The following is a 56,892-nucleotide window of genomic DNA, read 5'->3' as shown; positions in this document are numbered from 1 at the left end:
GTCGCCCTCTCAAGGCGGAGTTACGGGTTCGATCCCCGTGCGGGTGATACCTGGGAACCGACGCAGGGCTCAAACGTTGTTAATTCAACGTTTGAGCCCTTTTTTGTTGCCATTTTCCGCGGTCTGTTGATTCACCTAATTTATATTCCGTTAAGTCAGCCAAGTGCTCGTTTGGGTGGTATGCTAACCACGTAATATAAATAATTGTTTGTCACGTTATTAATTAACAAATATTACAACTGAACTGGGACCATTACCAGTTCTTTTTATTAGGTTTTTTTTACAATGGGGGGTTGTTAAATGCCTAATCAAGTAGTTCTCGTTGCCGTTGATAATTCCGAAGTCTCCTACGAAGTCGTTAAAAACGCGGCTAAAATCGCCAGCGCCCTAGCTGCCAGCGTCTACCTAGTACACGTGGTCGATCAGCGCTTGGCGCCCGCAATTCAGACGACTGAGGCTGCCCTGGCTAAATACTACCTGCGCCGCTTCAACCAGCTATGTACCGAAGCACACGTCGTCCACACGCTTGCCACGGTGGCGACCGGTACGCCCACGCGGATCATCACCCAGTTGTCGAACTTGGACAGCGTGACGCTGACCGTCGTTGGTGCCATCGGCCGCGATAACCTTAGCCGGCAGGCGACTGCGCTCGGCCACGTTCCGCAAACGATTGCGACCTGGTCCACGCATAATACGGTGATCATTCACCCGGAAAAGCGCGCCAAGCAGCCGACTGCCGTTTCCGTCGTCCCAATTGAAAGTATTGTTGAAACTCCCGCGTCCGAAGCGGGCTGTGCTTAAGGAACCCTTAATAACGATATTAATTCATGCATATTATTTTACGACTTGCGTCTAAGGTTTATAATAGACGTGTAGCGGTGTGTACTGCTAATAAACTGTTCGGTGTAAAATATAAGCTATTTTAACGTCGTTATAAAGGAGATAATGTTTTTTGGTATACAAAGATGTTTTTGGCATTGATCACGATGATTGCCACATCGTCCAAACACGTCACGAATTCAACCGGATCTTCATCATTGAAAATGAGGTCGGCTCCCGGTTTACTTGCATCAAAAAGGATGCGCCCCTTGAAAAGAAGATGTCCGGTCATTGGAAATACGCCAAGGCCAGTGACGCCCCTAAAAACTACGCAGTTCCCTATAAAGCCCAGAAACACTAGGTCAATTATAGAAAGAGGCTCAACATGCGCCAATACAAGCCGTTAACGAAAACCGATGGCCGGGTTCACAATTCGAGTCAGGACCACGCTAATCCCTTCTACGGGCAACGCGGGGCTGACTGGATCAAGAATACCAACGCGTCGCTGTTCAACGCTCAGCGCGAACAGGCGCACCGGCAGCCGAGCCATAAAAAGCAAGTTCAACGGGTCTTACGCAACGTTTTATTAATTATCGTTGCCGTCGTTGTCATGGTTGTCGGTGGGTTCTTCCTATACTCGTTGGCACTCAGTTTGTAGGCACCATTGTAGTCAAAAAGCTCGTCGACACCAGCGTGTTGACGAGCTTTTTTTAACCCTTAATCTCTTTATTATCAATCAAAACCTTGCTGACCTGGCGGACTTCATCGGTTAATTCCGAAGTCCGAATCCGACCAAATTCATCCAAGAACTTAGCCATCCGTTCCTGGTTGACCTTCTCGATTTCATGGGCAATCGCTTCACCCTTCGACGTTAAGGTCAGGTAACGGTAACGGCGGTCGTACGGATCAATCTTCAAAACGATTAAATCGTTATTGATCAAGTACGTCAGCTTCCGTGAGATTGCCGATGAAGAAACGTGGCGATCGGCCGCGAGTTCCTTGACGGTAATCTTATGGTTGGACCGCTTATCTAAATAATATAAAATCAAAAATTGTTCAAATGAAATATCCGCGTCTTCAACCATCGTTTGGATAATTTCACGTAAATGACTTTCCAGCCAGGACATGCCGGTGAGTAGCTTTTCGAACAACTCCTCATCATTATACTTGGCTTTCTTTTTCATGGCATCAGCTTTCAAGCGTTGCCCCCCTTTTCTTTACATCCTTGACTCATTGACCCGCTTGGCGCTGAATGATGCTTAAACGCTAGGGACGACTGAAATGGCTAAATCAACCTGCAACCGCTTTTCCAAGGTCGCGTAGACGTCGTCGTCCGCCGCTAACAGTGCTTTGATGGGACTCTCGCCCGCCAAAATCTGAGCGACAAACGGTGAATCGAGCGTGGCCGCCGTTACGATTGGTAACACTTGGAGGTCGCTGTTGATTTGCTTTAACCAGCTGGCAAATAACGGTGAATCGATTCCAATGATTAACCCACTACGTTGCCGACCGAGCACCGCCGTCAACCACCACATCAGAAAGTCAATTTCCGACGTAAAGGTCTTAAATGGCTGTTCACTTTGATTCAACAATTGAATTTGCAGTGACTGATTGGTGCCGTAATCTTTCTTGATGGCAACCGTATCATCCGAGCGGTAGAACAGCTCCTGTACGACCCGTACGTGACGCTCCTGATCTAAGTATTGCGTCACGGATAAGTGCCCCTCGACGTCGTAAACGTCCCGGTGATGCGCTAATCCATCGTCTAAGTATGTCACGTACCAGATTTCACCACTCGGTCGGTACTGAATCTCGACCACGGCTTGTTGCTGATCATTCTTCAGCGCAACCACCTGCCCAGCGGCGTTCCGTTGTGCGTGGGTTCCCGCAACTTTCGGGACCCGCGGTACGTCCGGATGACCCGGGTGCTTATCCTGTAAGGTGTAATACAGGTTAAATAACCCGGCACTCTGATCAACTAATCCAAGCCGCCGATATTCATCCCAAATTTGCGGTAAATTGTCGTTATAGTTAACGGTGAGCACGTTCAACGCGGACTGCGCGCGATCACTGACAAAGCCCATCATGGCCTGCATTGAACGCCGCATGTCGTCTGACAAACTTGCGACTAAGTCAGCGCTAAACAGGAAGTAACTCATCGCCTTATCAAACTTAACCGGATGGGCAATAAAAGCGGTACCAAATTCCGTCTTGAGCTTTTCACGAATCGTGTCAAGCTGCTGTTGATGCGTGGCAATCGTTTCAGTTAACCGCTCGTCATCGTGTTGCAGTCGCGTCAGTTTTTGCTGATTCAACCGTTGCGCTAAGGCCAAATCACGATCCTGATTAGACTTAGCTTGCGACTGTGTCTCCTGTTCACTCCGGACGGCACGTATTTGTTGTTGGAGTTCAGCTTGGCGGTCACCAAGCTCGTCAAGTTGTTTTTGTTGCCGCTCCTGATCGGTCAGCAACTGTTGCTTTAACCGTACCGTTAACGTTTGATAGCGTTCTTTTAGTTCGGTTAGTTCCCGTTCGATCGCCTGGCTATCACTCACTTGGCGTTGCGTCACCAAGTTCTCCCCGCGACCCGGTTGATCACTAGTCGGTGGTGCCGTTGTCGTCGTTGGTGCTTCGACGACCTGTGACCCACGTTTCCGGCCTCGTCGACTAAATAAACCCAACAAATTCGCCTCCCTTTCAGTATGATTGTTTGTTCAAAGAATGGAACGGTCAGCGAACCGACCGTTCCATCCGTTCAGCAAATAATCATTAAATACTTAACGATTAAGCTTCGTGCTTACGACGAGAAGTCCCAAAGTAAAGCGCAGAACCCATCAACATCGTGCTGAGGCCTAAGACAGCTAAAGCAGTCCCGTTAGCTTCATCAGTTTGTGGTAAGGTGGTTGCCTTAGTCGTTGCGGCTGCTTTACCAGCTTCAACGGACTTCAAGTTGTCAGAAGCGACAACCCCGGCAGTCCCGTTACCATCGTTGTTGTTGTCATCCTTAACAGCTGGCGTAACAACGGTGTCAACCTTATCGTCCTTAGCTGCAGTCGTAGGTGCAACTGATGGTGCAGTCGTTGGCGCTGCAGTAGGAACAGTCGTAGGTGCGGCTGTTGGTGCAGTCGTTGGCGCTGCAGTAGGAGCAGTCGTAGGTGCGGCTGTTGGTGCAGTCGTAGGTGCGGCTGTTGGTGCAGTCGTAGGTGCGGCTGTTGGTGCAGTCGTTGGCGCCGTAGTTGGTGCAGTTGTTGGAGCGGTAGTAGGCGCCGTAGTTGGTGCAGTCGTTGGCGCCGTAGTTGGTGCAGTTGTTGGAGCGGTAGTAGGCGCCGTAGTTGGTGCAGTTGTAGGTGCGGTTGTTGGAGCCGTAGTTGGTGCAGTCGTAGGTTCAGTTGTTGGTTGCGTTGTAGTCTTCTTGTAAACAAAGGTTACAACGTTACCATTTTCGACAAATTCACCACTAGCAACATCACCATCTTGTACTTCGCCACCGTCTACGCTGTAGCCAACGTATTCATAACCATCGATGGTTGGGGCGGTTACACTGTAATTGCCACCAACTTCAGCAGCAGTACCGTCAGCACCCGTTACATAAACGTTTGAATCTGAAACGGTGTTGCCTTCTTCATCTTGGTATTGAACCGTAAGTTGAGAAGCAACCTTGTTATCGTTAGCTTTGTAAACTAATGTAACAGTATTACCGTCTTTAACAATCTTACCAGTTAAGGCATCTGACTTTTCAGTGTCTAAGGTGTAGTTTGAAAACTCAGCAGGCGTAACCGTGTAGGTACTGTCAACGTCACCAATGTTGCCAACACTATTGGAAATCTGGTTACCGTCTTCATCAACGATGTTAACGACAACTTGGCCACTTTCAACGGAAGCATCCATGATGTGGGTTTCATAACTCCAAGCATCGATTAAATCGTTAGCTTTACTACGATTAGTGTTACCATTATCGTCCGTTGCTTGAGGATCAACTGCTCCAGTACCAGTGAACTTCAAAGTATTTGAAGTAGCACCTTCTTGGGCATCCTTGTTTGCAACAAATGCAAAATATGCCATGACGTAAGTGTCATCAACGCCAACCTTAGTTAAATCAATATTTCCGGTATTGCCGGTCTGATCAAACGTATAGTATTCTGCCTCTGTCTCTGGCTTTTCAACATTGGCCTTTTGTTGGCTTTCAGTTTCATAATACAAAGCCTTCCAAGTACCGTTTGAATCAGAACCATCAGGTGTGACAGTAATTTGACCGTGTGCCCCGTTCCAATTCAAATTACTGTTCTTAGTCAGTTTAATACCAACAACGTAGGTATGTTCTGGCTTAATGTTTTCAACACGTGACCCACTTACGTTTTTCGCAATAAATGAACCACTATCAATATCCTGAAGGTTACCAGTGTACCCTTTTTCATGCGTTTGATCGCGCGAATCCGTAGTTTCTACGGCAGCTGACTTAGTTTCTTCAGGAGCCTGCGAAACGGGCGCAGCTGAATTAATTTCAGGATCAGCTTGTGCCGAAGTAGGGGTCTGGTTTTCCGTAGCTACATCGCCCTTGGTTTCATCAGGGTTTGTGTTGGTATCAGTAGGAGTAGTATCAGTATCACCCTTAACTTCAGATCCGGTTTCGGTAGCAGCTGGTTGAGCGGCACCGTTTTCAGGATTCTCGGCTGCCTTTTGTTGTACATCAGCAGTTTTTTCTGGAGCAGCACTACCATCATTGCTGTTAGTTAATGCAGAACCGGCATCACCATCAACAACTTGTTCTGACTTAACGTCATTTTCATTTGTAGTATCGGCATTCGCATTAACGTTTGCAAATACTAAGCCGGCAGCTAAAGCTAAGGTCGTTGCACCAGCAGCAACCCACTTCTTGCCATCCTTATATAATTTAACCCGGTATACGGAGTCGCCGGTTAATTTTTTGTTATCTTTTGACATTTGGATATCCTCCCCAAAATAAACAACTTAATTTTCCCCGAAAATCAAAACGGCGAGCTGCCAATTACTCGCCAACTCACCGTCCTGATTACGTGTATATTGCGTTGTAACGTTAACACCATAATGATCGTGGTAGTTTGGTTAGATTTTATTAATGAACTTCTTGAAGTACATTCGCACCCCATCTGGATGCCATCTAAATTGTTGCAGTTCGTTTGGAAAGTGAGCTAAGCTAGATCACCTTACAGAAACGAGACCGTCCGTTAAATCCCACGTTCCATCTTCTCGTATTAAACAATTAATATCAAGACATAATTTAAACGTTAATTTAAATTAATTAGCAGATTCAAGCATTCGGATAATGCTGTATCCAATAGACGAATCTCCTACCCCTATCAGTTTTAATCGTTGAATCAGTCACGCCAGTAAGCAAACGGTCGTCGCCGCTAACAATCCACTATCATTGCAGTTGCATCAATTGGCTTTAGAAGAAGCCTTTGATTGCTGAGATAACGTTCAATACGAATGAGTGGAAACCACCGAAGATATCGTTGGTTACACTTGAAGTGTACGAAGAAGTGTGGGTACCCGGTAAAATATGAAAATCATTGAAAAAGCTCATGTTAAGTTCTCCTTTATTTTTAAAAGTTAATTGGTTGGCTTTAGAAGAAGCCCTTGATTGCTGAGATCAAGTTCAAAACGAATGAATGGAAACCACCAAAGATATCGTTTGAAACGCTTGAAGTGTATGAAGAAGTATGGGTACCTGGTAATACGTGAAGGTCAGTAAAGAAACTCATGTTAGTTTTTCTCCTTTAATTTTAAAATTTGTTGGTGAGCTTTAGAAGAAGCTCTTAACAGCTGATACAAGGTTCAATAAGAATGAGTAAAGTGCGCCAAATGGTGCATTAGTTACAGAACTTGTATGTGAAGCAGTGTGAGTACCTGGTAATACGTGAATGTCAGTAAAGAATCCCATGATTAACGCTCTCCTTTTTTATTGAGTCGGCTTTAGAAGAAGCCCTTGATAGCTGAGATCAGGTTTAATACGAATGAGTGGAAGCCACCGAAGATATCGTTGGTTACACTTGAAGTATGTGATGCAGTGTGAGTACCTGGTAAGACATGAATGTCAGTAAAGAATCCCATGATTAATCTCTCCTTTTAATTTTTAGTGGTTGGCTTTAGAAGAAGCCTTTGATTGCTTCGATAACGTTCAATACGAATGAGTGGAAACCACCGAAGATATCGTTTGAAACGCTTGAAGTGTGTGATGAAGTGTGGGTACCTGGTAAAATGTGAAAATCATTGAAGAAACTCATGTTTAATAACGCTCCTTTATTTAATTAATTGATTGATCTCTTTAGAAGAAACCTTTGATAGCTGAAATAACGTTCAATACAAATGAGTGGAAACCGCCGAAGATATCGTTGGTTACACTTGAAGTGTATGAAGAAGTATGTGTACCTGGTAAAATGTGAAAATCGTTAAAGAAACTCATGCTAGAACTCTCCTTTTAAGATAAGTAGTTGTTAGGTTTTAGAAGAAACCCTTGATTGCTTCGATGACGTTCAATACGAATGAGTGGAAACCACCAAAGATATCGTTTGAAACGCTTGAAGTGTATGAAGAAGTATGCGTACCTGGTAAGATATGAAAATCATTAAAGAAACTCATGTTAGAACTCTCCTTTTATTTAAGTAAGTATTATTTCAACTTAGAAGAAACCTTTAACAGCTGAGATCAAGTTTAAGATGAATGAATGTAAACCACCGAAGACATCGTTCGAAACACTTGAAGTGTGTGATGACGTATGCGTCCCTGGTAAGACGTGAATGTCAGTAAAGAAACTCATGATTAATTGCCCCCTTTAAAATTTAAATGATTTAACTTTAAGCTACGTTCATGTAGGTTCAACGAGGTTGCTAGCCCTTAACGGCAGAAATCACGTTGAGTACGAATTGGTAAAATGCACCAAACGGCGCGTTGGTTACTGAACTCGTATGACTTGCAGTGTGCGTCCCTGGCAAAATATGAAAATCAAAGAATAAGCCCATGATGATATCCTCCCCTAAAAAGCTCGTGACAAGCCAATTGACCGATGATTAATAAGTTCATCACTTTTCATCATCAGTCCCCTAAACTATTTGAACAAAGCAATGATGTTTAAGATGAATGAATGTAAACCACCAAAAATATCATTAGTAACGCTTGAAGTATGTGAAGCAGTATGCGTACCTGGTAAGACATGAATGTCAGTAAAGAATCCCATGATTTTTGCCTCCCCTCTTAGATAAAGATGCATGCTGTTCGTAAAACTCAACCGGTAAACCGGGTTAGTTTTAGGACTGCACGTGAAACACTTAACCTTGATTACGAGTAAATCTTAACTAACCAACACCCGCACCGTCAATAAAATATCTAATATTTGAATAAATACAGGCCGGTATTGAATTCGGTGGGTAATCTTACACTGTATATAATAGTTATGTGTTTGATAAATGGATAACGGGGGTCAGAATCAGCACCGGTTTTCGTTTTACTTATAACGTGATTAACCTAATCGGACACAAGCTAACCCCTTGGTATATCTACATTTTTAAATATAGACCAATTTTTTCACGTGTTTCAAAATCGCTGAAACCGCTACCGTTACCCCCCTTCTCTATCGATGCTTTGTAATTTTTTCATAATGTTTTCGTCATAATTTCGTCACAAAAAATATTAATAAATGTTATAACTGTTACTATTTTTAATGCCGCCTAGAACCCTCTTTATCCAACCGGTTCCAGTAAAGTACAGGAAATTAGTCATAAAAAGAGGTTACTATTTCGAATTGACAATAGTAACCTCTTTTTATGGTTTACATAGAAACTATTCGCAGCAGGCAGACCATTTCCGGTTAACCATGTTGATATTGCAAACGATAAAATTCGCCGTAACGGGCGTGAGTCTTAATCAGTTCGGCATGGTTTCCGTCACCGGTAATCCGCCCGTCCTCCATGAAGAGAATCCGCGGGTAGGCCTCAATCTGGTTGAGCCGGTGGACAATCGTGATCGTCGTTAAATCCGCTGGTAGGTCGTCTAAGAGTTGACTAACCCGTTCCTGGTTCTGATTATCCAGACTAGCCGTGGCTTCGTCTAGAATCAACAACGACGGTTTACGGACCAGTGCCCGCACGATGGCAATCCGTTGGCGTTGACCGCCGGAAACGTTCAGACCCCGTTCACCAACGTCGGTATCTAATCCTTGTGAGAGCTCGTTTAACCAGTCCCCGAGCCCGACTTCTTGTAGTAAGTTCACTAAGGTGGCGTCGTCAACCGGTGCCGTCGCTCCTAATAGGAGGTTGTCACGCATCGTTCCCGGCATCAGGTCAACTTCCTGGCTAACGTAGCCAATCTGACTCCGGACGGCCGGAATGGCGTAGTCGGCCATTGGTTGGCCGTTAACGTCCAGTTGACCGCGGGTCGGGTCGTAATAGGCCTCTAATAATGAGACCAGCGTCGTCTTCCCACTACCACTCTCACCAATCAAGGCAATCCGTTCGCCCTGCTTAATTTGCAAGTTAATGTCCTTTAAGACGGTCTTACCCGGCACGTAGTCGAAATCAACGTGGTCAAAGTTAATGGTTTGGATCGTCTCTAACGGTTGCCCATCCAAGCGCTTGTCTTCAATTGGGCTGTTTAAAATATCGTCGATCCGTTCCGTGGCCCCGACGGTTTGTTGAACGGCCGTGACCAGCCCAGTCACGCTACTGAGCGGTGAAATCATCTGGACGGCGTACATTAAGAATGCCACCAGACTCCCAATCGTCAACGCACCGGTTTGTACCAAAATCCCACCGTAGGCAATGATGACGAAGATTGCCGCCAGTAAAATGATGTTCAAAATTGGGTTTAGGACTGAAATCAGCTTAATTTGGCTAATACTAAAGTGCTTAATACGGTTAACCTGGTCTTCCCCCTGCTGTTTAAGGTCGTCTTCCGCGTCCATCGCTTTGATCAAGCGGTTTTGCGAAATCATCTGAACGGAAGCACTGTTCAAGTTGGCGGTTTCCTTTTGAATTGACTTGGAAATCCGGGCCAAGACCTGTCCCATTGGCACGATGATCAGCGCCATCACCGGGACAACGATCAAGATGATGATCGTCAACTTAAAATTCAACATTAACATTAACACTAACGAACCCACGATCGAAATCACACCGGTAATGGCGTTCGAAAATTGACTGGAAATCAGTTCAAAAATCGTCGAGGTATCGTTTACCACCCGGCTGGAGAGTTCGCCGGTCCGGTTACGGTCAAAGTACGGAATCGGCAAATCAACGATGTGCCGCCACAAGGCTGCCCGCAGCTTGGTGACGGCGTCGACCCCGGTATAGCTCAGTAAGAAACTTGAGCTCACCCCCGCAGCTAGTTCGATGAGGATCACCAGTGCCAGGTTCAAGACTAGGCTACCAGAAGTCCCGTGATTGAACGCGTCAATAAACTCCTTTAACATCAGCGTAATCGCTAAGCTGCAGACCGTCGCGACCAGTGAGAGCACCAGTCCTAGTACGAACAGGCCCTTCTTCGGCTCAGCGTTGGTCGTAATTAAATTTAATAAATCCTTGGTGCCGTACCGCTTTTTTTCTTTCGCGGTAACGTCACTTGCCCGTGTCGCCATACTATGATTTCCCCCTTGTGACAGCTTGGTCGGGTTCCACGACCGCCGCCTTCCATTTTTGCCAAACGGCTTGCTCTGAAAATTCTGCTCGTAAATCGTAAGCTGCACGACTCATCGCAGCTAATCGTTCCGGCCGTTGCATCAACGTTGTCAGTGTCCGACCAAGTTGTTTGTAATCGTTAGGCGTAATCAGAACGCCGTTTTCACCACTGTGAATCATGTTAGCCGGACCATACTTAATGTCGTAAGCTAGTGCCGGAACTCCGTGGCTGAGGCCTTCCAGTAGGCCTAAATTAAAGCCTTCGTACTGACTTGTAAGTACCATCGCCTGCGCCGAATTGTAAATCGGCGTTAAATCGTGAACAAAGCCTTTGAAGGTAATAAACGTGTCCCAGCCGTTATCGTTTACCAGGGCGTGTAGACGCTTGGATTCTTTAAAACCGGTCCAGGCATCGCCGTAACCGTAAATATCCAGACTAACGGTCGGCACCGCTGCGTGCGCAGCCGCCACCGCCTTAATGACATGGTCCAATTGCTTTTCGACCGATAATCGTGCAATCGTGATGATTTTTCCTGGTTGACGATCCTTAAAAGCCACTTCGGGTTCGGCCATCAACTCATCGCCCACACTGCCAACCGGAATCGGAATTGTTGCCACCGCAGGACCAATTCGCTGCGCCATATCCTGGGCTTCTTCCGGGGTCGACATAATGAACCCGTTCATTTGGTCAGCATGATCCAACCCAATTTGCGTAAATGGAACGATTGGTGACGCTTTAACGTCAAGCGGATCTAACGTGAAGTTGCTGTGCAGGAACTCGTATTTTTGGGCAGTAGTGGTCATCGCCACCATCGGGTTCATCCCGGCATCACTCCGGTCAACAATAAAGGTATTTAGACCTTCGTACTGGCGGTTCAATTCATCGAAAAAGAACGCAGTCAGTTGGTCCCAATTATCAAACTGCCGGTCGGTGCCATGGTAATTCAATAGGCGTTGGTGGGTTGCCGCGACTTGACCCGTCGCGTTTTTTCGAAAATACGTTTCTAATACCGGTCGTTGTTCCGGGCAATAGTGCTGTTCCAGCATAATATCCTGATTATTATCAAAGTACTGCGCACAGGATAAAAAGCCACGGGTATCGTAGTAATCTCGCCGCGTCAACTGCCCCGCCGGATTATGCAGGTCAACAAAATCAACGTTATCAAAAGCATTGACGATAATTAACTTGCGGTGTTGTTCGTGCCAGATGACGTCGTACTGAGTCGGTGCGACCTTTTGCATCGTCTCATCAGCCGCAAGCGGAAAGTCCTTGACGTTCAGCGGTTGATTAGGACAGTCGGTTGCCCGCTGGAAAAAGTCGTACATATTAACAGTCTGAGTATCCGCCACCCCCACCTTTGCCATGTTGGCGTGATGATCACGGACGTAATTTCTCGTCACAAGCAGCGAGCTAACACCATTTTTTTTGAATAGGCGTTGGCGCTGAATCATTGCTAACTCAATGGCGGACGGCGTTGAATCAATTTTCGTCGTAACAAAAAAGTACATGCTAATAACTCCTCATCAACTTATTCGTGTGACAAACTCTCAACCGGATCCAACCGCGCAGCCATGTGGGCCGGAGCCAAGGCAGCCAGCAAACTAATAATGACACTGACCGCGGCACCACCAACCATGGCGGCTGCGGAGATGTGGACGATTGGGTAGTGGATCAAATTAGCAATCATCGAGTTCCCCAGTAATTGCCAAGCCTGACCGAATAGTAGCCCCATAATGGCAGCCAGTACCCCGATGGTCAGTGCTTCGGCGAAAAACAGGTGACTGATGTCGCGCTTACGAGCACCGAGCGCCCGTAAGATTCCGATTTCGCGGGTCCGTTCCGAAACGCTGACGTAAAGCACCACGATGATCATGATGGCCGAAACGAGTAAGGCAATTCCGGCAACCCCGGTCAAGACGTTGGTTGCTAAGCGAATGTACGTATTTAATGAATCAATTAAGTCGCCAATTCCCGAATAATTGTAAACGGCTTTTTTGTTGCTGGTTTGAATGGCCTTGATTTGGCGTTCGACCTGCTTAACGTTCGCTAACTTATCGATTTGGATGACGGCAAAGTTCGGCCGGTAAACAACTGATTGTTTGGCCAACATGGCCGAAACGGTGCCAGCCGTCGTGACAACGGTGGTATCACTATTCTTAGTAATGCCGACGATCTTCAACTTTTGTTTAACCGTTACCGACGTCTTCTTCTTGTTCACCATCTTGGTCGAAACGGTAATGGTTTGCCCCAGCGCTTTCTTATAAGTCTTGGTACCGGCAATCTTCTTAGCTAGTTTACGGCCAATCAACGCCTCGTTCTGAGCCGGCCGGGTCCCCTGCTTGATAATTTTCTTCAAAATCGTCGGGTTATCCGTCTGTAAGGCGACGTTATAGCTCTTGCTCTTAGCCTTCGCCTTGACGTTGCCGTAATAGCCGCGCTTAACGTTGGTCACATGCTTGATTTCCGTCAACTGCTTCGCGTTGGCATCAGTCACGTGGGCGCGCTTTTCCGCCGTTAACTGTTCGTTATTCACGGCCGCGGTGTACTGTTCGGCGGTGTAAGCACTTTTACGGGCCTTGGTGCTGACCGCCTTGACCTTCTTCGTCACCTGCACGTCGGTCGGGTTGACCTGTGACGTAATCTGGTGGTTCATATAGTCTTGAATCCCCGAACCGAGCCCGAGCATCACGACGATACTACTGATCCCAATCGAGGAACCAAAGATGATTAGGAAGTAGCGCAACCACATTCGCCGCATGTGCTGTAACGACATCTTAAACATTTGGAAGAACCCGAGCGTCCGGTAACGTTGCTTTTCTTTGGGTTTAACGTCAAACGGCTTGCCAATCGTAAGCTCATCATGAATCTGACCATCGTCTAGGTGAACGATGCGGGTCCCGTAATCCGCCACTTCCTGTGAATGGGTGACGGTGATGACTAACTTACCTTCCGACGCGATTGAATATAGGATGTCCATGACGTCCTTGGTGTTATCGCTATCCAACGCCCCGGTCGGTTCATCGGCAATGATGATGTCCGGATCACTAGCCAACGCCCGCGCAATTGCGACCCGCTGCTTTTGCCCACCGGAAAGTTCACCGGGATACTGGCGCGCTTGGTCGGTCAACCCCACCCGCGCTAACAGATCGCGCGCGGCCTGCACCTGATCAGCGTGCGATTGCTTGGTCATCTTCAATGACAGCATCACGTTATCGAGTACATTTAAATAACTTACTAAATTGAAGTTTTGGAAGATGAACCCGACCGTTTCTCGGCGGTAATTATCCATTTCCTTTTCGTTCATGTCGCGTAACGAGTGCCCGTCCAACACCACGTCACCGTCGTAATGCTGATCCAAGCCACCAATAATGTTCATCAGTGTGGATTTCCCACCACCAGATTCCCCGAGAATCGAAATAAATTCACCGCGGTCAAAATTTAAATTAATACCCTTTAAAATCACATTTTCTTGATGATTCAAAGTATAAGCTTTGCGAATGTCACGTAATTCAAGAAAGCTCATCTATGTACCTCCTCTTCTGAATCGAGTCTGCCCCGATTTTCCATTACTACATTAACATTGGGGGTTTTAGTGAATGATGTAAAGCGTTATTGAATACCACTAGACTTAATTCATATCATGTATTATTTAATTAATATAACGACCACCCGTTAGGCCACTCCTGGCAAGGGCTTGGTCCCGCTTTACCGCTACTAGCAAAAAACGTGCGCTCACCTTTTTCTGGTTACCGCCCGTTCTACAAACTCGTTATTTAAAAAAACTTTTCTTCGTGACAATCCGGTAGATGGCATCGCTAAGACCGGTTATAAACACGATCACCAGTCCAAGGTACTCAACCCACGGATAGTTTTGCTGAACCACCGCCACTTGATTACCGATTCCAAAAATAATTAGCCCGGCCACGATGATCAGACTTTCAATAATGTTCAATTTACGCATGTGGATTCCTCGCCTCGTTGTTTTAGTTATCCTATATAGTATATCAAAACGGCGCCTAGGTTCATGTAATACATCAGAATTACGGCTAGGGTAAATCGCGGCGTGCTGTTAAAATAGGTGTAAAGGATGGCTGCGGAACGGTGCAACATTTTGTTACCGTTCCGGTAGCTAATACACGCCATATCTGGAGGTGTCAACATGTCGATGATCATTGCGTGGTTTATTGTCATTTTCGGCATTATTTATTGGGTACTGAATAAGTTTGTAAAATTCATGACTGCCGGTCACCTCAAGCTCAAGGATTTGATCCGGGCCGGCCTATGGTCAATCATCATCATTTTAATCTGGCGGAAGCTGCATCCGGGTGAAGCGATGCCGGAACGATTTAAAAATAAGGATGAACAATTCAAGCGACTCATCAATCAAGCTAAGAACGGAGACTTTTAGATGAGACTTTTAGATGGGACTTTTCACAAAAGACACCACCCCAGCACTTTTCATAACCGCTGGCGACGTTCCGGCCGGCTACCAATCTTGTGGTCTGATCACCAGCGTTCAAATTGGGGGTGGCTACAAGAAGGCCCTAAGTAAAGCCCAGGATGAATTGCAAGCCGCGGCTAACCAACTGGGCGGGACTGCCATCGCCAACTTTAAAGTGGTTCTCGCCGAAAATAGTGCCGGACCATCCAGCCTAATTGCGTACGGCGACGCCATCAAAAAATGCTGACGCACCGTCAGCACACTTTTTAAGCATACAAAAGCCCCAAAACAGGCCGGATCATTACCGGACACTGTTTTGGGGCTTTATTTAGAAATAATTTGGCACTAGTTGTTTAAACGGGCCGTTAATTTCTTAGTTAATTCTTCGTAACCAGGCTTACCTAATAAGGCAAACATGTTGTTCTTGTAAGCTTCCACCCCTGGTTGGTTGAATGGGTTGATCCCGTTCAAGTAACCAGAAATTGCAACGGCAGCTTCGAAGAAGTAGATCATGTAACCTAAGGTGTAAGCATCTTGGGAAGGAATGTTAACGACCATGTTAGGCACACCGCCATCAACGTGGGCCATAATAACCCCTTCGAAAGCCTTGGTGTTAACTTGGGCCATCGTCTTACCTTCAAGGTACTTCAAGCCGTCAAGGTTTTCAGTTTCCTTAGGAATGTCAACGTCACTCGTGGCGTTTTCAACCTTAACAACGGTTTCCATCAAGTTACGACGACCTTCTTGGATGTATTGACCCAAGGAGTGTAAGTCGGTCGTGAAGTTAGCGGATGATGGGTAAATCCCCTTTTGGTCCTTACCTTCTGATTCGCCCATTAATTGCTTCCACCATTCTGAGAACATCGCCATGTTTGGTTCGTAGTTTTCAAGAATTTCAGTGGTGTAGCCCTTCCGGTATAAAATGTTCCGGTAAGCAGCGTATTGGTAAGCTTCGTTCTTAGTTAAGTCGGCGTCTGAGTATTCGGCACGCCCATCGGCAGCACCCTTCATCATGGCATCGATGTCGCCACCAGAAACGGCAATTGGTAATAACCCAACTGGCGTTAAGACGGTGAACCGGCCACCAACGTCATCCGGAATAACGAACGTTTCGTAGCCTTCGGCGTCGGCTTCTTGCTTCAACGCACCGCGCTTGCGGTCAGTCGTTGCGTAGATCCGGTCCTTAGCGCCTTCTTCACCATACTTGGCAATCAAACGTTCCTTGAATACCCGGAAAGCGATTGAAGGTTCAGTCGTGGTCCCGGACTTCGAAATGATGTTAACGGAGAAGTCGCGGTCGCCGATCAAGTGAATCAAATCGTTGACGTATGAAGATGAGATTGAGTTCCCAGCAAAGACAACTTGTGGGAATTTACGGTCTTCACGTGAAAGTGATGACCAGAAAGTTTCGTGTAAGAATTCAACGGCAGCGCGAGCACCTAAGTAGGAACCACCGATACCGATAACCACGAGGACGTCTGAATCGTTTTGAATCTTCTTTGCAGCGGCTTTAATCCGGGCAAATTCGTCCTTATCGTAGTCTACTGGTAAATCTAACCAGCCGCGGAAATCGTTACCGGCGCCGGTTCCTTCACGCAGCTCTTTGTCAGCAGCAGTGACCATTGCTTGCAGTTCACCAAGTTCGTTGTCATGAACGAACTCGGATAAGTTAGAGCTGTCAAATGAAATGTGTGCCATTTATTATTACCTCTTTCTATACGTATTTACAATTCACATTATACAATAGGAGCAATCATAATGAAAAGCAGATGCCAACTTTTTTCGTTTATTTTCGTAAATTATGTAAATATTAGTCAAAATTGATGTAAAAAAAGACGCAGATAGCGTTATCTATCCGCGTCATACTAGTATTTAAGGTTTAAAAACGTGTAAAGGTAAAGTTTTTACTAGGCTTTCATTAAGGACAGTGCGATCCCACCAACAATGACGAGAATCGAACCAATAATCACGTAAACCATTTCGCGCTTGGTCTTGCGTTCGCCCAGTAGGAAGATGCTCCCGAAGGTCGAAATAACGATCCCCATTTGTGAGAGTGAGTACGCCACGGCCTGCCCGATTTGAGCCATTGCCATGAACATGAATAGATTCCCAATCCCCCAAACCAGTCCGGTGACAATGTTGCGGTAAGTGGCCTTTTCAACCCACGGCCGGTCTTTAAATGACCAGATCAGCGCTCCTAAAAGCATCCCGACGGCTTGTGGCATTACGACGGCTTGTGGCATTACCACGGCGTGCGCGTCGACGTTGCCGTAGTTAACGACAATCGTGTAGCCGGCGTAACCAATGGTTGAGATGATCAGCGCCCGAATCCCTGCCGACCAGTTTTCAGACGTACTGCGGTTGGGGTCGGTCCGGTCAGTCAGCGACGTCAGGACAGCCCCGGCGATCAACACAATGACTGAAATTGAGCCGATCCAGTACATGTTACCGTGCCATTCATTAAATAGGAGCACCCCGGCCAACGCGTTTGCAACCAGTTGCATCCCGGTTGAAATTGGTGTGGTCCGTGAGATCCCCACGGCTTTCATTGATGTAAATTGTTGACCCTGACCGATACTCCAGAATAATCCGGAAACGACCCCGATCAACCAAACTTTTGAACTGAGCGCTGGTTGTTCCACGACCCAGAGGGCTAGTCCGAAGACTAAGGCCCCCATGGTCATCCCGAGGGTTTGTTGCCGGGCAGTTCCGCCCATCCGGCCACTAATTAAGCCAATACTACCCCACGCGATTGCAGGAATCAGTGCAATTAGAATTCCCATTATAATTAATCCTCATTTCTATTTTTCTCTCATGCTTAACGACAAAAAATAATTTTAACAGGAACGTAACCGTTTTACCAGCGATAAAACGCGGTTTGAACGTAAATATAATTATTTTTATATTTTCATGAATTCGTTTTCTTAGTGATAGGGACCGTTTTCAATTAATGAAAACGGTCCCCTAAATGACGCCTAAAATTTTTTTATTTGATGCGACCCAAACGCCGGATTAGTCGTCCAACGTTAAGACTAAGACCTTCAAGTAGTCACTGGCCACGTAAGCCTTACGGGTCACAAAGTCGGCTGGTAATCGGAACGTCTCACTGACCGTAAAGTGCCGGTCACTACCGGCAAACGCCGCGCTGACCGCTTCTTTGAACTTCTTCAATGAGAAGTTATTGGCCGTGGTGGCAACCACTAACTGACCGTTACGGCGAACGACCGGCAGCGTGTTTGCAAGCAACGCCGTTAAGTCGGTCGCTACTTGGAACTTCTGCTTCTTAATGCGGGCAAACGTTGGGGCGGTAACCACCACCACGTCGTAACTCAACCGGTGCTTCGTCGCGTAATCCAGGTAGCTGTTAGCTTCAATGGCCCGAATTTCGTGCTTGCTGGGATCAATGTTATTGACAGCAAGTTGGTCGGCCGTTGCACTGGCCGCCTTCTTGGTACTTTCGATTGAGATGGTTTTGGCCGCGCCAGCGACTGCGGCGGCCGCCGTCACCCCGTTTTCCTGACTAAATAAGTTCAGGACGGTCTTGCCCGGTAATTCCGCACCAGCTAACCACTGCCGAATTGGGCGCATATCCAGTAACAAACCGGTCGTTAAATCGTCTGCTAAGTGTAGCGGATAAGTCACTTCACCTTCCGTAACCAGTAACGGGTCGGGCGCGGCTTCACCGGTAACCAAGCGACTCTTTAAGTTGACTTCTTCCACGTTGAACCGCGGCTTTTCGTAGATTCCCTTGAACTGGTGATCAGTCGCCGCTTCGAACGCCGCGTATAACATCTCGCGTTGTTGGTAGACGCCCTGCGCGTACCAAGTGAAGACGTAGTAGTCTTGGTAGCGGTCAATCGTAACACTCCCGAGGCCGTCGCCGTCCGCGTTAAACACCCGCTGTGGCAGTTTCGGATCAAGACTAGTCGTGCGCCGGACTAGGGCTTGCTTAAATAATTTACGGAAATAGTCCATCGTTGGCGTGTCACTCTCGTCGCGACTTAATAACCACCCTAATTGGCGTCGGTGCTTGGCAATCAGCGCGTAGCCCATAAACTGCGAGCTGGCCATTAAAGCCACGAACGAACCGTCCGTCAACTTCATCGCGGGATCCTTGAGGTCGTCCGCCACTAATAACGGGTACCCGTCCTTGACCTTTCGTTGGGAATTACCAGTAATTTGTACTCTTTGCATTCAGCATTTGCTCCTATTCATCTAAAAAATAATCTAAAAAACGTCTAAAACCGCTGTCGATAGCCGTACTAAGGTTACCATACTTACCGGTCTAACGCTATTGAAAGCCGGAGCACTGACCAATTAAGGGCGCCGACCACCCGTGTCGACGCCCTTACTATGACCCTTGTACCACCAACCGTGTGGCAGTTCACAAACTTTTGGTCATAACGTTATTTTATCGAATTGGTCTAGTCCTCAACGATTGGTTGGTCGTGTCCCTCATCCGGGAACGTGACCGTAAAGCAGGTCCCCTCGTTCTCGGCACTATCGACCTGGATCGACCCACCGTGTTGCTGAACAAGTTGGTGTGAAATGGCTAACCCCAGTCCGGACTCACCGTACTTGGTGTTTTTCCGCGACGGGTCGGCCTTGTAGTAGCGTTCCCAAATGTTCTTCACCTGGTCGGGGGTCATCCCAATTCCGTGGTCGCGAACGGCAATCACCGCCGCGTGGTCGCTACGGGTCGCGCTGACTTCAATCACGTTATCCTGTGAGAACTGGATCGCGTTTTGCATGATGTTGAACAGTACCTGAACGAAGCGGTCATAGTCCGCCCAAACGGGTAGTTCATCCGGAACGGTCAGCTTAAAGCGGTCCTTAGCGGCGTCGGCCTTTTTCGTCAATTGTTCAACCAGGTTATGCAGCACTTCGGCCCCGTCAAAGTTTGTCTTATTCAGCGCAATCTGACCGGTTCGAATCTTTTCGTAATCCAGATTTTCGTTAACCAACCGGATCAAACGGCGGGTCTCATTTTGCATCAGCTCGATTGAATGGGCCTTGTCCTCTTCCGGAATGGCGTCATAGGCCAAGCCTTCGAGAATACCATTGATGGTCGTTAACGGTGTCCGCATTTCGTGGGCAGCGTCCGCCATGAATTCACGGCGCCGTTTTTCCTGACGCCGAATTTCTTCATTAGAAGCCTTCAACGAACTGACCATGCCGTTAAAGTCATCCGCCAAGTCATCGATTTCATCCTTATGACTACTATCAACTTGAATATCAAAGTCGCCGTTAGCAACCGAGTGGGTCGCGTGCCGCAAGCGGTTGATTCGGCGGACGGAATAGCGGGCTAAAATGTAACTGAGCAGTAGCGCTGCCATCCCCGAGACTAGTAAGGCAATGAACAGGTTCTTCTCGATTTGTTGTTCGTTCGCCTGCAAGGTTTGTTCAAAGGAACCAATCGAAATCGCGCCGACAAACGTTTTAACATTGCCGTGCTTATAAAATAGCGGGACTAAGACGTCAATCGTCCGTAACGCCGGCGTATTGACCGGCCGGTCATGGCGCCGTGAGCGGAACGTCACGTGTGGCGACTGGGTGATCGTCTTATTTTGTTTCAGCTTCTTCCAGTCGCTGGCCGAAATCCGCGGTTCGTAAATCGAGCCGTCCGGGGTACCACTGCTGACGCCCATCGAGTTCGGGTGAACGACCCGTTTCTTCGCGTCGTAGACCGAAAAGTGAATGTGCTGGTCACGTAAAATTACCGTGCCATCGTTTAAAAACTGCTGGTTAAAGCCGACCACCTGGTGCGTCTGGGTATTATAGCGAATCGCTTCTTTTTCAATACTCGCCGCGTACTGTTGCAACTGTTGCCACGAGTTTTGGTAAATCATCGTTTTAGTCGTCCGGATAAAGGCAAAGCCTAACACCACGACGACCGTGATGATCACCGCAAAGAACGACAGCATTTGTTGGTAGATCAGCTTCATTTAGCCGCCACTTCACTATCATCGAACTTGTAGCCAACGCCCCACACCGTCTGAATTACCTGTGGACCGGCCTTTTCGATTTTTTGGCGTAACTTCTTAATGTGGGCGTCAACCGTCCGTTCATCGCCATAGTACTCGTAGTCCCAGACTAACTGGAGTAACTGTTCACGGGAAAAGACTTGGCGCGGCTTTTGCGCAAGCGTCTTCAACAGGTCGAATTCCTTCGGCGTTAAGTCCTGAATCTGTTCGCCACCCAGGTAGGCCTCGCGGGTCTTGGTGTTGAGCTTAAAGTGATCGGTCTGGACGTCGAAGTCACTGACCGCGTCGGCCGGCTTCGTCGTCGGCACCGTTTTGCCTAAGTCCGCGCGTCGGTGTAAGGCCTTGATCCGTGCGATTAGGGTAATTGGTGAGAACGGCTTGGTCACGTAATCATCGGCCCCCATTTCCAAGCCCAACACCTGGTCACTTTCCGAATCGCGAGCGGTCAACATAATAATTGGTACGGTCGGAGAAGCCTTGCGAATTTCTGCACTAACTTGCATGCCGTCCTTACCGGGTAAATTTAAGTCCAGGGTGACCATGTCCCAGCCGTTCGCGTCTTCGTTGAACATCTCAACGGCTTCGTTACCGTCGTATGCAAAGTGGGCATCCCACTTTTCCTTTTTAAAAAACATCGCCATCATTTCTGAAACGGATTTATTATCTTCAATCATCAATAATTTCATTAAACAGTTCCTCCAAGTCGCTTGCTAATTCATGGATTTTTTAAGTAGCTCGTGCGGGTATGATTAGTTGAAACCCGAACCTAGTCTTATCATACGCCACTTTCGTCCAGTATTCGAAATAAGTATAACAACAATTTACTAACAAACCTTGCCGGATTTGTGAAAGAAGTGTGTGGTTTTACCCGTCAACTAATCTTATATATTAATAGTAGATAATAACAAATTAAATTGGGGCTTGGCCAGCCAAAAGCGGACAAAAATGCGGGCGTTACCAGAAAGTCCAACGCCCGCATTACTTAGTCTGAATTAGTTTTTAAACGAATGAATTGGTGCCGGAATGTGACCGCCGCGCTTGATGAACGCTTGCGGTTGGTTCGGGTTGACCCGCATCACCGGTGCCCGACCAAACAAGCCCCCGAATTCAACCTCGTCGCCAACGTCCTGACCGGTCGCCGGAATCACCCGCACCGCGGTCGGCTTATTGTTGATCATCCCGATCGCCGCTTCGTCGGCAATCATGCCACTAATGCTAGCGGCACTCGTGTTCCCCGGCACGGCGATCATATCTAGGCCGACCGAACAAACCGCCGTCATCGCTTCCAGCTTTTCAATGCTCAGGTGACCAGCGCGGACGGCCCGGATCATCTCGGCGTCCTCCGAGACCGGGATAAACGCCCCGGAAAGGCCACCAACGTGTTCACAGACCATAACGCCGCCTTTTTTGACCGCGTCGTTCAGTAACGCCAGCGCGGCGGTCGTCCCGGGTGCGCCGACCCGTTCGAGCCCAATTTCTTCCAGAATTTCGGCCACCGAATCGCCCTCGTTCGGGGTCGGTGCCAGCGATAAATCAACGATCCCGAACGGTACGTTGAGCCGTTCGGCCGCAATCGAACCGACGAACTGGCCCATTCGGGTAACTTTAAAGGCCGTCTTCTTGATTTGTTCAGAAACCACGTCAATTGATTGGCCGCGGACTTGTTCCAACGCCCGCTTGACGACGCCCGGCCCACTAATCCCGACGTTGATCACCCGGTCGGCTTCACCAACACCGTGAAAGGCGCCGGCCATGAACGGGTTATCGTCAACCGCGTTAGCAAAGACCACCAGGCTCATGCAGTTGACCGGGTCGTCAGCCGCAATCGTCTTGATGGTGTGACCAAGTTCACCGACCGCGTCTAAGTTGATACCGGCACGGGTTGACCCAACGTTGACCGAGCTGCAGACCCGGCTGGTTTCAGCTAAGGCTTGCGGAATCGAGGCGATCAACTTGCGGTCACCACTTTGGTAGCCTTTCTGGACCAAGGCTGAAAAGCCACCGATCAAGTCGACACCGAGTTCGCTGGCCGCCTTTTCCATCGTTAACGCGTAGGCGACGTAGTCCTGATCCGCACTGGCCGCCGCGACCAGCGCAATTGGTGTGACCGCAATGCGCTTATTAATAATTGGCACACCGTATTCCGTCTGAATCTGTTCCGCAACTTTCACCAGGTCACGCGCACTGTGCGTGATTTTATCATAAATTTTCTGGCGGGCCTTAGCACCGTCACTGTCAATGCAGTCAAATAACGAAATGCCCATCGTAATCGTCCGAATATCGAGGTTCTCCTCGGCAATCATTTGAATCGTGTCTAATATTGGTCGACTTTCCATGCCGCACCCCCTACAACTTCTGAATGGCGTCAAAAACGGCCTGACGTTGAATCCGAATCGTCAAACCGGAAGCCGCACCGAGTTCTTCCAACGCCGCCTGGGCGTCCGCAAAGCTCAACTGCTGGTCATCCCAGACACCTGACAGCATCATCGTAAAGTTATCGGCCATCAACGTCTGCGACATGTCGACAATGTTGATCTTCAACCGTGCTAGTTCGGTGGCCACTCGCGCCACAATGCCGACTTGATCCTGACCAACGACCGTAATAATTGCTTTCATCCTGTATAACCTCCCATAAAATAGCCTTCACTTTCAATGCTCATATCATAGCATTCCCCGCGTGAAAACGCATCCGCAAGCTAACCTAAATCCTTTCTGAAAATAATGAAAGATTGCTGAAATTGGCGGGTTTCGTTCGGTTAGTTTGTTATAATGTAAACCGCTTATTAATTCAGACAAAGGGATGGAGAACTTGACACAACAACATCATTTACGCGGGGTGCTCCTCGCGAGTACCGCCGGCATCTTATGGGGGCTTTCCGGGGTAGCAGCGAGTACGCTCTTTCTCAGTAACCCGGACCTGACGGCAAACTGGCTGACCCAGGTCCGAATGATTAGCGCCGGCCTCATTTTACTGGTCTGGTGCCAGTTAGTCGGTCAACAACCGTTTGCCATTTGGCACCAACGGCGTTCCGCCGGCCGGATCGTTAGTTACGGGTTACTGGGCTTGATTCCGGTCCAACTTTGCTACTTCGAGGCCGTCCGGGCGGGTAACGCCCCAATTGCGACATTTATTCAGTTTTTAGGACCGTTCATCATCACGCTATACTTCTTACTGTTTAAACACATCCTGCCTAAACGGATCGAAGTTGTCGGAATGGTGATGGCCTTTGCGGGGACGTTACTGATCGTGACCCACGGACAATTGAACCAACTCGCCATTTCCCCGGCCGTGCTTTTCTGGGGCGGCCTTTCAGCGGTCGGGGTCGCCACCAACACGTTGTTGCCGCGCGCCATCCTGCCCAAATACGGGCCGTTAGCCGTCACCGGCTGGGGCCTACTGGTAGCAGGCGGCTTTTTAATGGTGCTGCACCCAATGTGGTTAGCCCACCTGACCATCACCAGTTTCCAACTCCTCTTGCTCGTGGTCATCGTGTTGCTTGGAACCGTCGCACCGTTTTTGATGTTTGCTCACGCCTTGAACGACATCTTACCAACAACTGCCAGCCTGCTGGACGCCTTCGAACCCCTCGCCGCAACGGTCTTCTCGGTGCTGTTCCTGCACGTGCAATTAACCGGCTTCGACCTTAGCGGCGGCTTACTGATCATTCTGGCCGTCATGGCGTTGTCGCTTAACATGCATAAGTTAGTCTTACGGTTCCGGCGTTGGCGCACCAACGCGTAAACAGATAAGTTGGCAGCTACGGGGAGTTATGCTAGACTAGTAATGTTGAATCTGGGGGTGTTCTGGATTCGACAGGTATAGTTTGAGTTCGGATTGCGCTTCGTAGGTTGCGTCTACGTAAAAACGCTCAGTTTAAATTATAACTGCAAAAAATAATAACAATTCTTACGCTTTAGCTGCCTAATAAGCGCTTAACGTAGATCCTCCCAGAATCGTCCATGTTCTGGATCTGGGTCCTAAATTTAGTGGACTCACGCTCAACGCTTCCACCTGGAGTCGCGAGAAGAGATTAATCAGGTTAGTCATTACTGGGTGCCCTGTCATGCGGCGTTTGTAATGGCGAAATTCAAGTAGTATGACTATGAGCGTAGAGGTTCGGAGGGCAATATGCTTGGACGCGAGTTCGACTCTCGCCACCTCCATTATTGAATTTGACCAGCTTAGCTCCAGAACACTGAGTTGGTATGGCGACCTTAACGGGTCGTTTTTTTAATGCTGTCAGTTGACCTTTCCAACCAAGCGGACTGCCACGACAAACTAGCGGCCCGGTGCTAAGCTGTAGGTGAATATCAAACATTGATATTCACTCCGCAGATTTTCGTACATTCCCAACAGTTTTCACCAAACCGCGCACCACGCGACCAAGCCACCCGCTTGGTCGTTTTTTTAAGTCAAAAATGGTCTTACCGGCGTTTACCAGTAAGACCATTTTTCTGCATGTTCTAATTATGCGGTAAATAAGCGTTGGCGACTAAACCCGACACCGACCAGTACCCGGTAGATCAGCGGTACCAGCACAAAGCAGGCAATCGAATTGATAGTTGCTGCTAGTAAGCTGGTAAAGGCCCCAATGACGGCAACGTTCAACGCCGTCCCGACCATTAACGCTTCAATCACACCGGTACACCACGACGTCACGATTTTGGTCAATCCTGCGACTAATGACACCCAGTATAATTTGCCCAGCTCGTCTTCTTCGTAATGAATCGACTTGTAACTCCAACTGACCATCGCCGCTAAAATAATCGCTTCAATAATCGTTAACCAGGACGTCGCCGCGTAACCGTTCAGAATATCAAACAATCCCAGACCGATGGCGCCAGCCGCAGCACCGTAGCCGAAACCTAAAAACATCACCGCTAAAACGGTTAAAATATTGCCAAAATGAATAAACGGTCGCCCGACGATGGCTGGTAACGGAATCCGTAACATACTAATACCAACAAAAATAATCGCCGCAAATAAACCGGCAAACACGATTTTTTTCAATTGTTCTGACTTTCCCATAGGGTCGCTCAACTTCCTTTCCCAAATGCCTATCATTATTTTTTAATGTAATTCCCATTTTAAGCTAATTACGGTCAAAATAGAAGAGCTACGGGCGATTTTTCCTTATTCGATCATCTGGACATCATCTTGGTGTGCGGCGTCAATCCCCTGCGCAACCACTAATAAGTCAAAGGCAGCGCGTGGCATTTGGTAATGATGACAAAACAAGTAGTATCCTAAATCAATCACCACTTGGTGGGCCACCGTTGCGCCGTTACCAGTTAGCTTTAACCGCTGCCCAGCCCGGATCACCAGGCCGCGCATCACCGGATCACGCCGCACCGTTGCGTGATTGCCCGTTAATATTAATTGGTTTTTCAACTGGGTCGCCTCCTGCTGATTCGCCCAGAAATCCGCCTTAACCATTTTACTCAACTCCGATCATTTCCTCGGCTATATCATAGGAGTTTCACTGGGTATTCGCAACGGAACACACCCCGTAAAACGGCGGTCTATTAACGTTTGTCGTACTATTACAAATAAGTTTATTCGCTCAATCTGCGCCGCTCCGTACTTTGACAGTTCAACTAACAATCTTGGTCAATCCAAATTAATTTTTAACATAAATTTACTTATGCTAAGGCTCACTGCCGGTCTTGATCACGTAATCCGAATAGTAACACTAAGATGCCAAGAATCAACGCGCCCACAAAGACCATGAAAATCGCCGGAATTTTAAAGCCAACGCCCATTAAGGCCCCAACTAAAAACGGTCCAATGGTAGCGCCAATGCGCCCGATTGACTGGGCAAAGCCCATCCCCATACCACGAGCATCGATGGCAAATTGTCCAGGAGTAAAGGCAATCATGATGCCCCACGCCCCGAGCGTGAAGAAGGATAACCAGGCACCACTAATAATAATCATTAGACTGCTATTGGCTAACCCAAAGGCCGCGGCGCTTAACATCGTCCCAAATAAGTAAACGGCCAACACTAATTTACGTTGGACCTTTCCAATCAACCAGGCCGCTAAGTAATAACCCGGTAACTGCGCTAAACTCATTAACACGGTATAGCCGAAACCGTGCACCAATGAAAAGCCGCGTAACACCAACACACTTGGTAACCATAAGAACATGCCATAATAAGCAAACATGATAACAAACCATAAAATGCTCAAACAAGCGGTTGCCCGCCGGTACTCCGCCGACCAGACTTGGCGTAAAGCTGCGCCAAACGGTCGCTGATTAGGCTTTTCCGCCGGTGTCTTATCCGGCAAGTGCCGCCGAATCAACAAGGCGTAAAAGCCCATCAGTGCCGTGATCAAGACGGTGATTCGCCAGCCGAACTTTGGCATCACCAAGAAGGACAGTAACGACGCCAAAATCCAGCCAAACGCCCAAAAACTGTCAACTAACACGAGCATCCGGGCCCGCTGAGTGCCACTAAAATGGTCGGCAATAATCGTTGCAGCGACCGGCAATTCGCCCCCAAGCCCGACCCCGGTCAGGAAGCGGACCGCGATGAACCAGCCAACGCTCGGCGTGATTGTTAACAATAAATTCCCGACTGAGAATAATAACAACGTCCCGATCAAAACCGGTTTACGACCGATTTTATCCGCTAAGTACCCGCAAACGACGGCCCCCACCATCATTCCGAGTGACGTAATCGCACTGACCGCGCCTAAACTTCCCGCACTCAGGTGCCAACTTTGTTTGATCACCGGCATAATAAACGATAGCAATGCCACGTCCAACGCGTCAAACAGCCACGCCGTCCCAATTAATAATAAAAGCCGATTACCCTTTGAACCCATCTTTTTTCTCCCCCATACCGTTAAAATAACGTTAGTCATTAAAGGTACTTTTTACCTTTAATGTGACCAAGGTTACCACGCACTTTCCAGCGTGTCAACTGAGCCGATAAAGTTTTGCTGGCCGCCCGGAACCACCCGGTCGAACCTCGCCCACTTCTTGAAAAAGTTGCCCGTGGGTCTTCCGAAAATTCGAATTATCAATTTTGGTTACCGGTACCCGCCATAAAATCGCGTAGACTTCACGGGCCTGCTTCAACGTGAAGGTCGCACCCAACACGTTCAGAATCGTTGGGGCGTAATCCAAGCGGTTACGGACCCGTTTGAGAGCCGTGCGAATAATCAAGCCGTGATCAGCCGTCAGTTCTCCCGCTCGATGGGCGTAAAAATTAGTCGCGGTTAGGTCGTCGTTGATTCCCTGAAAAATTCGGCTTGGCGTAGCGAGATCGTCGCGGTGTACCCTTGGCTGTACGGCAAACCAGGCCGCCGCCTTCGCGCCGTATCCGGGCGTTAACGTCGGCATGCCCGGCAAGTAGACCATGTAAGTTAACGCCAAAGTCCGTTCACCGGCAACTCGACTAACGTTAGTAAAGGTCCCGAGTTGTTCGACCTGGGTAGCTGCCAAGTGGACGCCAATTTTTTCGCGAACTAGCCGAATGGCCGCATCCTCCGCGCTTTCATCGGCCCGTAGCCAGGTCGTCGGTAAGCCCCACGACCCCGCATCCGGTGCCGTGGTCCGCTGTAATAATAGCAGGACGAGTTGCTTGGTTGTCTGATCAAAACTAAAAATCACGTTCGTTATGCTGACCCGTGGTCGACTGATAATTTCCGCCATATTGACGGCCTCCCTTCTCGTCAAAAAAGCCACGACTTAATTGTCGTGGCTGCATCGTTATTAGTTCATTTGTTGAAGCGCTTGAACTGTCCAGCCATTAATAGCGGATTTTTCAATGATCGCTTTTTTAATTTCCCAAACGTCCGCTTTGATATAGCGTTGTCGGGCTGCCATGAGAGGAATATTATGAACAACCTCTTGGCCTCGATTAATCGTAACGCGCATTACATTACATCCTTTCCTAATGCTCAGGAAATTTGTAAATAATTCTGTGTATTTGATACTGGGGCAAGTACGTGATACTAAAAATATATTTATCCAAAATCTGAGAATCTTTCTGGCTGAGTCTTGAACCCTCAAGCTAAGTAAGCATTTTATCATACTTTAAATTTAAAAGCGAATAAATTGTCTTAATCGGCAATCCTTTTTACCAGCAAGACCTGCTCGTTGTATTCCAAATGGAAGCGTTTTACAATTGATTTAATCATAAAACTGGAGGTGCGGTTATGCGTCAATATAAATATTTAGCCTATGGCGGCATTACGGTGGTTTATTTAGGCGCACTGTACGCGCTGATTCACTTAATCCGCCTCGCTTACACGTTGTTCTTTTTATAGTTTCGATTCACAAGGCCAAAAAAGCAAGCTGGTGACCATCACCAGCTTGCTTTTTTAACGGTGCCACAAGTAGCGGTTAACCGCTTGCGCCACCTTTGGATTTTCATGTAACTGACTATGCTGAGCGTGGGCGCCGTGAAACGTCTTCGTCGTAATCGTCGCGTCACGGCCCTTTAGTAAGCTATTCAACGAGCGGGCCGAAACGTTGGTGACCAAGCCGTCCGAGTGGGTGCCATCATCAAGGTTCCCCACGATGTTGAGTACCCGGATTCCGGTTGGGAAGTGGGGCTTCTTAGCCGCCAACAGTTGATAGGCCGCGTGTTGGTAACGGGGCTGGCCCGACTTCAAAAATGAATTTTGATTAGCAACGTCGTCTTCGCCAATCACGCCGTCAAAGGGCCCCGCAATCGTCACCAGTTTTTTTAGCGTTGGGAAGTTTCCGGCTTGTGGCGTCATCAATAAGTTGACGCTGGCAACGCACCCGGCCGAATGGGCAACGATATTATATTGGTCAAACGATTGTCGCGCCCGCACGGCCTTAATCACCTTGGCCAACCAGGCAGTCTGTTGATCATACTGCGCCAAGTTATTCTTAAAAACAACTTGAATAATCGGGTTGCGCGTCCGCCGCGACCATTTTCCAGCTAAGCTGACGGTGCCATCGGTCTGAACCGTGGCGACAAAGACCCGCTTAGCGTGGGCCGTCTTAGTGGCCGCCTTGATCAACGTATTGGTTGAGTTCGCACTGCCCTGAAAGCCGTGTACGTAAAAAGTTGGCGTATGACTTGTGACGTACGCCGACTTAGGCTTATTAGTCGTCTCCGGCTTAGCTGTCGGCGTTGCTTTTTTACAACCCGCCAGGCCAACCGTTAGTACCAATCCCAAAAGTAGCCACCACTGATAACTTCGTTTATTCACGCAATTTCGCCTCATTAATATTCAAAATCATTCCCAGTTCCGCCGAATCACGACCAATTCATCCGCGAGAACGCTCGTGGCCAGGCGTAAGTAGGTAACGTGCTTGCCCGGCTTAGGTGAATGTAATAGCCAGCCGTTACCCGCATACAGGGCGACGTGGTGGACGTCACCGCGACCATGGTCGTGCGCAAAAAAGCACAGGTCGCCAGGTTGGGCGTCGGCCAAGTCGACGGCGGTCCCAACTAGGGCTTGATCCGCCGCGTCGCGTGGAAGTTGCACGCCAATCGCCCGGTGCAAGCCGTAAGCTAGCCCGGAACAGTCGAAGCCGTACGGGCTGATACCGCCCCACAAGTAGCGCAAGTCCAGAAAGTTAGTTGCGAGTGCCACGAGTTGGGCACCACTTGATTGGCTTTGACTACGAACCATCATCTGGGTCGCCCGCTTGGCCACTTTTCCAACTCCCAACGGCGTCTGAACCAAGTCATAGTGGGCGTCCTTACCAGAAACGACCGGTAACTCGGTCCCCAACACCAGCTGGCGTAAGGTACTACCATCCGGTCGCAGTAGCGGCGTTACCGCCCGTTTAACCGTTACGGTCGGTCCCGTCTGTAACGGTAGCGGGGCTAAGGATAGCTGCGCCGCCCAAACCCAGCCGGGATAACCGCGCGGATGGTGCGTGTCAGCCTGGTTAGTCACGAAGCCGTACGCCCAACCATCTACGATCCGGTCAATCACGAATGGATCATTAAAAAGTACCTGGGTCACCACCCGGTCGTAACGCTCAATTGCGACACTATCGGCGTCACTCAGGGCCTCAATCCATTGATTTAAACCACCGTTGTTTAGTGCTAAGCGGTCTAAAGTTGTGACTTGGGGTTGCCGCCAAACGTTGGCAACCGTTGCAATAATCCGTGCTGTTTGCATATTGATCACCACCCCTTTGTCCTAAGTCTACCATACCGTAAACGGCGACCATACCCCGCAACGCAGTTAGGTCGGTATCCTTTCTAGGGAAACTTTGGGTTCAAAATTAAAAACTACTGTGAAAGTATGCTATGATACTAATAATCACTTAGGAGGCGTTTTAAAAGATGGATAAAACCGATTTGAAAATTCTGAACGCCTTACAGGCGGACGCCCGGATCTCACTGAAAGCACTGGCGGACCAATGCTTTATTTCGTCACCAGCGATTTCAGCCCGGATCTCGCGGTTGAAAAAGAGCGGTATCATTCGTGATTACCAGGCCAACTTAAACTATGAAAAGCTTAATTACCACATTAAAGCCTACATTCAACTCCAGCTGGAACCGACCCAAAAGGAACGGTTCTACCCGTTCGTTGAGCGGATTCCTAACATTTTGGAGTGCGACTGCGTGACCGGTGAATATTCTCAAATCTTAAAAGTCATTTTTGAGTCGACCCAGGCCTTAGACGAATTCGTGAACCAGTTACAAACTTTCGGTAAGACCAGTACCCAAATCGTCTTTTCAACTAGCGTAGCCAACCGTGGCTTGACCCTGCCGGTTGACCACGATACTAGCCAAATCAAAGAATAATGCCTGTAAGCCCCAAACAGCACCGTTAACGCAAAAACGTTAACGGTGCTGTTTTAAGCTTAGTTTGTTAAATGGTCGGGGCGGCGCAAAGCTTGCCGAACGGCGGCCGCGGTCGTTAGCCGGTACTTGGTCTTCAACTGTTCTAAGCACACTTCCGAGCCGACCAGTAATCCCATGCCGGCGAGCCCCAAAGCGACCCGGCTATTTATGGGTAACGCTAGGCACAGGGCGGCTAGAACCGCTAATACCCCGATTAGGATGCCACCGGTGAATCCAATGAATTGGCGCTGTAAGTTTCCTCCCATTAGCCCACCTTCGCAAATTGGTTCATCGTGTAGATGAGCCCAATTCCTAATAACCAGAGAATGGCCAGCGGTACGACGACTAACGGGCCGAAGCCGTACCAACCAACCACGCCTAAAAATAAGACTTCGACCGTGTGTAGCGTGATCAAAAAATCAAAGTACGCCCGGTAGATCCAGTGGATAATCATGCTTGCAAAAAAGCCAATCAAAATTACACTATAAAACAACCCGTGTGCCATTGCTAACCGCCCCTTTTTTGTATTTTTAAGTTATCCCTATCATGCCACCTTCATCGCGATTAAGTTATCAATTTTTTGTAAATATGCCGTTATCTTTCAGTAAATCAGGTCCAACTACTAAAAAACGTTAGTTTAGCAGTCTTTTGCCAAACTAACGTTAATGATAATTATTTTTTCAAACTCAGCTTTTCAACGTTCAACGCTTTATCGACCCAGCCCTCGACGAAGCTGCTTTCATGACTCACTAAGATCAAATTACCAGGGAATGCTTGCAGCGCGCGCTTCAAGCCGTCCTTAGTCTCATCATCCAAGTGGTTGGTCGGCTCGTCCATGATTAGGAAGTTACTTGGAACCAGTTCCAGCAAGGCGAGCTTGACCTTAGTCTGTTCGCCACCACTCAACAAGTGCATCGGCTTCATTGCGTTGGCCGCGTTGATCCCGCACTTCGCTAACTTCGTCCGAATCGTTTTCGGCAACATCGTCGGGTATTCATTTTGAATCGTCTGTAACGGGGTCAACTGCGGGTTATCCCATTCCAAATCTTGATTGAAATAGTTGATTTTAGCCGATGGGGAGAAGTTCGACGTCCCGTCAATCGCTGGAATCACACCCAAAATCGACTTGATCAACGTCGACTTACCGACCCCGTTGAACCCTTTGAAGGCCAGCTTTTCGCCCGTCGTCATGGTAAAGGTCACCGGTTCCAGCAGTGGCTTCCCGTAGCCGACCGATAGCTTCTTGACCGTCAACGCGTTTTGCGACCCGGTATCTAAGTACGGGAAGTTAAAACTCGCGTGGACGTTTTCCGACGGCGGGTCGACCCGTTCCATATGCGACAGCATCTTTTCCCGCGACTTGGCCATCGTCGACTTCGACCCAGCCTTGTTTTTACGAATAAACTTTTCCGCCTTATCAATCACCACTTGTTGCTTTTCGAAGGCCTTCAACTGGGCTTCCTTACGGGCTTCTTTTTGGCGCATGGCCGCTTTGAAATCGCCACGGTACTTAATAATCTTACCGAACGCCACGTCACAAATACAGTTCGTCACCTGCTGTAAGAAATCGTAGTCGTGAGAAATCACCATTACGGCGCCCTGAAAACTATTCAGGTAGTCTTCCAACCATTCGATATGGGTCGTATCCAAGTAGTTGGTCGGTTCGTCTAAAATAATGACGTCCGGATTTTCTAGCAATAACTTGGCTAAGATAATCTTCGAGCGTTGGCCCCCCGACATTTCACTGATCACGTGGTCGCGACCGATTGCATCCAGACCTAGCCCAGTGATGACCCGTTCCATTTCGGTTTCAATATCGTAAAAGTTATTGGCTTCCAGCGTTTCCTGAATCCGCCCAGCCCGTTCAAGCAACTTGTCGTCCATATTCTCAGCGTAGTCCGCATAATACTGTTGCATCTGGGCGTCTAAATCGTATAGCCATTTAAAGGCCGTTTTCAGAAAAGCGTACAACGTCATCCCCTTGGGAATATCGGCGTATTGGTCTAAATAGCCGGTCCGGACGTTGCGTTGCCACTTAATTTCCCCCGAAAGCGGCAAAATTTGGCCGGTCAAAATCTTGATCAGGGTACTTTTCCCCGCCCCGTTTTGGCCAACAATTCCCATGTGATCGGCCTTTTCCAGGGTAAAGTTAGCATCCTCATAAAGTTTGCGGTCCGCAAAGCTTTGCGATAAATCTGTTACTTCTAATAAAGCCATTGTGTTTTCAACCTACACTTTCATTTTATAACGTGATAAAACAGGCCCCGTTCATCACGAGGCCTGTCTGGCAGGACCGGCGTTACGCCATAACTAAGTCCTTACCGAGTTCGTATTGCATGTGGAAGTACATCCGGTCCCCGATGGGCTTAATCCCAACGGTTTCATAATGGTAGCGGTCGTACAGCTTCTTGGCCCCTAAGTTGGCCATATCCACGTTCAAACCGATTCGCTGCATGCCGTCCGCGCGTGCGTAGCGAGGTAACGCGGCTAACAACTTACCGCCAATCCCATGACCCTGATAATCCGGGTCAACTGCGATCGAATCCAAGTACCATTCGTGCTCATAACTTTCTGCTTCAGCTTCAAATGCTGAACCAAACGCATCGTTGTCCGCGGTGACCCGTGCTAACACGTCGTCGACCGCGTCCTCATTTTTGTCGGGGTAACCAAACGCGACCCCGACTACTTGACCATCGGCCTCGGCCACCACCGTCGTTGCCTTACCGGACAAATAATCGGGTGTCCGGTAAGCGGCAGTAATGGCCTGCTCTAAGTCAGGTTCAGGAATGTCGTCTAGTTCCTCAAGTTGCATTTCATCAAAAATCATATTAATTAGCGGTGCTATCTGGCCCGCGTCGTCTTGATCGGCTGGTCGAATTGTTATCACGAATAGCCCTCCTTCTTTAGTATGTTATACCTTACACTGAATACGAGAACTTGTCAAAATATGCGCCGTGGCGTGGTATACTGAAAGGCGAAATTATTTTGAAGGGATTTGAGCGTTTGAACATTCGCGACATTGACCACATTACCCTGACCGTGACTGACATTCCACGGTCTTTACGCTTCTACCACGAAGTATTCGACCTGCCGATCATCACCTTTGAAGGCGACCGCCAAGCCGTGCTGGTTGGTAAACAGAAAATTAACTTTCAAACGATCGACCACCCCCACGCGCCAATTGCGGCTAAACCGACCCCGGGGAGTGCCGACCTGTGCCTCATTGCTAAAGACCCGCTCGATGCAATCGAACACCACCTGAAGAGTTACTTCGTCGACATCGTAGCCGGCCCGGTCGAACGTACCGGGGCGCACGGCAAGTTGCTGTCACTCTACGTGCGCGACCCCGACAATAACCTGATTGAAATCAGTAACTATCATTAATATGCCAAAAACAAACGTGCGCCCAAAGTCGGCTGACTTTGGGCGCACGTTTTGACTATTATCAAATTTAAACGCAAGTACAACAGTGATTTTCACCGTGGTTAGCTCAGTTCGCGTCCACTATTTCAGTTAGTCAACACTAACAGTTTGTGGTTGCGCTTGGTACTGCCGCATCATTTCTGCTAAGTGAACTTCGTGGGTGACAAATTCATGAACCCGGCAAACGTAGTCGTGTTCACGCCCGATTTTGGCAATGTAGCCGTTTATGTAATCCACTTCGGTCGGCCGCCTCTTGGAGAAGTCCTGGTACATTGACGGGTAATGGTACTTATAAGCGTGACTGACCGTTTCAACCGAATCGATTTCTTCCTGGCGGGTCTCAATTAATTTAATCCCGGCCCGTTCACAGGCGTCGTAAGCTTCATTGAACATCTGGGTGGCCATGTCGCGAACGCCCGGATATTGAATGAACTGGCCCATTTGAATCTGGAACATCGTGCAAAGGCTGTTAGTTACGGCGTTGAAGACGACCTTCGACATACACATGCCCATGAAGTTATCGGACCAGGCCGGGTTGAGGTCGGCGGCTTGAAAGTCCGCCATTACCTGCTTGGTAGTGGCATCCATGTCACCGGCGTACTTACTCATGTGCATCGCTTCGCTGCCCTTGGGTCCCATAAAGTCAACCGAACCGGGCCCGTTGAGGACGGTCGCGATCATCGCGGTACCACCAATAATGTGGTCCTCCGGGAAATAGTCGGCGATTTTTTCAAAGTGCCCCATCCCGTTCATCGCGGCAAAGGCGTACTGATCATCGTGAAAGAGCGGCGCATCGCGTTTGAGTTCGTCCGCAAGCTGCATCTGTTTCTTAAAAATAATCCAAACGTCCGGATGCCCCTGATACTCTTCGGGGTGATAAATGTTAATCGGTACGATCCGCCGGTCAGCGTGGTCGCGGGCAACTTCAACGCCCCCCTGTTGGCGAACCTTCTCAACGTTTGGTTCCCACGTGTCGATAAAATCAACGCTCACGCCCGCATTTTCTTGTAACATCACGCCGTACCGATAACCCATTGCGCCCGCACCAATCATTCCATATTTCATATCAAAACCATCCTTTCAAACTATGTGTGTCTGTGTGACTACCTATGTGAATTAAGCTATGTGACCCTATGTGTTACTACTATGTGAATCAAACTATGTGTTGTTGCTATGTGTTAAAACCGCGGTACATCAATCTATGTGTTAAAAGCCGACAAAAAACGCCCTTTGGATAATAATTATCCAAAGGACGTTTTCACGGGTTACCACCTTTATTCAAATAACGCTCACACGTTATTCCTCAGCGCGTTCAAAACAACTAAACGCGTGCACAATAATGGGTGCCCCCAGCGAACCTCGAAAAGTTCGCGCCTGGCCACACCCTTTAATCAACTTGACGGGGCACCTTCCCAACAACCGGTGCTTTCTGGACGGGTCAAGTTAACGACTCCGATATGGCTTACGGCTTCGCTCATCAACTTTTAATGTTTTAACCATAATATTATTAATCCAAAAAGTCAACCTTCCATCAGCAAAAACCGCCCAAACTATTTTTTATTAATAACAAAAGCCACCGCTAGTACAGAACCAGCCGTGGCAACTAAAGATTATTAACTTATTCGGGAACGTCGCGTGTCAAACTCGTTAATAGCGGTTTCCAATCCAGCGACCAAATCAACCCCAGCGCGTGGTCGCCCGTTAAGACGCCCATCAGGGGACCAATTTCGCCGGTTTTGACCCGCACCGCTGGAAACTGGTAACGTAACTCACTGGCCCAGTCCTCCGCAATTTCCGGATCATTGGCGCTGAGGACGTCCAACCTTACCGGCAATTGACTGGCCCGTTCAAAGCGGGCAAACTGCTCCTGCAAGGCCTGTTGCGCATTTTTCAGCGTTCGTTCCTTTCCTAACACCTGTAACTTGCCGTGGTCGTTAAACGTAATGATTGGCTTGTTACGTAACACCATCGTCCCGGCCAAACTACTATTATTATAAATCCGACCATTCTTAACGAGGTGCCGCATGCTGTTAACAATCAACATTGTCGCCGTGGCCGCCCGCAAGCGGGTCAATTGCGTCAAAATGTCCGTCATCGAGAAGTCGGCCAACGCCATGGCAGCCGCTAGCTTAACCATGTTGGCCGTTCCCGCACAGGTCGTGCGCGAATCAAACACTTCGACGGTCAACCCCTTCACGGACGGGGCGTAGGCTTTCAAGTTATTGACCCAACCACTGACACCGCTACTCAGTCCGACGATCAAAACTTGTTCGATCCCCGCGGCAAGTAGTTGATCAAAGACCACCTGCATCTCGGCCATCGAAATTTGTGAAATCGTCGGGATATCCTTCTCAACTTTTAATAACCGGTAAAACTGGTCGGTGGTAATATCAATGTTTTCGTGATAAACGTGGTTGCCAAACATGATCGGGTCGTTAACCACCGTCACGTGGTAATCGGCCGCAGCTTGGGGGGATAAGTTTGCAGAACTATCCGTTACTACCGCTATTTTCATCTATTATTTCACTCCAATTATGCACACGCGGGAGATCCGCGCGGTTCACCGGGAACCCCCGGTCAGGAAACTAGCCTAAAAAAGGCACTCCCATACAGTATACTGTACGGCAGTGCGCTTTTTCAAATGGCAACGTGGGTGGCGATTGCTTGCGCGGACGCCACCAGTGGCCAAGTCACTGAATTTTCAATTGGAATGAGGGTCAGGGTTCCTAGTGCCCGTAACTGGTCACGTTGCGCCGGCAACAGCGTCCCCGTTTGATAACACCCTTGCGCCAGGGACTTTACGTTGGCGCCCAACGTTTCGACCGTTTCAACGATCCGGTTGCGCGGTTGGTCGCTAAATAGCAAGTACGCTTGGGCCACCGTATCTAAGTGGTGCACGGTCAAATACTGATGGTTATGATTAAAGGCCGGCCCGCGGGTCCCGCGTACGAGGCGCTGTGCGGCCACGATCACGTCGTTCAGGACGCTGTTCGCCGTGGCGGTACTGCCGGCCCCCGGTCCCGTATAACAGCTTTCACCAACGGCGGCGCTCCGCAACGCAACCGCGTTTTGAACCCCGTCGACGCGACTTAACGCCCGCCCCGTTGCCACCGCCACCGGGGCGACCCGGCAGTAAAGTTGGTGGTCATGGCGTTGCGCCTGGGCCAGTAATTTGATCTGCCAGCCATTTTCGGCGGCCGTTTGACAAACTGTTGCGTCAATCGTCGTAATCCCGACCGGCGCGACCTGGGCCACCGTCAACGGCTGACCAAAGGCGAATTGGCTGAGAATCATTAACTTATAAGTCGCGTCTAGTCCGGCGACGTCATTGGTCGGGTCGGCTTCAGCGTAACCAGCTTCCTGCGCTAAACTAAGCGCCTGTTGGTACGAGCGCCCGTTCGTCATCGCACTGAGAATGTAATTGGCCGTCCCGTTAATAATGCCGCTAACGCCCTGAATCGAATCGGTCGCGTAGCTATCCGCTAACGTCCGCAAAATTGGGATTCCCCCGGCGACACTGGCTTCGTATAATAAGTCACAGCTCCGTTCCTTGGCGAGTGCCACTAACCGGTGGCCGGCCGTTGCAATTAGGTCCTTATTGGCGGTGACGACCGACTTACCGTGACGTAGGGCGGTCGTAATGGCCGCTTCGGCCGGTTTTAACGTCCCCATGACCTCGATAACAACCTGAATTTGGGGGTCGGTCACGACCGCTTCGATTGAATCGGTCAGCCGGGTGCCAATTGGTAACGGCACCTGCCGCGGCGCGTTTAAGTGACTAACGGCGACCTTGGCGAGGTGTAGCCGCAGTCCCTGCATTTGTTCAATCTGATCCGCTGCCCGGGTCAAGCGGTCGATCACCCCGCTACCGACCGTGCCGAATCCTAACATCCCGATTTCAATCGTCGTTGTCATTTTAATCCCCTCCTAATTAGGTCCTAAACTTGAGCCAAAGCTTGATCTAAATCAGCAATCAAGTCATCCGCATTTTCGACCCCGACTGAGATCCGAATCAAATCTGGCGTTACCCCGGCGGCCAGTAACTCCTGTTCATTTAGCTGGGCGTGGGTCGTCGATGCCGGGTGAATGATCAGCGACTTCGCGTCGGCCACGTTAGCAAGTAACGAGAATAATTTCAAATGTTCAATCAAGGCCTTTCCCGCCGCTTCGCCGCCGGTCAAACCGAGCGTAAAGATCGAACCGACGCCGTTTGGAAAGTACTTTTCGGCTAACGCGTGGTACTTACTATCCGCTAATTCCGGGTAATTGATCCACGCTACTTTCGGGTGATCCTTCAAAAAGGCCACGATTTTACGGGTGTTGGCGACGTGGCGTTCGACCCGCAACGATAACGATTCTAGTCCTTGTAATAGTAGGAACGAGTTGAACGGGCTGATGGCCGCGCCCATGTCACGTAAATTCTCCGCCCGTAACTTGGTGGTGAAAGCCGCCCCGCCTAAATCGGCAAAAACTAGGCCGTTATACTGCGGGTCGGGGGTTGTAAAGCCCGGGTAACGACCACTCGCACGCCAGTCGAACTGACCGCCTGCGACCACGACACCGCCCATCGTCGTACCATGGCCGCCAATAAACTTGGTTGCCGAATGAATAACGACGTCGGCGCCGTGTTCGATTGGTCTTACAAGGTACGGGGTCCCAAAAGTGTTATCCACAATAAAGATGATCTTGTGGCGGTGAGCAATTTCAGCAATGGCTTCAAAGTCGACCAGGTTAATGCCGGGGTTGCCAATGCTTTCTACGTAAAGGGCCTTAGTGTGCTCGGTAATTGCCGCCTCAAAGTTCGCCGGATCATCCGGGTCAACGAAGTGGGTCGTGATCCCCAACTTTTTTAACGTGACCGCGAATAAGTCGTAAGTCCCACCATACAAGGTGTTGGCCGCCACGATTTCGTCCCCCTGTTGGGCAATCGTCAAAATGGCCGCGTTGATGGCCGCCGAACCGGTCGCTAACGTCACGCCGGCGGTCCCGTGTTCTAAGGCCGCGACCCGTTGATCCACAACGGCGGTCGTCGGGTTGGTCAAGCGGGTGTAAATATTGCCCGGATCGGTCAATGCAAAGCGGCCGGCGGCTTCCTTAGCGTCCTTAAACACGTAGGAGGTTGTCTGGTAAATCGGGACTGCCCGCGAGCCGGTCTCATCGACCGTTTGCCCCGCGTGCACTTGTAACGTTTCAAAATGGTAATTTTCTGGATTTGTTTTTGTCATATTAAAGACCCACTTTCGTTAAATTCAATGTTTTTAACCAATTGGCGTACAGTCGGCAGCTGGCCGTTGACCAACTGTAATCAACTTCCCGTGGCTGACCAGCCTTGAAGTAGTGTTGCGGCGCTTGAATCGGCAGCCGTTTCCGTAAGTCGCGTTCGTACTCGTTGGCCAGCGTCTCGGCTTCGTACTCGGGATGGCCCGTCACGTAAACCGCGCGCAACGCCGGCGCGGCCAGAACCAACGGTCCGACCTGATCACTGTCCGCCACGACCCGTAACCCGTCCGGTAAGCTGGTTGGCAGCACCAATTCCGTGTGGCGCGATTGCGGCATCTTCAATTGCCCCCCCGCCGCAAAGCCGCTAACCAACTGGGAGTGCTCGTCAACGTGGTCCGCCGAATAGATGCCGAACACCTTGTGATCAACTAGGCGCTTCTGAACGTTAAACTGTTCATACAAACCGGCCTGCGCCGCCCAACATTCAAATAACGTCTGGCTGGCGTGGCGCTGGGCCCAACTAATGATTCCCTCCAACTCCGACCAATAATCAACGTCCTCAAAGGCTAACTTCTCCACCGGCGCCCCGGTGATGATCAAACCGTCAAAGTAACGGTCAACGACCTGGCCAAGCGTCACGTAATTTTCAGCCACCAACTCACGCGGCACACTCTTGAACTGGTGGGTCTCCGGGTACATGAAGGTGACGGCCACGTCGGTATCCAACGCCGCGAAACGTTGAATAAACTGCCGCTCAGTGGTTACCTTCGTCGGCATCAGGTTCAAAATTAATAATTGTAAGGCGTGGTCCGGTTCAAGACCGTTCACCCACTGCCGTTGTGCCTTTAATAAGCCATTTTTTACTGTGACCGTCATCATAATCTTCCTTTCTTTTAGCGACAAAAAAAGCTTTCGTCCGTTAGTCTTGATATCAAAACTAACGGACGAAAGCTTTCGCGTTACCACCGTAATTCGTCGCCACCTCGCAATGACGACCTCGACAAGTACCCCGGGGGATACTCCGCAATATATCGGTTGCAACCGCACCCGTAGCCTTGCGACCCGGGTCATGACTCCAAGCTCATCTTCACAACGTTCCCGATTACTTCTCTCACCACCCGAAGCTCTCTGAAAATCGGTCACGTCGTTACTCTTCTCTTCAACGTCTTAATCGTTTTTTAATTTAAAGCTAATTTAACACCAGCTTTTATCGCTGTCAACTCATTTTCTCACCTTTTTATGCAGATACCGGCAGCATTGTTGTCATATCAACGATTATCGGCTAACTTCAAATTAAATAAACGGTAATCCGCCTTTTAAAAAATAACCGGATCCCGACTTTTCTTTGAAAAAAATAAGAAAACTGCTTGACAGCAATTTCATCTTTGCCTATACTGAGTGCAATTAATAAACGAAAGCGAGGGACCAAGGATGACAAAGTTTGTACATAACTTGAACAGTTCGTGGCAAAGCCGGCCGTTCAGATTGTAATTCCGTTGCATGGATACAATCTGGCAAACAGTTTGTATCTGTGCCGGCTTAACTTTGATATCCAAAGGAGTCTGCATGGGTTTTAAACACAGCAGGCTTCGGTTCCGTAAAGGGCAAACCAGAGCTTACTGGTTTGCCCTTTTTTATTTGCAAAAATGCCCGCGCAAAACTAATTTGAGGTGAAATGTATTGAAAAGAATGATTGCATTTATTAGCGCGTTAGTCGTCTTCCTGGGGGTCGCCTTCTTCGCGACCGGGGGACCCAAAAGCACATCCGGCGCCACGACCAAGAAGGTGCCGACCGTCGGCATCTTACAACTACAAACCCACCCCGCCCTAGACGCGATTCACCGCGGCGTCCTGGCTGGTCTGAAGGAATACGGTTACGTTCCGGGTAAGACGGTTAAGATCGACTACCAAAATGCCCAGGGTGATCAAAGCAACTTAAAGACGATGAGTCAAAAGTTCGTTAACGAAGGCGCCGACGAAACGGTTGCCATCGCCACCCCCGCCGCACAAGCTTTAGCTACGGCGGCCAAGGACGAAACCCCGGTCATTCTGGCCGGCATCACCGACCCGTCCGGTAGCGGGTTGATCAAGAGCGACCAGCACCCCGGCGGCAACATTACCGGGACTTCCGGTGAATCACCGTTGAAATCACACTTGGATTTTCTGAAAAAGTTAGTGCCAAACGCTAAAAAAATCGGCATCATTTACACGACTTCCGATCACGGTGGCGAATATAACGCCAAAAAATTTGCCCGCATTTGTAAGCAGGAAGGCGTGGCCTACAAGCTTTACACGATTGCCAATACTAACGACATGCAACAAGTGGCTGAAACGATGGCGTCACAAGTTGACGCGGTTTACGCCCCCCAAGATAACGGCGTGGCCAGCGCAATGAAGACCTTGGTTTCCGTAACCAACAAGGCCAACGTCCCGGTCATTCCGGCCGTTGATACGATGGTCAAAGCGGGCGGCTTAGCCACCCTCTCCGTTGACCAGTACCAATTAGGTAAGTTATCCGGTGAAATGGCAGCGCGGGTCTTAAAGGGCAAGTCAACCGCTAACTACCCAATCAAGGTCATTTCCAAGGGTAAGATGACGTTGAACTTATCCGCCGCTAAAAAGCTGGGCATCACCTTCCCAGCGGACGTCCTAAAAGAAGCTAAAACGAAAGGGGTTATTTACAAATGAGTATGATCGTATCTAGTATCGGGCAAGGCCTGTTGTGGGCCACACTGGGGGTCGCCCTCTTCCTAACGTTCCGCATTTTAGATTTCCCCGACATGACGGTTGAAGGCACCTTCCCGTTAGGCGCCGCCGTTGCGGTCACCGCCATTGCACACGGGGCTGGTCCACTGACCGCGTCGTTATTAGCCTTCGTGGCCGGCGCTGCCACCGGGTTAGTGACCGGGCTGCTCTACACCAAGGGCAAAGTGCCGATCCTGTTAGCCGGAATTTTGGTCATGACCGCCTGCCTCTCAATCAACTTACGGATCATGGGCGGCAGTTCCAACGTTTCCTTATTAGGTAAGACCACGATTTTCTCGAACCATTTTCTGCAAACCCTGCCGAAGTACTTTGACAGCGTGCTGATTGGCTTAGTGGTAATTACCGTCATTACCGTCTTACTGATCGTCTTCTTACAAACTAACCTCGGCCAAGCCTTCATCGTGACCGGCGACAACCGCGAAATGGCGCGTTCAATCGGGATCAACACCGATAACATGACCATGATGGGCCTGATGGTTTCTAACGGTATCATTGGCCTCGGTGGCGCCCTGATCGCCCAAAACAACGGTTACGCCGACGTCAGCATGGGAATCGGGATCATCGTAATTGCCCTGGCTTCGATCATTATCGGCGAAGTGGTTTTCGGCGAACTAACGCTAAATCAGCGGCTCGTTGCGGTCACCCTCGGTAGTATCCTTTACCAGTTCGTGCGCTTACTCGTCTTACAACTCGGCTTCAACACCAACGACATGAACCTACTATCCGCGTTGATCTTAGCCATCTGCTTAATGCTGCCACAGTTCAGCAAGGCCCTGCACCTCAACCACGTATTAAAGAAAGGAGTGGCGCGTTATGACGAAAACTAACCAACCGTTACTAGCACTCAACGACATTGTCACCAAGGTCAACGGTGGCACCCCGAACGAAGTGATGATTTTAAAGCACCTCAACTTAACGATTTACGATGGTGACTTTATTACCGTTCTGGGTTCCAACGGGGCCGGCAAGTCGACCCTTTTCAACACCATTAGTGGTGAATTACCAGTTGCTAGTGGGCAAATCAAGCTGCGCGAGAAAGACATTACCCACCTCTCCGTGGAGAAGCGGACCGCCTTTCTCGCCCGGGTCTTCCAAGATCCGAAGATGGGGACTGCGCCACGGATGACGGTCGCCGAAAACCTGCTCCTTGCCAGCCAACGTGGCAAACGGCGGACGTTGCGGCTACGACACTTAAAGCAGCACATGGCGCACTTCAAGCAGTTAACCGCGTCAATGGATAATAACGGCTTGTCCGACCGGCTGAACACCGCGACCGAAAACCTTTCCGGTGGCCAACGCCAGGCCTTAAGCTTCTTAATGGCAACCGAGCAACGCCCCGACCTACTGCTGTTGGACGAACACACCGCCGCCCTCGATCCCAAAACCAGTGAGCAACTGATGGCGCAAACTAATCAGCGGGTCACCCAAGAAAAGTTGACCTGCCTGATGATCACCCACCACTTGGACGACGCCTTGAAGTACGGCAACCGGTTGATCGTCCTCGACCAGGGGCAGATTAAGTACGACGTCCGCGGCGCCGAAAAAGCCGCCCTGACGAAAGAAAAATTACTCAGTTTCTTCGACACCATCGAATAATCAGTAACGCTAAAGCCTGTCAACTAATCGCGGTTGACAGGCTTTTTATCGTGGTGGTACGGTTTAGTTAAGGGACGCCAAACAATTCCGTAAGCGTTTTAATTGCACACGTCCTGATTCAGTGTTATATTCAAATTAGAATAATTCTAAACTAATTATTGGAGGTTCATCATAATGAAAGTTATTGTCGTTGGTTCTTCCCATGGTGGTTATGAAACAGTTCGTGGTATTTTAGCCGCGCAACCGGATACTGAAATCCAGTGGTACGAAAAGGGCGATTTCCTGTCCTTCCTATCCTGCGGGATGCAATTATACTTAGAAGGTGTCGTTAAGGACGTCAACAACGTCAGCTACGCGACCCCAGCTGGCATGCAGGCGCAAGGGGTTCACGTCTTCCTGAATTCCGAAGTCGCCAAGGTCGACGCCGACAACCACTCCGTACACGTCATTGATCACGCCAGCGGTCAGGAACGCGATGAAAGTTACGATAAGCTGGTCTTAAGTGTTGGTGCCGTACCAAACATCTTGCCAGTACCCGGACACGACTTGAAGAACATTTACGCGATGCGCGGTCGCGACTGGGCCATCAAGTTAAAGGCTAAGACGGTTGATCCGGACGTTAAGAACGTTGTCGTTATCGGTTCCGGATACATCGGTATTGAAGCCGCCGAAGTCTTTGCTAAGGCCGGCAAGCACGTCACCGTCATCGACATGTTGCCACGCTTATTAAGCCTCTACCTCGACCAAGAATTCACCGATATTTTGACGGACACGATGAAGGCGCACGATATTTATCCAGCCGTTGGTCAAGGGATCAAGTCCTTTGAAGGTGAAAACGGCGTGGTGACCAAAGTGGTGACCGACCAAGGCGAATACGCCGCCGACTTAGTGGTCTCCGCCGCTGGGATTCGACCAGCAACCGGCTTCTTGAAAGACGTTGTTGACCTCGACGACCACGGTCTGATCAAGATCAACGACCACCTGCAAACCAGCCAACCCGACATTTACGCCGTTGGGGACGCAACCTTAGTCCCATTTGCGCCAACTGATAAGTTGAACCGGATCGCGTTAGCAACGGTGGCCCGTCGTCAAGGACGCATCGCCGCTCAAAACCTACTGGGCAACGATTTACCAATGATCCCGGTTTCCGGGTCCTCCGCCCTTTCCGTCTTCGACTACCACTTTGCTTCAACCGGTGTTAAGGAAGGTACCAGTGCCAAGTTGGGCGTTAAGAGCGCGTCGGTCATGGTGACCGATACAATGCGGCCAGCCTTCGTGCCCGAATCCGACGGCAACACTAAGGTTTGGTTCAAGTTGACCTTTGACCCGACGGACGGGCGCGTCTTAGGTGCTCAAATCATGTCCAAGGCGGACGTCACGGCCAACATCAACGCCATCTCGGTTGCAATCCAAGCCAAGATGACGGTGGCCGACCTCGCATACGCTGACTTCTTCTTCCAGCCTGGTTTCGACCGGCCTTGGAACATCATCAACGTTGCCGCTCAAAAGGCCGTTGCCAGTTTAAATTAATTTAAGTTAATCTCGACATACTAAAACCTAGCGCTGTCAAACCTAATTGGCTTGGCAGCGCTTTTTTTGCTTATCGTGACAGTCGTAATATTAGCGGACAAAAAAGACCCTATCCCAAACAGGATAAGGTCATGTTAGTAGTACTTAGTAAATATTGATGAGCCCCTGGGTCCCCTGGTCGCCTAAGCCCTTAACGTCGACCATCACTTCGTATAAGCGCTTGGCCTGAGCCGTGGCAACGAGGTCGAGCCCCATGGAATCGGCCTCACTGAGCGCGATTCGTAAGTCCTTTAAGAAGTGGCGGGCAAAGAACCCCGGCGTGTAGTCGTCCTTTAAAATCCGCGGGACGTAGTTATCCATACTCCAGTTATCGGCACCACCGCTTGAAAGCGTCGCGAGTACCTTTTCGGGATCCAGCCCGGCCGCCTTGGTGTATAACAACATTTCCGTCAGCCCGGTCATCGTGCCCGCAATCATAATCTGATTGGCCATCTTGGCGTGTTGACCAGTGCCAGCCGCACCGAAGTGGTTGACCTTATGGCCCAAAACGTTCAACAGTGGCAACATTGCCGCGTACGTGGCGTCGTCACCACCGACCATGATCGTCAGCGTCGCGTTCTTGGCCCCGATGTCGCCACCCGAAACTGGGGCGTCCAAGGCATGGCGGCCGTGTTCTTCGGCGTAAGCCGCAATCTTAGCCGCTAACTTCGGTTGACTCGTCGTCATGTCGATGACCGTCTTACCTTCAGCTAAGCCCTTAAAAATACCGTGTTCACCAAAGTAGACTTCTTCCACGTCTTTTGGAAAGCCGACCATCGTAAAGACGACGTCACTTTGCTGCGCAACGGCCTGCGGATCAGCCGCCCAGGTCGCCCCGTTGGCAACTAAGCCGTCCGTTTTGGCCTTCGTGCGGTTATAAACCACTAACTGGTGCCCCGCTGTCATTAAATGTTGCGCCATGGCAGCGCCCATGACACCCGTTCCAATCCAACCAATTCTCATGCTATCGACACCTTTCCATGTTAATTTTGCTCGTGTGCCCGCCGCCGACGCCAGAAGTGGACGACCATCGTGATGATGAAGGCCGCCAGCACGATGCCGGCAAAGGCGGTCGCGGGAATTTCAATATCAATCATCGGAATTGAAAGGAACAGCTTAAAGGCGATGACAACGATCAAGCAGTAAGCCATCGTTTCCAATTCGGGAATCTTTTCCATTAACTTCATAATAAACTCAGCGATTCCCCGCATGCAAGCAATCCCAATCATCCCACCGATTAAAACAATCACCGGATTTTCCGAAATTGCCAGTGACGCTAACACTGAATCGACTGAAAAGACGATGTCCATCAGCTCGATTTGGCAAACAACCGACCAAAACTTGCTCATGCCGAATAGCCGGCGGGTCTTTTTCGGCTTACCGGAATCGGCGGTTGGTACGTGCGGATCCATAAAGAACCGTACGACTAAGTAAAATAAGTATCCGGCTCCCAGAACCTTGATCTCCCAAAAACCAATCATGTAGGTTCCGATCCCGATAATAATGAAACGGAATAAGTATGCCCCCCAAAGGCCGTAGAACAACGACTTCTCCTTTTCAATCTCGGTATCTAGGCTTTGGGTTTGTGCCGCCAGTACCACGGCATTATCCACCGACAGTAAACATTCGATTACGGCCAATGACAAGATGATTAACCAGTCATTTGCGGACGTAATCACATTGCCCCAGTTAGTCGCACTGAAGAAGGGCCCGTATAATTGTGCGAGTAAGTGTAACACGTGATCACCTCTTTCTTTTCGGTATCAAACTCTACTATATAATATACCGGTTATTGGTCGCTTTTTGGTCAATTAAATATTATTTTCACAAATAATTCTTTTTTTCACGACGCGTCATTAGTGCCACCCGTGTGCCGACCAAAATATCATTGATATACCAAGCTTTGACCCCCGTCAAACAAAAAGGATCATTCGCAAACTCGAATGACCCTTATCATTTTATTTCACAAATTTCATTATTTTACTTAAACGCGGTCATTAATCGTTGTATCGCCCGGTTGGTTACGCTTGACGGCCGTCCCGACCGTCAAGCGTAACCAACCGGGCCGTAACCCGGTCCGAATCAGGTAACCATGTTGGCGCAAATATTCGGCCAGTTCGGCCGCCCGCGGGTGAGCAAAGAAGATAAAGTTGGCGGCCGAGTCATCAAATTGATAGCCGTTCTTCGCCAGGTACGCTAACCAGTTGGCGCGCTGCTGCGCGTTTTGACTGACAGTGGTTTGTAAAAATTGCTGGTCATTTAACGCGGCCAACGCCGCCACCTGGGTCAGTGAATTGACGTTATACGGCAAACGCACCGCCTGCATGGTTGGCGCTAACTTGGGCGCAAAGACCGCGTAGCCGATGCGGAAATTAGCGAGGCCGTACGCCTTGGAAAAGGTCCGCATCACGACCACGTTGGCGTAGCGTGTCGGTAGTTGCATTGCCGTTAACGCGGCGGCGTTCGGCGCAAAGTCCAAGTAGGCTTCATCGATCATGACCATCGTATCCGTGGGGACCTGCTGAATAAAGGCCTCAATGTCCGCCAACGACTCCACCGTACCGGTTGGGTTATTCGGGTTACACAGCCAAACCATTTTAACTTGCGGGGTTAACGCGGCCGCCATGGCCTGAAAATCCACGTGATCATTGGCAAGCGTCGGGACGGTCACCAACGAAGCGCCCTCAATTTGGGCGTGCAACCCGTATTCTGAAAAGGTCGGCCCGGAAACCAACACCGCGTCGCCCGGTGCCAGAAACGTCCGCGAAACCATCACGATCATTTCGTCCAGGCCAACGCTAAAGACCAGCTGCTCGGGTCCGACCCCCTCTTTGGCGGCTACCGCGGACCGCAACGCACGGGCATCGGCATCCGGATAACGGTTCGCCTGGTCGAAGTCCCAGGCTTGAATGGCCGCTTTGACTTGCGGCGAACTACCGTAGGGATTTTCGTTCGCCGACAAACGGACTAGTTTTGGTAACCCGAGTTCGCGTTGCAAACTTGCCAGCGGCTGCTCCGGCACGTATGGTTTTAAATTTTTGACACTGGCCTTCATGGGCGTCCCTCCTATAAGTTCTTAATTTCCGGGCGATCCTTGTAATCACTCATCTTACCCTCACGTTTAGCGAGCTCGGTCTTAATCTGGTCAAAGCTGACCCCACGTTCAACTAGTAACACCAAGACGTGGTACAACAAATCGGCGGTTTCGTAAACTAATTCATCGTCACCGGGGTTCTTAGCCGCCACGATAACTTCGGTCGATTCCTCACCGACCTTTTTCAAGATTTTATCGAGTCCCTTAGTAAATAGGTAATCGGTATAGGAGCCCTTCTTCGGGTTCTTTTGGCGTTCCGCAATCATTTCGTATAGTTCTTCCATATTTTGCATTGTATGACCCACTTTCATTTAATTGGATTGAAAAAACAACTTTGGTGACCGGTATGACAAGCCGGACCGTGGGGGTGCACGCTGACCAGCAGCGTATCCTGATCACAATCTAGGGTCATCGCGATGACGTCCTGAACGTTACCGCTCATGGCCCCCTTATGCCATAACTCCTGGCGCGACCGTGACCAGAACCAGGTCTGACCACTCGTTAACGTTCGCCGGTAACTTTCGGCGTTCATCCACGCCACCATTAGCACGTCCTTGGTATCAGCATCGGTGACCACCGTCGTTAATAGGCCGTTGCCCTGATCAAAATCGGGTTTCATCGTACCACGACCCCTTCCGTTCGTAACGCCCGTTTAACGTCCGCCACCGTCAGTTCACCGTAGTGGAAGACCGAGGCTGCTAACGCCCCGTCGACCGGGGTGTTTTTAAAGACACTGGTAAAATCGGCTAACTTGCCGGCGCCACCCGACGCAATGATTGGCACGTTGACCGCGGCGCCCAACGCCTGGTACAAGCGTTCGTCAAAGCCGTCCTTGGTGCCGTCACGGTCCATACTGGTCACCAGTAGTTCGCCGGCGCCCAGTTCAACCGCCCGTTTAGCCCACGCAATTGCGTCCAGCTCGGTAGCCTGCTGACCGCCGTGAGTGTACACCCGGTAAAGCTGGGCGTCTTCGTCCCACGCCGCATCAATGGCGACCACAATGCACTGGTTGCCGAACTTCTCGGCGCCCGCCCGGATCAGTTGCGGATTGGCAACCGCCGCCGAATTAATGGCCGTTTTGTCAGCTCCGGCCCGTAAAATTCGTTGCATATCAGCGACACTGCTAATCCCGCCGCCGATTGTCAACGGCATGAAAACCTGGGCGGACACCTGCTCAACCATCGCTGCCATCGTCTGGCGGTGTTGGTTGGTCGCGGCGATGTCCAGGAAGACCAGTTCGTCGGCTCCCTGTTGTTGGTAAGCCGCCGCAATCGCAACCGGATCACCAACGTCGGTTAGGTTAACGAAGTGCACGCCCTTTTTAACCCGCCCGTCGGCAACGTCCAAGCACGGAATAATCCGTTTTGCAATCATCCGACCACCCCCGCTAATTCTTCAAGCGTGACGGTTCCGGCCGCCAGCGCCTTACCAATGATGACGTCTTGACAGCCGATTGCCTGTAACGTTTGGACGTCGGCTAACGTCCGGACCCCACCACCGGCAACTAGGTTGGCCTGCGGGCACTGGGCCAGTAACGTGCTGTAAAGTCCAACGTTTGGGCCCTGCAACGTCCCGTCGCGGGCGACGTCGGTCACGATGAAGTGGCGGGCCCCCGCTGCCAACATCTCGGTCATTAACTGGCTCATCTTGACTTGCGACTGCTTCAACCAGCCATCCGTCACGACCAGCCCGTTTTGGCCATCAATGCCGATGACGATCCGCTCACCACCGTAAGTTGCCAGTAGTTGCTTGACTAGTGTGGGGTCACTCAACGCCACCGAACCGAGGATGATTCGGTCGATACCGAGCTTTAAGTAAAGTTCCGCCAGCTCCCGACTACGAATGCCACCACCGATTTCAACGGTCCCGTCGAAGGCGGCCCGAATCGCCGCCACCGTCGCGAAGTTCTCCGGTTGACCGGCCTTAGCGCCGTCGAGGTCGACCACGTGCAGTTGGTGGAGCCCGGCCGCGTTGACCGCCTTGGCTTGCTCGACCGGATCATTGTTAATTAGGGTTGCCTGGTCGAAGTCGCCCTGATAAAGGCGGACACTTTGACCGGCTTTTAAATCAATTGCTGGAAAAATCATTTGCACTCACCATATCCTTAAAAGTTGCTAACTGGGCGAGCCCGACCCGGCCACTCTTTTCCGGGTGGAACTGCATGCCGACGACGTTAGCTTGCTGTACGATGCTGGGAACCGTCACGCCGTGTTCGACGGTTGCCACGACTTCCTGGCGCGGACAATCCGCGTAGTAGGAATGAACAAAGTAGGTAAAGGCCCCGTCGATGGCACTAAACGGACTACCGCTGCGTTGAAGCTGATTTTGATTCCAGCCCATTTGTGGCACCTTCACGCCCAAGTCGGTCGGCAGCGCCGCCACGTTGCCACGCAGCAACCCCAAACCGGGGTGCGGACCGTACTCGTCACTACTCTCAAATAGCAGTTGCATGCCCAGGCAAATGCCAAGCATCGGTTTGCCTTGTCGGGCCAATTGCTGAAGCGGAGCGACCAGCGCGCGTTCGCGCAACGCGGCCATCGCCGCGGCAAAGGCCCCCACGCCTGGCAGGACTACCGCGTCAGCCCGCGCTAGGAGCGCCGGGTCAGCGGTCAGGGTCGTCGGGACTTGCAAGTAATCAAAGGCTTTTTTTAAATTACGGGTATTCCCGGTATCGTAATCGACGATGGCAAACATTTAGATCACACCCTTCGTGGAGTTCACGCCAATAATCTCCGGATTAATCGTCACGGCCGTCCGCATTGCGCGACCAAAGGCCTTAAACAAACTTTCAACTTTGTGGTGAGTATTGCGCCCGTATAAAATGCGGGCGTGTAAGTTCATTTCGGCGGCAAACGCACAGGCCTGAAAGAAGTCCTCCACCGTTTCGGTATCCAACCCGCCCAGCCGGGGGTTGGTCAATTCAGCGTCAAAGACGAGGTAGGAGCGCCCGCTTAAGTCAACGCTGACCTGCCCCAAGGTTTCATCCATCGGAACAAAGGCGGTGCCGTAACGTTCAATACCTTCCTTATTACCCAGCGCCTGCTTGAAACATTCGCCGAGCACGATGCCGGTGTCTTCGGTCGTGTGGTGCGGGTCGACGTCGAGGTCGCCGAGGCACTTCACTTTCAGGCCGAAGCGACCGTGCTTTGCGAACAGGGTCAGCATGTGATTCAAAAAGCCGATTCCGGTATCAATTTCGATACCACTCTGTTGGTCTAGGTTTAAACTGATTTCAATTTGGGTTTCCTTAGTCACCCGCTTAATGGTTGCTTCACGCATGGTAATCCCCTCCTTAGTCGTAATACTTGTCAAACCGTGATTCGATGGCGCGGGCGTGCCCCTCCAACCCCTCAACTCGGGCTAGGGTGGTAATCGCCGGGGCTTCCTTCGCTAACGCGTCCTTGGTGTACTGAATAAACGACGTCCTCTTAACGAAGTCGTAGACGCCCAGCGGCGACGAGAAGCGGGCCGTGCCGCTAGTCGGTAAGATGTGGTTCGGACCGGCAACGTAATCGCCCAACGGTTCCGAAGCGTACTTGCCTAAGAAGACCGAACCGGCATTTTTAATCAGGTTCAAGTACTGGGTTGGGTTCCGTAATTGGATTTCCAAGTGTTCCGGCGCAACGGTGTTCATTAAGGCAAACATGTCCTCGACCCGGTCAACGACCGCGATAAAGCCCTTCTCGTTGACCGCGGCGGTGGCGATCGCCGTTCGGGGTAACACTTGCAGTTGCTTGGTGACGTTATCACTAACAGCTTGCGCTAACGGTTGGCTATCGGTAATTAGAATTGGCCGGGCCCGGCGGTCGTGTTCCGCCTGACTTAATAAATCGGCCGCTAACCGGCGCGGGTCGGCGCTGTCATCGGCGATGATGCCAATTTCGGACGGACCCGCGACCATGTCGATGGCAACCTGCCCGAACACCTGCTTCTTGGCGGTCGCCACGAAGACGTTCCCGGGACCGATGATCTTATCGACCGCCGGAATGCTTTCAGTTCCGTAAGCCAAGGCGGCGATTGCCTGGGCGCCACCAACCTGGTAAATGGCGTCAACACCGGCAATCTTGGCGGCGGCGAGCACCGCCGGGTTAATACCGTCCTTTTGGGGTGGCGTCACCATCACGACTTCCGCGACGCCGGCGATTTTGGCCGGCAAAGCACTCATCAACAGGGTCGACGGGTAAGCCGCGGTCCCACCGGGTACGTATAAGCCGACCCGTTGTAACGGCAACAACTTTTGTCCCCGTAGAACTCCCGGTTGTTCGGCGTCAATAAAACCGGTCGCCTTTTCCTTTTCGTGGAAGCTGGTAATGTTGCGCTTTGCAAGCAGCAACGCCCGCTTAACATCGGCGTCCAAATTATCGTAAGCCGCGTCGATCGCCTGCTGGGATAACTTAAATTCAGTCAGATCAACGTGATCAAATTTGCTTTCATACGCCCTAACGGCTTGATCACCGCGGGCAATCACGTCACTGATGATGTCACGCACCGCCGCCTCAACTTTTAAGTCGGTCAGTTGCTGGGTCTTGGTTTGCACTAACCGTTTCAAACTGGCTAAATCTTCATTAATAATTTTCATTTTGCTAACTCCTTTGACGACTTGCTCACGACTTCTGCTAACTGGTCAACAAACTGGTAAATCAACCGTTGATGTTGCTTCAACGCCAGCCGGTTGACCACGAGCCGTGTCGAGACCGGCTGTAAATAATCATAAATTTTCAAGTGGTTCTCCCGCAGCGTCGTGCCGGTTTCGGTAATGTCGACGATTGCGTCCGCCAACCCGGTCAGCGGCGCCAATTCGACCGAACCTTCAATTTTAATGATTTCAACGTCGCGTCCCAGCTGATCAAAGTAGCGCTGGGTTATCCGTGGGTACTTAGTGCCAATAATTTTACGACGGGGCGCCTGCGGATCAAAGTCGGCGGTCGAGGCGAGGACGAACTGACACACGCCGACGCCTAAATCCATCAATTCGTACTGGCTGCTCTGGTGCTCGGTCAAAATATCGCTGCCCACGATGCCGATATCAGCAGCCCCGCGTTCTAGGAACGTCGTGACGTCCGGACCCTTGGCTAAAATAAATTGGTACGGCTGGGTATCCGAATCAAAAATCAAACGGCGCTGTTTATTACGTAACTGCTGACAGTCGATGCCGGCTGCTTCCAGTAACGGGACGACCTGTTGTTCGACGCGCCCCTTGGTCAGGGCGATTTTAATTCGTTCTTCAGGCATTGACGCCACCTCCTGTTAAATCCACTAAGCGGGCCCCCGCCCGTTGTGCTTCCATGCGGGCTGCGGCCAAGTCCGGCGCCAAACTAATGCTGGCATTGGGTTGCTGTGCTAAGTACGCCTCAGCTTGTTGCCACTGGTCCGGTTCACAATAGATCAGTTCGCGCGGTTGCGCCTCGGGCTGATCAGCGGCTAGCGTCGTCAATAAATCAACGTTGATGCCCATGCCAACGGCCGGTTCGGCCTCGGCCTGAAAGTTTGCTAACAGCTGGTCGTAACGTCCGCCGCTAAACAGGTAGCCGGCACCGGCTTGTGAATAGCCCCGAAAGGTCAGGCCGGTGTAATACTTCTGCGGTGCCTGACTGCTTAAATCCAGTGAGACCGCCTGCTTGGGCATCGTGGTCTTCATCCAGGCGACCACCCGCTTCAAGCGGTCGATACTTGGTTGAACGGTGGCGGGAAGCGGTGCGGCCGTTAACTGGGCCAGCACATCGGTTGGTCGCCCGAATAAGCGTGGCCACCCTTTTAAAAAGTCGTACAGGGGCTGGTCACGATACGGGGCGATCAGCGCCTGATACTTCGGCACCCGTTTGTCAAAAAGCGCCCGTAAGATTGCTTGTTGGGTCGATGCGTTATCGGTCAGGCTTGCAACCACCCGTTGTGCAAAGCGGGCGTCACCTAATTCGATTTCCACGGCGTCCTCAATCAGCTCGGCACTTAACTGGTTAGCAATCGTTAAGCATTCCAACTCGGCTTTTAGTGAACCGTAGCCGATTAGCTCAACCCCGGCTTGGGTAATCTGATTATAGGACCCCGACAACTGGCGGCTGACCCGGAATATATCGCCTACGTAACTAAACTTACGTGGTAACGGCACCTTGGTTGCACTGATGAAGCGTGCAATCGGTAACGTTAAGTCGGGCCGTAACACCAACGTCTGGCCATCGGTTCCCAGCAAGCGGTATAACTGATAATTGCCCATCTGGTAAGGATCGAAGACCGCCTCATTTTCCAACAGTGGCGTCGCGATCGGCGCTAGCCCGCGGCGCTTAAAATGGGCCTGGATCACCGAAATTAGTTGTTGCTTTCTACGGGCCCGCCGGCCGAATTCATCCCGGGTACCCAATGGTAATAAGTGTTGTAACATGCTAACGCCTCCTTGAATTGAACGATTATGATATAAAAAAACGTCCCTTTAGCAATTTGCTAAAAGGACGTTTCCACGTGGTTCCACCTTATTTCGTCGGTAGTTCACACTACCGACCTCATGTTGATCAAGTCAACTTGGATAACGAAACCAATTCGGCTGGGGCTAATAGTACGGGTTCACCCTAGCAGTTCATAGATGTGGGTTCGTTAACCATGTCTGCCCGGTTCTCAGCTACCCGGACTCTCTGGATGAGGAATGGTTAATTACTTTTTCTAATCACAACCGTTTATTAAAATTTGATTAGTTGTTTAATTTAATGCTCATTATAGGCACTAAAATCACGGCTGTCAACCATTAATTAATTTTTTTATTAGGTGAAAACCGTGACCGACGCTGGCAATATCGTGAGCATCCGAGCCATAAACCAGCGGAATATCAAGCTTTTGGGCCCGCGTTAAAATCTGCGCGCCGGGATAAAAATCATTACAAAATGGTTTGAACAAACCAGCTAAATTGAGATCAAGTTGCCGGTTCTGTGCCTTGATTAGTGCTAAAATTTGGTCAACCAAGGCGAGGTTGGACGCCGCAAGTGGTTCGGTAATGCCAAAGTAGTCTTGATACTTACGCACTAAGCTCATGTGGCCGATCCGCTGCGGCGCGTAGTTACCGAGGTCGGCTTGAACCGACGCCAATACGGTTTGGTAATACTGCTGAAACAGCCGCTGGGGCGCCGCTAACCACTGCCCAAAGCCGGCCTTAAAATCGGCTGGCGACATGTCGATTGGCCAAGTCTTCCCGGTCGCACCGACCATGAAGTGGACCGACAAAATACTTTCCTGAGTTTGCGGACCGTACTCGTCCAAAAAGGCCCGGGTCCAGTCAACGTAATCCGGTAAGAAATCCACTTCAAAGCCGACCGAGACCTCGATTTGGTCAGCGTAATCCCGTTGCAGTTGGTGGGCTAATTCTAAATACTCGTCAACTTGGTCTAAACGCAACGACGCTTCCGTAAAGCCGGCCGGGCTACCGGCATACTGCGCCTTAAAGGCCGGTGGTAACGGGGCGTGTTCGGTAATGCAGTACCGCTTGAAGCCAAGCTGAATCGCCCGCTCAATCATCTTGGCGGTGGCTTCACCGCTACCGTGGGGACAAAGTTCCGT

General features: G+C 50.0%; 60 protein-coding genes, 1 tRNA gene, 1 other RNA gene and 1 other annotated feature (2 of these 63 only partly in view). Of the genes, 14 read left to right on the top strand and 48 right to left on the bottom strand.

What is annotated here, in order from left to right; all coding sequences use genetic code 11:
* The 4 genes from FFM82_RS05050 to FFM82_RS05035 all read left to right on the top strand — a co-directional run.
* Positions 1-47 (top strand) — tRNA-Glu (locus FFM82_RS05050) (it extends 26 nt beyond the left edge of the window).
* Positions 48-300: 253 nt separating this feature from the next.
* Entirely contained in the window at positions 301-801 is a 501-nt protein-coding gene (locus FFM82_RS05045) for a universal stress protein (protein ID WP_137644780.1), read from the top strand.
* Positions 802-952: 151 nt separating this feature from the next.
* Positions 953-1,180 carry a hypothetical protein gene (locus tag FFM82_RS05040; protein WP_137644779.1) on the top strand — a complete coding sequence of 76 codons (228 nt, stop codon included), beginning with the start codon at positions 953-955 and terminating at the stop codon, positions 1,178-1,180.
* Positions 1,181-1,204: 24 nt separating this feature from the next.
* The gene (locus FFM82_RS05035) at positions 1,205-1,477 is read left to right on the top strand and encodes a hypothetical protein (protein ID WP_137644778.1); all 273 of its coding nucleotides are present in this window, start codon (positions 1,205-1,207) and stop codon (positions 1,475-1,477) included.
* Between the two features lie 52 nt (positions 1,478-1,529).
* On the opposite strand, the gene FFM82_RS05030 is transcribed toward FFM82_RS05035, so the two are convergent.
* The 12 genes from FFM82_RS05030 to FFM82_RS04970 form a co-directional block, all read right to left on the bottom strand.
* Positions 1,530-2,018, bottom strand: coding sequence for a MarR family winged helix-turn-helix transcriptional regulator (locus FFM82_RS05030; RefSeq protein ID WP_225425622.1), 489 nt, complete (start codon positions 2,016-2,018; stop codon positions 1,530-1,532).
* Positions 2,019-2,078: 60 nt separating this feature from the next.
* A complete protein-coding gene (locus FFM82_RS05025; RefSeq protein ID WP_137644777.1) occupies positions 2,079-3,500 on the bottom strand; it encodes a hypothetical protein in 1,422 nt (473 codons plus the stop codon).
* Positions 3,501-3,603: 103 nt separating this feature from the next.
* Complete coding sequence (locus FFM82_RS05020) at positions 3,604-5,760, bottom strand: MucBP domain-containing protein (RefSeq protein WP_137644776.1); 2,157 nt, start codon at positions 5,758-5,760, stop codon at positions 3,604-3,606.
* A 484-nt stretch (positions 5,761-6,244) separates the two neighbouring features.
* Positions 6,245-6,382, bottom strand: a complete 138-nt coding sequence (locus FFM82_RS05015; protein ID WP_137644773.1) for a hypothetical protein — start codon at positions 6,380-6,382, stop codon at positions 6,245-6,247.
* A gap of 40 nt (positions 6,383-6,422) precedes the next feature.
* Positions 6,423-6,560, bottom strand: coding sequence for a hypothetical protein (locus FFM82_RS05010; protein ID WP_137644775.1), 138 nt, complete (start codon positions 6,558-6,560; stop codon positions 6,423-6,425).
* A 384-nt stretch (positions 6,561-6,944) separates the two neighbouring features.
* A complete protein-coding gene (locus FFM82_RS05005; protein WP_137644774.1) occupies positions 6,945-7,082 on the bottom strand; it encodes a hypothetical protein in 138 nt (45 codons plus the stop codon).
* 395 nt (positions 7,083-7,477) lie between these two features.
* On the bottom strand, positions 7,478-7,615 hold the full coding sequence (locus tag FFM82_RS13515; protein WP_170178215.1) for a hypothetical protein: 138 nt from the start codon (positions 7,613-7,615) through the stop codon (positions 7,478-7,480).
* 70 nt (positions 7,616-7,685) lie between these two features.
* Positions 7,686-7,817, bottom strand: a complete 132-nt coding sequence (locus FFM82_RS13855; RefSeq protein ID WP_263854479.1) for a hypothetical protein — start codon at positions 7,815-7,817, stop codon at positions 7,686-7,688.
* Positions 7,818-8,662: 845 nt separating this feature from the next.
* Positions 8,663-10,426 (bottom strand): ABC transporter ATP-binding protein, encoded by a 1,764-nt coding sequence (locus FFM82_RS04985; protein ID WP_137644770.1) that lies wholly within the window; start codon positions 10,424-10,426, stop codon positions 8,663-8,665.
* 1 nt (position 10,427) lies between these two features.
* Positions 10,428-11,975, bottom strand: a complete 1,548-nt coding sequence (locus tag FFM82_RS04980; RefSeq protein WP_137644769.1) for a glycosyltransferase — start codon at positions 11,973-11,975, stop codon at positions 10,428-10,430.
* Positions 11,976-11,995: 20 nt separating this feature from the next.
* Positions 11,996-13,990, bottom strand: a complete 1,995-nt coding sequence (locus FFM82_RS04975) for an ABC transporter ATP-binding protein/permease (RefSeq protein ID WP_137644768.1) — start codon at positions 13,988-13,990, stop codon at positions 11,996-11,998.
* A 246-nt stretch (positions 13,991-14,236) separates the two neighbouring features.
* Positions 14,237-14,428, bottom strand: coding sequence for a hypothetical protein (locus FFM82_RS04970; RefSeq protein ID WP_137644767.1), 192 nt, complete (start codon positions 14,426-14,428; stop codon positions 14,237-14,239).
* 198 nt (positions 14,429-14,626) lie between these two features.
* On the opposite strand from FFM82_RS04970, the gene FFM82_RS04965 reads away from it, so the two are divergent.
* Together FFM82_RS04965 and FFM82_RS04960 are read left to right on the top strand one after the other, a co-directional pair.
* Entirely contained in the window at positions 14,627-14,875 is a 249-nt protein-coding gene (locus FFM82_RS04965; protein WP_137644766.1) for a hypothetical protein, read from the top strand.
* A 13-nt stretch (positions 14,876-14,888) separates the two neighbouring features.
* Entirely contained in the window at positions 14,889-15,155 is a 267-nt protein-coding gene (locus FFM82_RS04960) for a hypothetical protein (protein WP_137644765.1), read from the top strand.
* Between the two features lie 98 nt (positions 15,156-15,253).
* On the opposite strand, the gene FFM82_RS04955 is transcribed toward FFM82_RS04960, so the two are convergent.
* From FFM82_RS04955 to FFM82_RS04925, 7 genes are all read right to left on the bottom strand, one after another.
* Positions 15,254-16,606 carry a glucose-6-phosphate isomerase gene (locus FFM82_RS04955; protein WP_137644764.1) on the bottom strand — a complete coding sequence of 451 codons (1,353 nt, stop codon included), beginning with the start codon at positions 16,604-16,606 and terminating at the stop codon, positions 15,254-15,256.
* Between the two features lie 209 nt (positions 16,607-16,815).
* Positions 16,816-17,691: a GRP family sugar transporter gene (locus FFM82_RS04950; protein ID WP_137644763.1), complete on the bottom strand. Its 876-nt coding sequence runs from the start codon at positions 17,689-17,691 to the stop codon at positions 16,816-16,818.
* A 229-nt stretch (positions 17,692-17,920) separates the two neighbouring features.
* The gene (locus FFM82_RS04945) at positions 17,921-19,102 is read right to left on the bottom strand and encodes a class I SAM-dependent methyltransferase (protein WP_137644762.1); all 1,182 of its coding nucleotides are present in this window, start codon (positions 19,100-19,102) and stop codon (positions 17,921-17,923) included.
* A 230-nt stretch (positions 19,103-19,332) separates the two neighbouring features.
* Positions 19,333-20,853 (bottom strand): ATP-binding protein, encoded by a 1,521-nt coding sequence (locus tag FFM82_RS04940; RefSeq protein ID WP_137644761.1) that lies wholly within the window; start codon positions 20,851-20,853, stop codon positions 19,333-19,335.
* Positions 20,850-21,578, bottom strand: a complete 729-nt coding sequence (locus FFM82_RS04935; RefSeq protein WP_137644760.1) for a winged helix-turn-helix domain-containing protein — start codon at positions 21,576-21,578, stop codon at positions 20,850-20,852. The genes FFM82_RS04940 and FFM82_RS04935 overlap by 4 nt, the downstream gene beginning before the upstream one ends.
* 306 nt (positions 21,579-21,884) lie before the next feature.
* The gene (locus tag FFM82_RS04930; RefSeq protein ID WP_137644759.1) at positions 21,885-23,228 is read right to left on the bottom strand and encodes a PFL family protein; all 1,344 of its coding nucleotides are present in this window, start codon (positions 23,226-23,228) and stop codon (positions 21,885-21,887) included.
* 10 nt (positions 23,229-23,238) lie between these two features.
* Positions 23,239-23,508: an ACT domain-containing protein gene (locus FFM82_RS04925; protein WP_137644758.1), complete on the bottom strand. Its 270-nt coding sequence runs from the start codon at positions 23,506-23,508 to the stop codon at positions 23,239-23,241.
* Positions 23,509-23,701: 193 nt separating this feature from the next.
* On the opposite strand from FFM82_RS04925, the gene FFM82_RS04920 reads away from it, so the two are divergent.
* Together FFM82_RS04920 and ssrA are read left to right on the top strand one after the other, a co-directional pair.
* Positions 23,702-24,634: a DMT family transporter gene (locus FFM82_RS04920; protein WP_137644757.1), complete on the top strand. Its 933-nt coding sequence runs from the start codon at positions 23,702-23,704 to the stop codon at positions 24,632-24,634.
* 53 nt (positions 24,635-24,687) lie between these two features.
* Positions 24,688-25,059: a transfer-messenger RNA gene (gene ssrA, locus FFM82_RS04915) on the top strand.
* A 301-nt stretch (positions 25,060-25,360) separates the two neighbouring features.
* Here the strand turns inward: ssrA and FFM82_RS04910 are convergent.
* From FFM82_RS04910 to FFM82_RS04880, 7 genes are all read right to left on the bottom strand, one after another.
* The gene (locus FFM82_RS04910; RefSeq protein ID WP_137644756.1) at positions 25,361-25,921 is read right to left on the bottom strand and encodes an ECF transporter S component; all 561 of its coding nucleotides are present in this window, start codon (positions 25,919-25,921) and stop codon (positions 25,361-25,363) included.
* 105 nt (positions 25,922-26,026) lie between these two features.
* Positions 26,027-26,329: a hypothetical protein gene (locus FFM82_RS04905; RefSeq protein ID WP_137644755.1), complete on the bottom strand. Its 303-nt coding sequence runs from the start codon at positions 26,327-26,329 to the stop codon at positions 26,027-26,029.
* A gap of 218 nt (positions 26,330-26,547) precedes the next feature.
* A complete protein-coding gene (locus tag FFM82_RS04900; protein ID WP_137644754.1) occupies positions 26,548-27,723 on the bottom strand; it encodes an MFS transporter in 1,176 nt (391 codons plus the stop codon).
* A gap of 94 nt (positions 27,724-27,817) precedes the next feature.
* Positions 27,818-28,555 (bottom strand): NUDIX hydrolase, encoded by a 738-nt coding sequence (locus FFM82_RS04895; protein ID WP_137644753.1) that lies wholly within the window; start codon positions 28,553-28,555, stop codon positions 27,818-27,820.
* Between the two features lie 60 nt (positions 28,556-28,615).
* Positions 28,616-28,780 (bottom strand): hypothetical protein, encoded by a 165-nt coding sequence (locus tag FFM82_RS04890; protein ID WP_137644752.1) that lies wholly within the window; start codon positions 28,778-28,780, stop codon positions 28,616-28,618.
* 446 nt (positions 28,781-29,226) lie between these two features.
* Positions 29,227-30,090 (bottom strand): alpha/beta hydrolase, encoded by an 864-nt coding sequence (locus FFM82_RS04885; protein WP_225425621.1) that lies wholly within the window; start codon positions 30,088-30,090, stop codon positions 29,227-29,229.
* A 27-nt stretch (positions 30,091-30,117) separates the two neighbouring features.
* Positions 30,118-31,014 carry a C40 family peptidase gene (locus FFM82_RS04880; protein WP_137644750.1) on the bottom strand — a complete coding sequence of 299 codons (897 nt, stop codon included), beginning with the start codon at positions 31,012-31,014 and terminating at the stop codon, positions 30,118-30,120.
* Between the two features lie 167 nt (positions 31,015-31,181).
* Between FFM82_RS04880 and FFM82_RS04875 the strand changes: the two genes are divergently transcribed.
* Entirely contained in the window at positions 31,182-31,646 is a 465-nt protein-coding gene (locus FFM82_RS04875; protein ID WP_137644749.1) for an Lrp/AsnC family transcriptional regulator, read from the top strand.
* 59 nt (positions 31,647-31,705) lie between these two features.
* On the opposite strand, the gene FFM82_RS04870 is transcribed toward FFM82_RS04875, so the two are convergent.
* The 4 genes from FFM82_RS04870 to FFM82_RS04855 all read right to left on the bottom strand — a co-directional run bounded on the left by FFM82_RS04870 (position 31,706) and on the right by FFM82_RS04855 (position 34,572).
* The gene (locus tag FFM82_RS04870) at positions 31,706-31,951 is read right to left on the bottom strand and encodes a hypothetical protein (protein WP_137644748.1); all 246 of its coding nucleotides are present in this window, start codon (positions 31,949-31,951) and stop codon (positions 31,706-31,708) included.
* Entirely contained in the window at positions 31,951-32,190 is a 240-nt protein-coding gene (locus FFM82_RS04865) for a hypothetical protein (protein ID WP_137644747.1), read from the bottom strand. Before FFM82_RS04865 ends, FFM82_RS04870 begins: the two co-directional genes overlap by 1 nt.
* Positions 32,191-32,357: 167 nt before the next feature.
* Positions 32,358-33,902, bottom strand: coding sequence for an ABC-F family ATP-binding cassette domain-containing protein (locus FFM82_RS04860; RefSeq protein ID WP_137644746.1), 1,545 nt, complete (start codon positions 33,900-33,902; stop codon positions 32,358-32,360).
* An 82-nt stretch (positions 33,903-33,984) separates the two neighbouring features.
* Positions 33,985-34,572 carry a GNAT family N-acetyltransferase gene (locus FFM82_RS04855; protein ID WP_137644745.1) on the bottom strand — a complete coding sequence of 196 codons (588 nt, stop codon included), beginning with the start codon at positions 34,570-34,572 and terminating at the stop codon, positions 33,985-33,987.
* A gap of 116 nt (positions 34,573-34,688) precedes the next feature.
* Between FFM82_RS04855 and FFM82_RS04850 the strand changes: the two genes are divergently transcribed.
* Positions 34,689-35,069, top strand: a complete 381-nt coding sequence (locus FFM82_RS04850; protein WP_170178217.1) for a VOC family protein — start codon at positions 34,689-34,691, stop codon at positions 35,067-35,069.
* A 129-nt stretch (positions 35,070-35,198) separates the two neighbouring features.
* Here FFM82_RS04850 and FFM82_RS04845 read toward each other — a convergent pair whose 3' ends face one another.
* The 5 genes from FFM82_RS04845 to FFM82_RS04825 form a co-directional block, all read right to left on the bottom strand.
* Positions 35,199-36,173, bottom strand: a complete 975-nt coding sequence (locus FFM82_RS04845; RefSeq protein WP_137644743.1) for a ketopantoate reductase family protein — start codon at positions 36,171-36,173, stop codon at positions 35,199-35,201.
* 553 nt (positions 36,174-36,726) lie between these two features.
* Positions 36,727-37,623 (bottom strand): DegV family protein, encoded by an 897-nt coding sequence (locus FFM82_RS04840; protein WP_137644742.1) that lies wholly within the window; start codon positions 37,621-37,623, stop codon positions 36,727-36,729.
* A 122-nt stretch (positions 37,624-37,745) separates the two neighbouring features.
* Positions 37,746-39,023, bottom strand: coding sequence for a homoserine dehydrogenase (locus FFM82_RS04835; protein ID WP_137644741.1), 1,278 nt, complete (start codon positions 39,021-39,023; stop codon positions 37,746-37,748).
* Positions 39,024-39,046: 23 nt separating this feature from the next.
* Positions 39,047-40,333, bottom strand: a complete 1,287-nt coding sequence (locus FFM82_RS04830; protein ID WP_137644740.1) for an O-acetylhomoserine aminocarboxypropyltransferase/cysteine synthase family protein — start codon at positions 40,331-40,333, stop codon at positions 39,047-39,049.
* A gap of 1 nt (position 40,334) precedes the next feature.
* Positions 40,335-41,204 (bottom strand): homoserine O-acetyltransferase/O-succinyltransferase family protein, encoded by an 870-nt coding sequence (locus FFM82_RS04825; RefSeq protein WP_137644739.1) that lies wholly within the window; start codon positions 41,202-41,204, stop codon positions 40,335-40,337.
* 813 nt (positions 41,205-42,017) lie between these two features.
* Between FFM82_RS04825 and trpX the strand changes: the two genes are divergently transcribed.
* The 4 genes from trpX (at position 42,018) to FFM82_RS04800 (ending at position 46,220) form a co-directional block, all read left to right on the top strand.
* Entirely contained in the window at positions 42,018-43,016 is a 999-nt protein-coding gene (trpX, locus tag FFM82_RS04815; protein ID WP_137644787.1) for a tryptophan ABC transporter substrate-binding protein, read from the top strand.
* Entirely contained in the window at positions 43,013-43,921 is a 909-nt protein-coding gene (locus FFM82_RS04810; protein WP_137644738.1) for an ABC transporter permease, read from the top strand. Before trpX ends, FFM82_RS04810 begins: the two co-directional genes overlap by 4 nt.
* A complete protein-coding gene (locus tag FFM82_RS04805; RefSeq protein ID WP_137644737.1) occupies positions 43,908-44,690 on the top strand; it encodes an ABC transporter ATP-binding protein in 783 nt (260 codons plus the stop codon). The genes FFM82_RS04810 and FFM82_RS04805 overlap by 14 nt, the downstream gene beginning before the upstream one ends.
* Positions 44,691-44,864: 174 nt before the next feature.
* Positions 44,865-46,220, top strand: coding sequence for an FAD-dependent oxidoreductase (locus FFM82_RS04800; RefSeq protein WP_137644736.1), 1,356 nt, complete (start codon positions 44,865-44,867; stop codon positions 46,218-46,220).
* Between the two features lie 144 nt (positions 46,221-46,364).
* On the opposite strand, the gene FFM82_RS04795 is transcribed toward FFM82_RS04800, so the two are convergent.
* From FFM82_RS04795 to hisJ, 13 genes are all read right to left on the bottom strand, one after another.
* On the bottom strand, positions 46,365-47,276 hold the full coding sequence (locus tag FFM82_RS04795; RefSeq protein WP_225425623.1) for an NAD(P)-dependent oxidoreductase: 912 nt from the start codon (positions 47,274-47,276) through the stop codon (positions 46,365-46,367).
* On the bottom strand, positions 47,243-47,998 hold the full coding sequence (locus FFM82_RS04790; RefSeq protein ID WP_137644734.1) for a TerC family protein: 756 nt from the start codon (positions 47,996-47,998) through the stop codon (positions 47,243-47,245). The genes FFM82_RS04795 and FFM82_RS04790 overlap by 34 nt, the downstream gene beginning before the upstream one ends.
* A 245-nt stretch (positions 47,999-48,243) precedes the next feature.
* Entirely contained in the window at positions 48,244-49,314 is a 1,071-nt protein-coding gene (gene hisC, locus FFM82_RS04785; protein WP_137644733.1) for a histidinol-phosphate transaminase, read from the bottom strand.
* Positions 49,315-49,325: 11 nt separating this feature from the next.
* Complete coding sequence (gene hisE, locus FFM82_RS04780) at positions 49,326-49,646, bottom strand: phosphoribosyl-ATP diphosphatase (protein ID WP_137644732.1); 321 nt, start codon at positions 49,644-49,646, stop codon at positions 49,326-49,328.
* A gap of 14 nt (positions 49,647-49,660) precedes the next feature.
* Positions 49,661-49,972 (bottom strand): phosphoribosyl-AMP cyclohydrolase, encoded by a 312-nt coding sequence (gene hisI / locus FFM82_RS04775; protein WP_137644731.1) that lies wholly within the window; start codon positions 49,970-49,972, stop codon positions 49,661-49,663.
* The gene (hisF, locus tag FFM82_RS04770) at positions 49,969-50,727 is read right to left on the bottom strand and encodes an imidazole glycerol phosphate synthase subunit HisF (protein ID WP_137644730.1); all 759 of its coding nucleotides are present in this window, start codon (positions 50,725-50,727) and stop codon (positions 49,969-49,971) included. The genes hisI and hisF overlap by 4 nt, the downstream gene beginning before the upstream one ends.
* Positions 50,724-51,440 (bottom strand): 1-(5-phosphoribosyl)-5-[(5-phosphoribosylamino)methylideneamino]imidazole-4-carboxamide isomerase, encoded by a 717-nt coding sequence (gene hisA, locus FFM82_RS04765; protein ID WP_137644786.1) that lies wholly within the window; start codon positions 51,438-51,440, stop codon positions 50,724-50,726. The genes hisF and hisA overlap by 4 nt, the downstream gene beginning before the upstream one ends.
* Positions 51,421-52,047, bottom strand: coding sequence for an imidazole glycerol phosphate synthase subunit HisH (gene hisH, locus FFM82_RS04760; RefSeq protein WP_137644729.1), 627 nt, complete (start codon positions 52,045-52,047; stop codon positions 51,421-51,423). Before hisH ends, hisA begins: the two co-directional genes overlap by 20 nt.
* Positions 52,048-52,632 carry an imidazoleglycerol-phosphate dehydratase HisB gene (gene hisB / locus FFM82_RS04755; protein ID WP_137644728.1) on the bottom strand — a complete coding sequence of 195 codons (585 nt, stop codon included), beginning with the start codon at positions 52,630-52,632 and terminating at the stop codon, positions 52,048-52,050. It abuts the gene before it with no gap.
* A gap of 13 nt (positions 52,633-52,645) precedes the next feature.
* Positions 52,646-53,932: a histidinol dehydrogenase gene (gene hisD, locus FFM82_RS04750; RefSeq protein ID WP_137644727.1), complete on the bottom strand. Its 1,287-nt coding sequence runs from the start codon at positions 53,930-53,932 to the stop codon at positions 52,646-52,648.
* The gene (gene hisG, locus FFM82_RS04745; protein WP_137644726.1) at positions 53,929-54,585 is read right to left on the bottom strand and encodes an ATP phosphoribosyltransferase; all 657 of its coding nucleotides are present in this window, start codon (positions 54,583-54,585) and stop codon (positions 53,929-53,931) included. Before hisG ends, hisD begins: the two co-directional genes overlap by 4 nt.
* The gene (locus FFM82_RS04740) at positions 54,578-55,729 is read right to left on the bottom strand and encodes an ATP phosphoribosyltransferase regulatory subunit (RefSeq protein ID WP_137644725.1); all 1,152 of its coding nucleotides are present in this window, start codon (positions 55,727-55,729) and stop codon (positions 54,578-54,580) included. Before FFM82_RS04740 ends, hisG begins: the two co-directional genes overlap by 8 nt.
* Before the next feature lie 60 nt (positions 55,730-55,789).
* Positions 55,790-56,021 (bottom strand) — a binding site (T-box leader).
* Between the two features lie 58 nt (positions 56,022-56,079).
* On the bottom strand, positions 56,080-56,892 hold the 3' portion of the coding sequence (hisJ, locus tag FFM82_RS04735; RefSeq protein ID WP_137644724.1) for a histidinol-phosphatase HisJ. The gene runs 24 nt beyond the window's last position; the window shows 813 of its 837 coding nt (coding positions 25-837); its start codon lies off the right edge, out of view — the gene reads right to left on this strand; its stop codon occupies positions 56,080-56,082.

It is taken from the genome of Lactiplantibacillus plajomi, from assembly GCF_005405405.1.
Taxonomy (GTDB): Bacteria; Bacillota; Bacilli; order Lactobacillales; family Lactobacillaceae; genus Lactiplantibacillus; species Lactiplantibacillus plajomi.
The sequence above is the reverse complement of the archived record's forward strand: the minus strand, read 5'-3'. Positions and strand labels throughout refer to the sequence as shown.

Coding starts and splice junctions, on each gene's coding strand:
- FFM82_RS05045 (WP_137644780.1), top strand. CDS start 301: ATGCCTAATCAAGTAGTTCTCGTTGCCGTTGATAATTCCGAAGTCTCC.
- FFM82_RS05035 (WP_137644778.1), top strand. CDS start 1,205: ATGCGCCAATACAAGCCGTTAACGAAAACCGATGGCCGGGTTCACAAT.
- FFM82_RS05020 (WP_137644776.1), bottom strand. CDS start 5,760: ATGTCAAAAGATAACAAAAAATTAACCGGCGACTCCGTATACCGGGTT.
- FFM82_RS05015 (WP_137644773.1), bottom strand. CDS start 6,382: ATGAGCTTTTTCAATGATTTTCATATTTTACCGGGTACCCACACTTCT.
- FFM82_RS05010 (WP_137644775.1), bottom strand. CDS start 6,560: ATGAGTTTCTTTACTGACCTTCACGTATTACCAGGTACCCATACTTCT.
- FFM82_RS05005 (WP_137644774.1), bottom strand. CDS start 7,082: ATGAGTTTCTTCAATGATTTTCACATTTTACCAGGTACCCACACTTCA.
- FFM82_RS13515 (WP_170178215.1), bottom strand. CDS start 7,615: ATGAGTTTCTTTACTGACATTCACGTCTTACCAGGGACGCATACGTCA.
- FFM82_RS13855 (WP_263854479.1), bottom strand. CDS start 7,817: ATGGGCTTATTCTTTGATTTTCATATTTTGCCAGGGACGCACACTGCA.
- FFM82_RS04985 (WP_137644770.1), bottom strand. CDS start 10,426: ATGGCGACACGGGCAAGTGACGTTACCGCGAAAGAAAAAAAGCGGTAC.
- FFM82_RS04980 (WP_137644769.1), bottom strand. CDS start 11,975: ATGTACTTTTTTGTTACGACGAAAATTGATTCAACGCCGTCCGCCATT.
- FFM82_RS04975 (WP_137644768.1), bottom strand. CDS start 13,990: ATGAGCTTTCTTGAATTACGTGACATTCGCAAAGCTTATACTTTGAAT.
- FFM82_RS04970 (WP_137644767.1), bottom strand. CDS start 14,428: ATGCGTAAATTGAACATTATTGAAAGTCTGATCATCGTGGCCGGGCTA.
- FFM82_RS04965 (WP_137644766.1), top strand. CDS start 14,627: ATGTCGATGATCATTGCGTGGTTTATTGTCATTTTCGGCATTATTTAT.
- FFM82_RS04960 (WP_137644765.1), top strand. CDS start 14,889: ATGGGACTTTTCACAAAAGACACCACCCCAGCACTTTTCATAACCGCT.
- FFM82_RS04955 (WP_137644764.1), bottom strand. CDS start 16,606: ATGGCACACATTTCATTTGACAGCTCTAACTTATCCGAGTTCGTTCAT.
- FFM82_RS04950 (WP_137644763.1), bottom strand. CDS start 17,691: ATGGGAATTCTAATTGCACTGATTCCTGCAATCGCGTGGGGTAGTATT.
- FFM82_RS04945 (WP_137644762.1), bottom strand. CDS start 19,102: ATGCAAAGAGTACAAATTACTGGTAATTCCCAACGAAAGGTCAAGGAC.
- FFM82_RS04940 (WP_137644761.1), bottom strand. CDS start 20,853: ATGAAGCTGATCTACCAACAAATGCTGTCGTTCTTTGCGGTGATCATC.
- FFM82_RS04935 (WP_137644760.1), bottom strand. CDS start 21,578: ATGAAATTATTGATGATTGAAGATAATAAATCCGTTTCAGAAATGATG.
- FFM82_RS04930 (WP_137644759.1), bottom strand. CDS start 23,228: ATGGAAAGTCGACCAATATTAGACACGATTCAAATGATTGCCGAGGAG.
- FFM82_RS04925 (WP_137644758.1), bottom strand. CDS start 23,508: ATGAAAGCAATTATTACGGTCGTTGGTCAGGATCAAGTCGGCATTGTG.
- FFM82_RS04910 (WP_137644756.1), bottom strand. CDS start 25,921: ATGGGAAAGTCAGAACAATTGAAAAAAATCGTGTTTGCCGGTTTATTT.
- FFM82_RS04905 (WP_137644755.1), bottom strand. CDS start 26,329: ATGGTTAAGGCGGATTTCTGGGCGAATCAGCAGGAGGCGACCCAGTTG.
- FFM82_RS04900 (WP_137644754.1), bottom strand. CDS start 27,723: ATGGGTTCAAAGGGTAATCGGCTTTTATTATTAATTGGGACGGCGTGG.
- FFM82_RS04895 (WP_137644753.1), bottom strand. CDS start 28,555: ATGGCGGAAATTATCAGTCGACCACGGGTCAGCATAACGAACGTGATT.
- FFM82_RS04890 (WP_137644752.1), bottom strand. CDS start 28,780: ATGCGCGTTACGATTAATCGAGGCCAAGAGGTTGTTCATAATATTCCT.
- FFM82_RS04880 (WP_137644750.1), bottom strand. CDS start 31,014: ATGCAAACAGCACGGATTATTGCAACGGTTGCCAACGTTTGGCGGCAA.
- FFM82_RS04875 (WP_137644749.1), top strand. CDS start 31,182: ATGGATAAAACCGATTTGAAAATTCTGAACGCCTTACAGGCGGACGCC.
- FFM82_RS04870 (WP_137644748.1), bottom strand. CDS start 31,951: ATGGGAGGAAACTTACAGCGCCAATTCATTGGATTCACCGGTGGCATC.
- FFM82_RS04865 (WP_137644747.1), bottom strand. CDS start 32,190: ATGGCACACGGGTTGTTTTATAGTGTAATTTTGATTGGCTTTTTTGCA.
- FFM82_RS04860 (WP_137644746.1), bottom strand. CDS start 33,902: ATGGCTTTATTAGAAGTAACAGATTTATCGCAAAGCTTTGCGGACCGC.
- FFM82_RS04845 (WP_137644743.1), bottom strand. CDS start 36,173: ATGAAATATGGAATGATTGGTGCGGGCGCAATGGGTTATCGGTACGGC.
- FFM82_RS04840 (WP_137644742.1), bottom strand. CDS start 37,623: ATGAAAATAGCGGTAGTAACGGATAGTTCTGCAAACTTATCCCCCCAA.
- FFM82_RS04835 (WP_137644741.1), bottom strand. CDS start 39,023: ATGACAACGACGATTGAAATCGGGATGTTAGGATTCGGCACGGTCGGT.
- FFM82_RS04830 (WP_137644740.1), bottom strand. CDS start 40,333: ATGACAAAAACAAATCCAGAAAATTACCATTTTGAAACGTTACAAGTG.
- FFM82_RS04825 (WP_137644739.1), bottom strand. CDS start 41,204: ATGACGGTCACAGTAAAAAATGGCTTATTAAAGGCACAACGGCAGTGG.
- trpX (WP_137644787.1), top strand. CDS start 42,018: ATGATTGCATTTATTAGCGCGTTAGTCGTCTTCCTGGGGGTCGCCTTC.
- FFM82_RS04810 (WP_137644738.1), top strand. CDS start 43,013: ATGAGTATGATCGTATCTAGTATCGGGCAAGGCCTGTTGTGGGCCACA.
- FFM82_RS04805 (WP_137644737.1), top strand. CDS start 43,908: ATGACGAAAACTAACCAACCGTTACTAGCACTCAACGACATTGTCACC.
- FFM82_RS04800 (WP_137644736.1), top strand. CDS start 44,865: ATGAAAGTTATTGTCGTTGGTTCTTCCCATGGTGGTTATGAAACAGTT.
- hisC (WP_137644733.1), bottom strand. CDS start 49,314: ATGAAGGCCAGTGTCAAAAATTTAAAACCATACGTGCCGGAGCAGCCG.
- hisE (WP_137644732.1), bottom strand. CDS start 49,646: ATGCAAAATATGGAAGAACTATACGAAATGATTGCGGAACGCCAAAAG.
- hisI (WP_137644731.1), bottom strand. CDS start 49,972: ATGAAACCCGATTTTGATCAGGGCAACGGCCTATTAACGACGGTGGTC.
- hisF (WP_137644730.1), bottom strand. CDS start 50,727: ATGATTGCAAAACGGATTATTCCGTGCTTGGACGTTGCCGACGGGCGG.
- hisA (WP_137644786.1), bottom strand. CDS start 51,440: ATGATTTTTCCAGCAATTGATTTAAAAGCCGGTCAAAGTGTCCGCCTT.
- hisH (WP_137644729.1), bottom strand. CDS start 52,047: ATGTTTGCCATCGTCGATTACGATACCGGGAATACCCGTAATTTAAAA.
- hisB (WP_137644728.1), bottom strand. CDS start 52,632: ATGCGTGAAGCAACCATTAAGCGGGTGACTAAGGAAACCCAAATTGAA.
- hisD (WP_137644727.1), bottom strand. CDS start 53,932: ATGAAAATTATTAATGAAGATTTAGCCAGTTTGAAACGGTTAGTGCAA.
- hisG (WP_137644726.1), bottom strand. CDS start 54,585: ATGCCTGAAGAACGAATTAAAATCGCCCTGACCAAGGGGCGCGTCGAA.
- FFM82_RS04740 (WP_137644725.1), bottom strand. CDS start 55,729: ATGTTACAACACTTATTACCATTGGGTACCCGGGATGAATTCGGCCGG.